Source organism: Liquorilactobacillus capillatus DSM 19910 (genome assembly GCF_001434915.1).
In the GTDB taxonomy this organism is placed as follows: Bacteria; Bacillota; Bacilli; order Lactobacillales; family Lactobacillaceae; genus Liquorilactobacillus; species Liquorilactobacillus capillatus.
This window is the reverse complement of the sequence record NZ_AZEF01000008.1, coordinates 1-57,671: the sequence shown is the minus strand read 5'-3', so window position 1 is coordinate 57,671 and position 57,671 is coordinate 1. Positions and strand designations below refer to the sequence as shown.

General features: G+C 37.7%; 59 protein-coding genes, 1 other RNA gene and 1 other annotated feature (1 of these 61 running past the window's edge). Of the genes, 8 read left to right on the top strand and 52 right to left on the bottom strand.

The genetic code is table 11. The features are described from left to right. The 12 genes from FC81_RS01985 to FC81_RS11070 form a co-directional block, all read right to left on the bottom strand. Positions 1-741: the 5' portion of a phosphate ABC transporter substrate-binding protein gene (locus FC81_RS01985; RefSeq protein WP_057742560.1), read on the bottom strand. Its footprint begins 162 nt before the window's first position; the window shows 741 of its 903 coding nt (coding positions 1-741); the start codon lies at positions 739-741; its stop codon lies off the left edge, out of view. Between the two features lie 9 nt (positions 742-750). After that, positions 751-2,148: a two-component system histidine kinase PnpS gene (gene pnpS, locus FC81_RS01980; RefSeq protein WP_057742558.1), complete on the bottom strand. Its 1,398-nt coding sequence runs from the start codon at positions 2,146-2,148 to the stop codon at positions 751-753. Next, entirely contained in the window at positions 2,132-2,860 is a 729-nt protein-coding gene (locus FC81_RS01975) for a response regulator transcription factor (protein ID WP_057742557.1), read from the bottom strand. Before FC81_RS01975 ends, pnpS begins: the two co-directional genes overlap by 17 nt. A gap of 16 nt (positions 2,861-2,876) precedes the next feature. Continuing rightward, positions 2,877-4,028, bottom strand: coding sequence for a PDZ domain-containing protein (locus FC81_RS01970; protein ID WP_057742556.1), 1,152 nt, complete (start codon positions 4,026-4,028; stop codon positions 2,877-2,879). A 135-nt stretch (positions 4,029-4,163) separates the two neighbouring features. After that, the gene (ftsX, locus tag FC81_RS01965; RefSeq protein ID WP_057742555.1) at positions 4,164-5,051 is read right to left on the bottom strand and encodes a permease-like cell division protein FtsX; all 888 of its coding nucleotides are present in this window, start codon (positions 5,049-5,051) and stop codon (positions 4,164-4,166) included. Further along, on the bottom strand, positions 5,032-5,727 hold the full coding sequence (gene ftsE, locus FC81_RS01960) for a cell division ATP-binding protein FtsE (protein WP_057742554.1): 696 nt from the start codon (positions 5,725-5,727) through the stop codon (positions 5,032-5,034). Before ftsE ends, ftsX begins: the two co-directional genes overlap by 20 nt. 95 nt (positions 5,728-5,822) lie before the next feature. After that, positions 5,823-6,942 (bottom strand): peptide chain release factor 2 gene (gene prfB / locus FC81_RS01955; RefSeq protein ID WP_187327400.1). Its coding sequence is split into 2 segments (ribosomal slippage): positions 5,823-6,869 and positions 6,871-6,942, totalling 1,119 coding nucleotides; the frame shifts between segments, so codons are not numbered across the junction. Positions 6,943-7,140: 198 nt separating this feature from the next. Continuing rightward, on the bottom strand, positions 7,141-9,504 hold the full coding sequence (gene secA, locus FC81_RS01950) for a preprotein translocase subunit SecA (RefSeq protein WP_057742551.1): 2,364 nt from the start codon (positions 9,502-9,504) through the stop codon (positions 7,141-7,143). A 229-nt stretch (positions 9,505-9,733) separates the two neighbouring features. Continuing rightward, positions 9,734-10,288 (bottom strand): ribosome hibernation-promoting factor, HPF/YfiA family, encoded by a 555-nt coding sequence (gene hpf, locus FC81_RS01945; protein WP_057742549.1) that lies wholly within the window; start codon positions 10,286-10,288, stop codon positions 9,734-9,736. A 136-nt stretch (positions 10,289-10,424) separates the two neighbouring features. Continuing rightward, on the bottom strand, positions 10,425-11,120 hold the full coding sequence (locus FC81_RS01940) for a ComF family protein (RefSeq protein WP_057742547.1): 696 nt from the start codon (positions 11,118-11,120) through the stop codon (positions 10,425-10,427). After that, positions 11,117-11,560: a helicase-related protein gene (locus FC81_RS11085; protein ID WP_235804615.1), complete on the bottom strand. Its 444-nt coding sequence runs from the start codon at positions 11,558-11,560 to the stop codon at positions 11,117-11,119. The genes FC81_RS01940 and FC81_RS11085 overlap by 4 nt, the downstream gene beginning before the upstream one ends. A gap of 161 nt (positions 11,561-11,721) precedes the next feature. After that, complete coding sequence (locus FC81_RS11070) at positions 11,722-12,444, bottom strand: DEAD/DEAH box helicase (RefSeq protein ID WP_235804614.1); 723 nt, start codon at positions 12,442-12,444, stop codon at positions 11,722-11,724. A 56-nt stretch (positions 12,445-12,500) separates the two neighbouring features. On the opposite strand from FC81_RS11070, the gene FC81_RS01930 reads away from it, so the two are divergent. Beyond that, positions 12,501-13,151: a YigZ family protein gene (locus tag FC81_RS01930; RefSeq protein ID WP_057742545.1), complete on the top strand. Its 651-nt coding sequence runs from the start codon at positions 12,501-12,503 to the stop codon at positions 13,149-13,151. A gap of 136 nt (positions 13,152-13,287) precedes the next feature. Here the strand turns inward: FC81_RS01930 and FC81_RS01925 are convergent, their stop codons facing one another. The 4 genes from FC81_RS01925 to groES all read right to left on the bottom strand — a co-directional run bounded on the left by FC81_RS01925 (position 13,288) and on the right by groES (position 18,985). Then, complete coding sequence (locus tag FC81_RS01925; protein ID WP_057742544.1) at positions 13,288-14,445, bottom strand: glycosyltransferase family 4 protein; 1,158 nt, start codon at positions 14,443-14,445, stop codon at positions 13,288-13,290. A gap of 240 nt (positions 14,446-14,685) precedes the next feature. Further along, entirely contained in the window at positions 14,686-16,515 is a 1,830-nt protein-coding gene (locus tag FC81_RS01920; RefSeq protein ID WP_057742542.1) for an APC family permease, read from the bottom strand. Positions 16,516-16,997: 482 nt separating this feature from the next. Further along, a complete protein-coding gene (gene groL / locus FC81_RS01915; protein WP_057742540.1) occupies positions 16,998-18,629 on the bottom strand; it encodes a chaperonin GroEL in 1,632 nt (543 codons plus the stop codon). Between the two features lie 71 nt (positions 18,630-18,700). Continuing rightward, entirely contained in the window at positions 18,701-18,985 is a 285-nt protein-coding gene (gene groES / locus FC81_RS01910; RefSeq protein WP_057742538.1) for a co-chaperone GroES, read from the bottom strand. A 190-nt stretch (positions 18,986-19,175) separates the two neighbouring features. On the opposite strand from groES, the gene FC81_RS01905 reads away from it, so the two are divergent. Next, positions 19,176-19,808, top strand: coding sequence for a CPBP family intramembrane glutamic endopeptidase (locus FC81_RS01905; protein ID WP_057742536.1), 633 nt, complete (start codon positions 19,176-19,178; stop codon positions 19,806-19,808). A gap of 269 nt (positions 19,809-20,077) precedes the next feature. On the opposite strand, the gene FC81_RS01900 is transcribed toward FC81_RS01905, so the two are convergent. Further along, positions 20,078-20,731 (bottom strand): redox-sensing transcriptional repressor Rex, encoded by a 654-nt coding sequence (locus FC81_RS01900; RefSeq protein ID WP_057742535.1) that lies wholly within the window; start codon positions 20,729-20,731, stop codon positions 20,078-20,080. Positions 20,732-20,960: 229 nt separating this feature from the next. Between FC81_RS01900 and FC81_RS01895 the strand changes: the two genes are divergently transcribed. After that, entirely contained in the window at positions 20,961-22,907 is a 1,947-nt protein-coding gene (locus tag FC81_RS01895; RefSeq protein ID WP_057742533.1) for an ABC-F family ATP-binding cassette domain-containing protein, read from the top strand. Positions 22,908-23,066: 159 nt separating this feature from the next. Here the strand turns inward: FC81_RS01895 and tsaD are convergent, their stop codons facing one another. The 16 genes from tsaD to FC81_RS01820 form a co-directional block, all read right to left on the bottom strand. Beyond that, positions 23,067-24,092 (bottom strand): tRNA (adenosine(37)-N6)-threonylcarbamoyltransferase complex transferase subunit TsaD, encoded by a 1,026-nt coding sequence (gene tsaD, locus FC81_RS01890; RefSeq protein ID WP_057742532.1) that lies wholly within the window; start codon positions 24,090-24,092, stop codon positions 23,067-23,069. A 2-nt stretch (positions 24,093-24,094) separates the two neighbouring features. Next, positions 24,095-24,676, bottom strand: coding sequence for a ribosomal protein S18-alanine N-acetyltransferase (rimI, locus tag FC81_RS01885; protein WP_057742530.1), 582 nt, complete (start codon positions 24,674-24,676; stop codon positions 24,095-24,097). Further along, the gene (gene tsaB, locus FC81_RS01880) at positions 24,651-25,373 is read right to left on the bottom strand and encodes a tRNA (adenosine(37)-N6)-threonylcarbamoyltransferase complex dimerization subunit type 1 TsaB (protein ID WP_057742529.1); all 723 of its coding nucleotides are present in this window, start codon (positions 25,371-25,373) and stop codon (positions 24,651-24,653) included. The genes rimI and tsaB overlap by 26 nt, the downstream gene beginning before the upstream one ends. A gap of 240 nt (positions 25,374-25,613) precedes the next feature. After that, on the bottom strand, positions 25,614-26,357 hold the full coding sequence (locus FC81_RS01875) for an acyl-[acyl-carrier-protein] thioesterase (protein ID WP_057742527.1): 744 nt from the start codon (positions 26,355-26,357) through the stop codon (positions 25,614-25,616). Between the two features lie 22 nt (positions 26,358-26,379). Next, positions 26,380-27,270 carry a 16S rRNA (cytidine(1402)-2'-O)-methyltransferase gene (gene rsmI, locus FC81_RS01870; RefSeq protein WP_057742526.1) on the bottom strand — a complete coding sequence of 297 codons (891 nt, stop codon included), beginning with the start codon at positions 27,268-27,270 and terminating at the stop codon, positions 26,380-26,382. Then, positions 27,270-27,608 (bottom strand): DNA replication initiation control protein YabA, encoded by a 339-nt coding sequence (locus FC81_RS01865; RefSeq protein ID WP_057742524.1) that lies wholly within the window; start codon positions 27,606-27,608, stop codon positions 27,270-27,272. The genes rsmI and FC81_RS01865 overlap by 1 nt, the downstream gene beginning before the upstream one ends. A gap of 14 nt (positions 27,609-27,622) precedes the next feature. Next, positions 27,623-28,615 carry a DNA polymerase III subunit delta' gene (gene holB, locus FC81_RS01860; RefSeq protein WP_057742523.1) on the bottom strand — a complete coding sequence of 331 codons (993 nt, stop codon included), beginning with the start codon at positions 28,613-28,615 and terminating at the stop codon, positions 27,623-27,625. 11 nt (positions 28,616-28,626) lie between these two features. Then, positions 28,627-28,956, bottom strand: coding sequence for a cyclic-di-AMP receptor (locus FC81_RS01855; protein ID WP_057742521.1), 330 nt, complete (start codon positions 28,954-28,956; stop codon positions 28,627-28,629). Positions 28,957-28,970: 14 nt separating this feature from the next. Continuing rightward, on the bottom strand, positions 28,971-29,624 hold the full coding sequence (gene tmk / locus FC81_RS01850) for a dTMP kinase (protein ID WP_057742520.1): 654 nt from the start codon (positions 29,622-29,624) through the stop codon (positions 28,971-28,973). 228 nt (positions 29,625-29,852) lie between these two features. Continuing rightward, entirely contained in the window at positions 29,853-30,092 is a 240-nt protein-coding gene (locus FC81_RS01845) for a YaaL family protein (protein WP_057742518.1), read from the bottom strand. A gap of 22 nt (positions 30,093-30,114) precedes the next feature. Beyond that, a complete protein-coding gene (gene recR / locus FC81_RS01840; protein WP_057742516.1) occupies positions 30,115-30,714 on the bottom strand; it encodes a recombination mediator RecR in 600 nt (199 codons plus the stop codon). Between the two features lie 31 nt (positions 30,715-30,745). Next, the gene (locus tag FC81_RS01835) at positions 30,746-31,060 is read right to left on the bottom strand and encodes a YbaB/EbfC family nucleoid-associated protein (RefSeq protein ID WP_057742514.1); all 315 of its coding nucleotides are present in this window, start codon (positions 31,058-31,060) and stop codon (positions 30,746-30,748) included. 19 nt (positions 31,061-31,079) lie between these two features. Continuing rightward, on the bottom strand, positions 31,080-32,807 hold the full coding sequence (dnaX, locus tag FC81_RS01830) for a DNA polymerase III subunit gamma/tau (protein ID WP_057742512.1): 1,728 nt from the start codon (positions 32,805-32,807) through the stop codon (positions 31,080-31,082). Positions 32,808-32,910: 103 nt separating this feature from the next. After that, an RNA gene (ffs, locus tag FC81_RS10715) (signal recognition particle sRNA small type) lies at positions 32,911-32,997 on the bottom strand. A gap of 47 nt (positions 32,998-33,044) precedes the next feature. Then, positions 33,045-33,536, bottom strand: a complete 492-nt coding sequence (gene tadA / locus FC81_RS01825; RefSeq protein WP_057742510.1) for a tRNA adenosine(34) deaminase TadA — start codon at positions 33,534-33,536, stop codon at positions 33,045-33,047. A 21-nt stretch (positions 33,537-33,557) separates the two neighbouring features. Beyond that, the gene (locus FC81_RS01820; RefSeq protein ID WP_057742508.1) at positions 33,558-34,166 is read right to left on the bottom strand and encodes a class I SAM-dependent methyltransferase; all 609 of its coding nucleotides are present in this window, start codon (positions 34,164-34,166) and stop codon (positions 33,558-33,560) included. A gap of 191 nt (positions 34,167-34,357) precedes the next feature. Here FC81_RS01820 and nrdH point away from each other — a divergent pair, with 191 nt between their 5' ends. After that, complete coding sequence (gene nrdH / locus FC81_RS01815) at positions 34,358-34,588, top strand: glutaredoxin-like protein NrdH (RefSeq protein ID WP_057742506.1); 231 nt, start codon at positions 34,358-34,360, stop codon at positions 34,586-34,588. A gap of 301 nt (positions 34,589-34,889) precedes the next feature. Beyond that, positions 34,890-37,061 carry a class 1b ribonucleoside-diphosphate reductase subunit alpha gene (nrdE, locus tag FC81_RS01810; RefSeq protein WP_057742504.1) on the top strand — a complete coding sequence of 724 codons (2,172 nt, stop codon included), beginning with the start codon at positions 34,890-34,892 and terminating at the stop codon, positions 37,059-37,061. A 97-nt stretch (positions 37,062-37,158) separates the two neighbouring features. Here nrdE and mprF read toward each other — a convergent pair whose 3' ends face one another. The 17 genes from mprF to FC81_RS01725 form a co-directional block, all read right to left on the bottom strand. Continuing rightward, a complete protein-coding gene (gene mprF, locus FC81_RS01805) occupies positions 37,159-39,750 on the bottom strand; it encodes a bifunctional lysylphosphatidylglycerol flippase/synthetase MprF (RefSeq protein WP_057742502.1) in 2,592 nt (863 codons plus the stop codon). 240 nt (positions 39,751-39,990) lie between these two features. After that, positions 39,991-40,359 carry a 50S ribosomal protein L7/L12 gene (gene rplL / locus FC81_RS01800; RefSeq protein ID WP_034987679.1) on the bottom strand — a complete coding sequence of 123 codons (369 nt, stop codon included), beginning with the start codon at positions 40,357-40,359 and terminating at the stop codon, positions 39,991-39,993. A gap of 48 nt (positions 40,360-40,407) precedes the next feature. Further along, positions 40,408-40,911 (bottom strand): 50S ribosomal protein L10, encoded by a 504-nt coding sequence (rplJ, locus tag FC81_RS01795; protein ID WP_057742500.1) that lies wholly within the window; start codon positions 40,909-40,911, stop codon positions 40,408-40,410. Between the two features lie 37 nt (positions 40,912-40,948). Next, positions 40,949-41,077, bottom strand: a sequence feature (ribosomal protein L10 leader region). 60 nt (positions 41,078-41,137) lie between these two features. Beyond that, positions 41,138-41,827 (bottom strand): 50S ribosomal protein L1, encoded by a 690-nt coding sequence (gene rplA, locus FC81_RS01790; protein WP_057742499.1) that lies wholly within the window; start codon positions 41,825-41,827, stop codon positions 41,138-41,140. Positions 41,828-41,931: 104 nt separating this feature from the next. Beyond that, a complete protein-coding gene (gene rplK, locus FC81_RS01785; RefSeq protein ID WP_057742497.1) occupies positions 41,932-42,357 on the bottom strand; it encodes a 50S ribosomal protein L11 in 426 nt (141 codons plus the stop codon). Between the two features lie 117 nt (positions 42,358-42,474). After that, positions 42,475-43,317: an alpha/beta hydrolase gene (locus tag FC81_RS01780; protein WP_083478715.1), complete on the bottom strand. Its 843-nt coding sequence runs from the start codon at positions 43,315-43,317 to the stop codon at positions 42,475-42,477. Positions 43,318-43,321: 4 nt separating this feature from the next. Next, positions 43,322-43,873, bottom strand: coding sequence for a transcription termination/antitermination protein NusG (nusG, locus tag FC81_RS01775; protein WP_057742494.1), 552 nt, complete (start codon positions 43,871-43,873; stop codon positions 43,322-43,324). Positions 43,874-44,002: 129 nt separating this feature from the next. Then, positions 44,003-44,170, bottom strand: a complete 168-nt coding sequence (secE, locus tag FC81_RS01770; protein ID WP_057742492.1) for a preprotein translocase subunit SecE — start codon at positions 44,168-44,170, stop codon at positions 44,003-44,005. Between the two features lie 39 nt (positions 44,171-44,209). Beyond that, positions 44,210-44,359 (bottom strand): 50S ribosomal protein L33, encoded by a 150-nt coding sequence (gene rpmG, locus FC81_RS01765; RefSeq protein ID WP_057742490.1) that lies wholly within the window; start codon positions 44,357-44,359, stop codon positions 44,210-44,212. A 55-nt stretch (positions 44,360-44,414) separates the two neighbouring features. Further along, entirely contained in the window at positions 44,415-44,948 is a 534-nt protein-coding gene (locus tag FC81_RS01760; RefSeq protein ID WP_057742489.1) for an NYN domain-containing protein, read from the bottom strand. Position 44,949: 1 nt separating this feature from the next. Next, positions 44,950-45,726, bottom strand: a complete 777-nt coding sequence (gene rlmB / locus FC81_RS01755) for a 23S rRNA (guanosine(2251)-2'-O)-methyltransferase RlmB (RefSeq protein WP_057742487.1) — start codon at positions 45,724-45,726, stop codon at positions 44,950-44,952. Continuing rightward, positions 45,723-46,124 (bottom strand): Mini-ribonuclease 3, encoded by a 402-nt coding sequence (locus FC81_RS01750; protein WP_057742485.1) that lies wholly within the window; start codon positions 46,122-46,124, stop codon positions 45,723-45,725. The genes rlmB and FC81_RS01750 overlap by 4 nt, the downstream gene beginning before the upstream one ends. Continuing rightward, entirely contained in the window at positions 46,124-47,539 is a 1,416-nt protein-coding gene (gene cysS / locus FC81_RS01745) for a cysteine--tRNA ligase (RefSeq protein WP_057742484.1), read from the bottom strand. Before cysS ends, FC81_RS01750 begins: the two co-directional genes overlap by 1 nt. 105 nt (positions 47,540-47,644) lie before the next feature. Further along, positions 47,645-49,135, bottom strand: coding sequence for a glutamate--tRNA ligase (gene gltX / locus FC81_RS01740; protein ID WP_057742483.1), 1,491 nt, complete (start codon positions 49,133-49,135; stop codon positions 47,645-47,647). Between the two features lie 116 nt (positions 49,136-49,251). Further along, complete coding sequence (locus tag FC81_RS01735; RefSeq protein ID WP_057742482.1) at positions 49,252-50,373, bottom strand: PIN/TRAM domain-containing protein; 1,122 nt, start codon at positions 50,371-50,373, stop codon at positions 49,252-49,254. A 20-nt stretch (positions 50,374-50,393) separates the two neighbouring features. After that, on the bottom strand, positions 50,394-51,764 hold the full coding sequence (gene radA / locus FC81_RS01730) for a DNA repair protein RadA (protein ID WP_057742481.1): 1,371 nt from the start codon (positions 51,762-51,764) through the stop codon (positions 50,394-50,396). A 92-nt stretch (positions 51,765-51,856) separates the two neighbouring features. Further along, on the bottom strand, positions 51,857-52,393 hold the full coding sequence (locus tag FC81_RS01725) for a dCTP deaminase/dUTPase family protein (RefSeq protein WP_057742601.1): 537 nt from the start codon (positions 52,391-52,393) through the stop codon (positions 51,857-51,859). A gap of 126 nt (positions 52,394-52,519) precedes the next feature. Here FC81_RS01725 and FC81_RS01720 point away from each other — a divergent pair, with 126 nt between their 5' ends. From FC81_RS01720 to FC81_RS01710, 3 genes are all read left to right on the top strand, one after another. Then, positions 52,520-52,816: a GNAT family N-acetyltransferase gene (locus FC81_RS01720; RefSeq protein ID WP_057742480.1), complete on the top strand. Its 297-nt coding sequence runs from the start codon at positions 52,520-52,522 to the stop codon at positions 52,814-52,816. 12 nt (positions 52,817-52,828) lie between these two features. Beyond that, complete coding sequence (gene rpiA, locus FC81_RS01715; RefSeq protein ID WP_057742478.1) at positions 52,829-53,512, top strand: ribose-5-phosphate isomerase RpiA; 684 nt, start codon at positions 52,829-52,831, stop codon at positions 53,510-53,512. Positions 53,513-53,591: 79 nt separating this feature from the next. Continuing rightward, complete coding sequence (locus FC81_RS01710) at positions 53,592-54,926, top strand: C1 family peptidase (RefSeq protein WP_057742476.1); 1,335 nt, start codon at positions 53,592-53,594, stop codon at positions 54,924-54,926. Between the two features lie 186 nt (positions 54,927-55,112). On the opposite strand, the gene FC81_RS01705 is transcribed toward FC81_RS01710, so the two are convergent. Continuing rightward, positions 55,113-55,784, bottom strand: coding sequence for a 2,3-bisphosphoglycerate-dependent phosphoglycerate mutase (locus FC81_RS01705; RefSeq protein ID WP_057742475.1), 672 nt, complete (start codon positions 55,782-55,784; stop codon positions 55,113-55,115). Between the two features lie 252 nt (positions 55,785-56,036). After that, on the bottom strand, positions 56,037-57,245 hold the full coding sequence (locus tag FC81_RS01700) for a C40 family peptidase (protein ID WP_057742472.1): 1,209 nt from the start codon (positions 57,243-57,245) through the stop codon (positions 56,037-56,039). Between the last annotated feature and the right edge of the window lie 426 nt (positions 57,246-57,671).

Genomic DNA, 57,671 nt, shown 5'->3' with positions numbered 1-57,671 from the left:
GATAAAAGAACGCGCGGCTGTATTGTTTCTTTTCAACGTATACATATGCTCGTAAGCCCAAATACGCCAATTATTATTTCTAACATTCTTTTTTGTAGGCGCGACACCATCAATACTCAATGCTTGAACTTCACTATTGACGTATGGAAATGCAATATATGAAATCGCACCAGGAGTTGCTGCGACGATCTTGCGAACTGTGCCAGTTGAACTCTGCTCTTGCGCAACCATGCTCCTCTGACCGTTTAAACCCCATTTTTCAAAATTATTTCTTGTCCCACTCCCCATCGATCGATTAATAACAATGATTTTTAAGTTTTTCCCACCTATGGAACGCCAATTTTTTATTTTACCAGTAAAAATATCGCTCAATTGCCGCTGAGATATATTGTTAATACCTGTTTTAGGATTAACAATTGGTGTGATCCCAGTAACCGCAACCTGATAGTCGCGTAGTCTATTTACTGTAATTCCTCTCTTCTCTGCCGCAAAGACATCGGAATTACCAATTTCAATCGCACCTTCTTCAACTTGACTTATTCCTGTTCCTGAACCGCCACCTTGGACGTTGACGGTAACCTTAGCTTTTTGACTATATGCAGCAGCAGCTAGCTCAACCACTGGCTGAAAGGCTGTTGACCCAGCAACAGTGAGTGACTTTGTAGTTAATGGCTGGCAAGCTGTTAAAAAAGATAGCATTATCAGCATAACAAAAATTACCTTTAGTTTCCTTCTAATCATACTCTCTACCTACCCAAGATCATCTTTTAATTCTAGCGGAAATGTTACTGTAAAAGTCGATCCAACTCCAACCTGGCTGCGAACCTTAATTGTACCAGACATGGCTTTAACATACTCCTGAACGACCGCTAGGCCTAAACCCGTTCCACCATTTTGTCTCGATCGTGAAGTATCGACTCGGTAAAAGCGTTCAAAGATTCTTTCCTGCTCATCCTTAGCGATCCCATAGCCATTATCCTTTATACTTAGATTCCAATCTTTTTGACTAATCTGTACGTTGATCCACAGCTGTCCGCCCGCCTGATTATATTTGATCCCATTTTGAATAAGATTATTAACAACATGCCGTAGCTTATTTTTATCAACATTCACCTCAGCAGTAACTGGTATTTGTAATGCCACTTTAATAGCTTTTTTCTCAAGTTCTGGTTGAAATGTTGTTAAAATATCTTCTATAAATTCATATATTTTTAGCGAAGTAAGATTAAGCTGTGGTTTGGAATCTATTCTGGCAAGTGAAAGAATATCCTCTACTAATTCTCCAAGTTTCAGACTTTCTTGATAAACAATTTTTAAAAACTCTTCTCGCGTCTGCTTATCATCCATTGCTCCCTGTAGTAAAGTTTCAGTGAATCCAGTAATTGCTGTTATAGGAGTCTTTAACTCGTGGCTGACGTTTCCCACAAAATCCATTTGCATCCGTTCAATTTCCTTAAGTTCCGTAATATCATACAACAACGCCATCACTAAAAAGTGCCGTGCACTAACGGGAACATAAACCACGTGTGCATCAACATTCTTGCTCGTTGCATCTATTTTTATTTCATGATGCTGATCCTGATGTGTTTCAAAAGTTTTCTCAATCAATCTGCTTAATTCATAAGTTCGAACTTCCTTAACAAATAGTTGCCCTTTAACATTCAACTCGCGCCCCATCAAGTCACTCATAGCATGGTTGCTCAAATATATCTTCTGATCTTGATCTAAGACAAGCACTCCAATAGTTAGATACTCTAATAATGAGAGATACCCACGCTGTTGCAGCGTAAAGTCCTTCGAGATATCACGCTGCATGCTCTGAACACCATTAATAGCCCGTGCTAATTCATAATATGGATCATCGGGTTCAAGCAGCAAATGGCCAGCTTCATCACCTCTAACAACTGCCTGCAACTTGGAACTTAGTATTGCAATTTCCTTTTTCTGCCGCTGATAACCTAATATTTGTATCGCTGACAAAACAATTGCTAAACAAAGTGCGGTCAAAATTATTAAAAAGACTCGGTTATTCTTCAGAAAAATTGTAACAGGTTCGTGATACCAGTTCATCAAGAAAAATGAGATTATTGTTAAACAACCTAGACTTATCAAAAAGTTCACTAACAAGGCTCTAAAATTCTTTATCATTCTCACCCTCAAACCGATAGCCAAAGCCTCTTACGGTTTCAATATACTTAGGTCTTTTAGGGTCTGCTTCAAGTTTTTCACGTAAATGGCTAACGTGCATATCAACCATCCGTGTCTGTCCGACGTAATCATAACCCCAAACACCATTTAATAATTTTTCCCGACTTAAAACACGATGCTGTCTTTTAATAAAATATGTCAATAACTCAAACTCTTTTGGAGTTAATTTTATTTTTTTATTATTTTTTTCAACTACATAATTGGTTAAGTCAACGAGTACGTTATCAAATTTAAATTGTTCATTCTCAGTATCTAACGTTTTTGACTCTCTTTGGTCAGTTTTTGATTCCTCTGTTCTTCTTCCAATTGCCTTAATTCTCGCTAAAACTTCCCGGGGGGAGAATGGCTTGGTCAAATAATCATCCGCTCCCAATTCAAGTCCGATAACTTTATCATACTCTTCGCCTTTGGCTGTCAGTATCATAATTGGGGTTTTAACCTTTTCTTGACGTAAACGTCGCGTAACTTCTAGTCCGTCCATTTGCGGCAACATTAAATCTAATAAAATAAAATCAAATTTCCTTGTAACTCCCTTTTCAAAAGCTATTTTCCCATCCATTGCTGTATCAACTTGATAGCCAGCTTGTTCAAGGTTGTATTTTAGTAATGTTACAATCGCACTCTCATCATCAACCACTAATACTTTTTTCACAATGTTCCCTCCAAAATCAATGAAATATAATTAACCCTATTTCATGTGGTGAATCTGCAAAAATAGCACTTTCTGCTAATTTCAATTCACCTTCATATGTCCGTATCTTAAAATGACAATAAGTTGAGTCTAGCTTTAATGCTGCATATAACTCTTCTTCGTTAGCAACCTTGACACCATTACATGAAATAATGACATCACCTATATTTAAGTTCATCTTAGCGGCTGGCGTATGCGGCTGTACTGCAACAACACGAACCCCACTTTTTGTTTCTGCATACCAACGCCCTTCACGCCGATCTTTTCTTGCAGATAGAAAGGCCTGGATACCTAATAGAACAACTAACAACAGCAATCCCCACACTGATAATCGTGGCCAGAAACTTGTAAGCACAATAAAAGCTACACTATATCCGAGCCCATAGATAGCTTGTTTACGTACTTTTTTCAAAGCCGATGTCAACGGCTGTCGCCAAAACTTGATAGTTCCTGTAATCCAGAAGGGTAAAATAAATAACTCAAATTTTTGCCCGTGAAACATAAACACCGGCCAAAAGTTAACCATACTATGAAAGGTATCACCTGGTATCAAAATTAGCAACGGTACCAAAGCTGATTCTTGCCATGTATATTTAATTAACCGTCGGCCACGTTTCCCCTCGTGAATGCTGGGGACAAGTAAATACTGATTAACATGCCGTAACATTAAATATCTAAACAAGAAAAAAAGTGCCGTTAAAATAAAAAGAGAACGCCCACTAGTTAAAAGGACTTGTTCATCAATACTAATTTTTTTAAGAAGAGAAAATTCTTCCGTTGTTATTTGTTGTAAAAAAAATAATAAAGGTAAGCTTACCAGCAGTGTAAAAATACCACTATCAATGAATAAAAATAAGAGTAAACCTAAACAAATTAAAATTTCATATACTATAATCCATTGCATAGGGACACCTACTCCAAGCAAGAAAAAGAGACCTGAACCGCATAAGCCAAACAAAAAACCATTCTTCACAAGGTGTCTGCCCTCATAGAAATCACGGTTGATCGCTATCCGGAAATTTAAACGTTCATTTTTTATCCGATACTGGTAGATGATAAAAGTTACTAGAAAACATATCCATAAGGCAGGCTGCATAAAAAACTGCGCCAATAAGCTAAAAAACCACATTTAAGTTTCACACTCCTAAGGTAATTCTTAATCACAGTATAGCAATTTATATCTTTAAGTACAAAAATTGCATAATTAAATAGAAAAAAATACTATCAGTACAAACTTCTCAAATGTACTAATAGTATTTTATTTCTAAATTTTTAAAAACTTACGCATTGAAACACCAGAACCGATAGCTCCGATAATAATTCCTATCAAGATCATTAAAATATCGATCTGTATCAAAAAGACTCCTGGTGAGAGTAACCGGTAATTCGTGCTAGCAAGTGAAGCCGAAAGTAAGCCATGAATCCACACGTATCCGATATCAACAACAATGATCGGAAGAAGTGCTCCAAAAAGGCCAGTCCATGCTCCTTCGAGAATAAAAGGCCATCTGATAAAACTGTTGGTAGCCCCAACCAGACGCATAATAGCAATTTCATTTCGCCGTGATAAAATAGTAATTTTTATTGTATTGGATATTAGGAAGACAGCCACAAAAAGTAATAGCAAGCTAATTGCCGTTCCCCATTTTTGCACTCCGGCCACTACTTTGAACAGCTTCTTAGCTGATGTTCCACCGTATTTAGCAGCATAAACATTTTTCATCGTACGTGCTTCTTTAGCAACTGCTATAGTTTGTGCCGGCTTTTTAGCTTTAACAATATAAACATCATTTAGTGGATTGTCATCTCCAGCAAAAAGTTTGAAATCATTTCCATAACTTCCGACAACATTTTTTAATTCCTGTTTTTTACTTGAAAATTTAATACTCTGAACATTATCAAGCCTACTTAATTTCTTCTTCAAAGCTTCCCGTTGCTGGGGGGATGTTCCATGATCAATTAAGACCCGTACTTGTACATCGTTTTCAATGTCAGACGCTATCTTATTGACATTCATTATGACTGAAAGTAAAGCCCCAACAAGAAGTAATGTCACTGTAACCGCACTAAATGCCGCAACTGACATCCAACCGTTCCGCTTTAAACTTCTAAAACTTTCTACCAAGTGGCGTTTAAAGGTTATTGCTTTCATCTTTATAACCCCCCCTCTTTTGATCCCGGATAACACGACCATCGTCAATTTCAATTACACGGTGTTTATATTTATTCACAATAGCACTATTATGTGTCGCCATGACAATTGTCGTTCCTTGTTTGTTAATTCGTTCAATTATTTTTATAATATCGTTAGCGGTCCTAGGATCTAGATTACCCGTTGGTTCATCTGCAATTAAAATTTGTGGTTTATTCGCGATTGCTCGTGCAATTGCAATCCGTTGCTGCTCACCACCTGAAAGCTCATCAGGAAATGTATCAGCTTTATCAGCTAACCCAACTAAATTTAGAACCCGTTCCACCCGAGCCTTAACCTCTGCTGGAGCTTTCTCAATAACCTGCAAAGCGTATGCTACATTTTCAAATACCGTTAACTTGGGTAGCAGCTTAAAATCCTGAAAGACCACTCCAACTTCACGTCTAAGAAAAGGAACATCTCTATCTCTAATTTTTCCAAGCTCAAATTTATTTATTTTTATCTGACCAGATGTTGGCTTTTCTTCCCGATACATCATCTTGATAAACGTTGATTTACCAGCCCCACTTGGTCCAACAACATAGACAAACTCTCCTTGTTTAATTGTAATATTGAAATCATTAGCGGCAGTAATCTTGTTATCATATTCTTTAAAGACGCGTTTAAACTCAATCAAAAGGATACCCCCTCATTTTCTGATACACACCCAAGTATTATATCATTTGTAGGGTTCCTAAGATGTCAAAAAGATTACAAATAAATTTCAATTTTTTAGCTAGGATTTTTTTCTTGAAGTTTATATTGTAGATAAGCATTGATAAAATCATCCAGTTCTCCGTCCATCACTCCCTGAGCATTTCCCGTCTCGTAACCTGTTCGATGGTCTTTAACCATTGAGTACGGATGAAAAACATACGACCGGATCTGTGAACCCCAACCTATCTCAAGCTGTTGGCCTTGAATCTCAGCTCTTTTTTTCTCCTGTTCCTCTAATTTCAACTGGTACAACTTTGAACGTAGCATACTCTCAGCTGTAGCTCTATTTTGAAATTGCGAACGTTGGGCCTGACTTGAAACAACAATTCCCGTTGGAATATGAATCAACCGAACTGCAGAAGATGTTTTGTTAATATGCTGTCCACCCGCACCACTTGACCTAAAAACTTCCATCTTTACATCTTCGGGCCGCAATTCAATTTCAACGCTGTTGTCAAGTTCCGGCATGATATTAACTGATGCGAAAGATGTATGCCGTCTTCCTGCAGCATCGAAAGGCGAAATACGCACTAAACGATGGACGCCTTTTTCGCTGCGCAAATAGCCATAGGCATTATTTCCCTTAATCAGTAAGGTAACGCTTTTTATTCCTGCTTCTTCTCCCGCAAGGTAGTCAACTGTCTCAACTTCAAATTCATGCTGTTGAGCCCAGCGGCTATACATCCTCAAAAGCATCGCACCCCAATCCTGTGATTCCGTTCCACCAGCACCTGGATGAATTTCAATAATAGCATTACTATGGTCGTATTTTCCGCTTAGCAAAAGTTCAAGCTGGTACTTTTGTAATTTTTTTTGTGTTTTAGCTAATTTCTCTTCCAATTCATTTTTCATTTCCACATCATCCGGTTCTGCCTGTAATAATTCAAGTAAAACCTCTAATTCTTCAAGTGCTTCAGCAAGTGTATTAAAATTATCAAATTTAGCTTTTAACTCATTATTTGCTGCAATAACTTTCTGTGCTTTCAGCTGGTCATTCCAAAAATCTGGGTCAGCCATTTTGGTTTCATTTTCAGCTATTCGTTCATTAAGACCATCTAAGTCAAAGAGACCCCCTAAAGTCTGCGACTTTTTCTTTTGCCTTTTTTATTTCATGTCTTGCTTCACTAAGTTCCATTTTTTTCTCCTTTAAAAAAACTGAGTCAAATATTGTATTTTGACCCAGTACTTTTGATTTAAGTTGGTATCATTCCATTAACAGGTTTCAATGGTCAGCCTTCTTCACTTAACTACTAGTTGTTCATAGTCAAAAAACGGACTATACGCACAACTTGCAGTTAGGGCTTGAAGCCTAACGACCATTGGCTCACTTCTTCTATCGTTTGATATCCTGACGAATCTCGGCTTTCATAAATAAGCGTGTGACATCATACTCAATATCGCCCACCATTTGTTCAAACATTCTAAAACCATCAGTTTGATATTCAACTAGTGGATTTAACTGTCCATAGCCCCGCAAACCAATCGATTGTCGTAATTGGTCCATTTGATCGATATGATCTGTCCATTTTGAATCAACCACTCGTAAGAGTACAACCTTCTCAAACTCAAGCATCTGACTAGCATCATATAATTGTTTCTCTTTAAGTGCATAATTAGCTTCAGAACGATCCATTAAATAATCGACAATTTCTTCTGGCTTTTTACCTTCTAAGTCACTAAGAGAAATGCTGTCTTCATTGACCATTGCTGCAACCGCAAAATCCAGAACAGCTTGTAAATTCCAGTCTTTTTGTTCCTTTTGTGTATGCATTTGAACAACATGTTCAACTGTCCGCCTGATCATCTGCATAATAATCGGCTTAAGTGATTTATCTTCCATAATTACTTGTTGTCTTTGTGCATAGATCACTTCACGTTGTTCACGCATCACATCATCGTATTGTAAAACCTGCTTCCGAGTATCGTAGTTGTTACCTTCAACCCTCTTTTGTGCAGATTCAACCTGACGTGAAATCATTTTACTTTGAATTACTGCATCATCATCATCAACTTTGAATCTTTCCAAAATTGCTTTAATTCTTTCTGAACCAAAACGCAGCATCAAGTCATCTTCTAGTGAAAGATAAAACTGGGTCAAACCTGGATCCCCTTGACGGCCGGAACGTCCACGTAATTGATTATCAATTCGACGGGATTCATGCCGTTCTGTTCCAATCACAGCTAAGCCGCCTATTTCCTTAACACCTGCACCTAATTTAATATCCGTTCCACGACCAGCCATATTAGTTGCAATTGTAACAGCTCCACGCTGTCCAGCATTAGTAATGATCTCAGCTTCTTTAGCATGATTTTTAGCATTTAAAACTGCATGAGCAATGCCTTCCTTATCGAGTAGATGTGCTAGCAGTTCTGAAGTTTCAACAGCTACTGTTCCGACTAAGATTGGTTGCCCCTTTTCATGTCTTTGCTTAATATCCTCTACAACTGCTTTAAATTTGCTCTTTAATGTTGGATAGAGCAAATCAGGTCGATCTTCACGTAGAACAGGCTTGTTTGTTGGAATTGAGATAACTTCCATATTATAGATTTCTCGAAATTCCTCTTGCTCTGTCTTAGCAGTCCCAGTCATCCCAGCAATTTTCTTATACATCCGGAAAAAGTTCTGGTAAGTAATATTCGCCATAGTTTTTGTTTCTTGCTGAATATCAACGTGTTCCTTCGCCTCAATCGCTTGGTGTAAGCCATCTGAATAACGCCGTCCATCCATAATACGACCAGTGAATTGATCGACGATCAGAACTTCACCATCCGAGACAACATAATCTTTATCACGTAGCATAATAAAGTTAGCACGTAGCGCGTTATCTAAATGATGAGTCAAAGCTGTATTATCTGGATCATAAAGATTCTCAAGCCCAAAATATTTTTCAGCTTTTTGAATTCCCTCTTCAGTTAACGAAACGGTCTTTGACTCTAGATCAATTTTGTAATCATCTTTTTCAGTCAACGTTTTAGCAAACCGATCTGTTCTCGTATAAAGTGTGGTTGATTTTTCAGCCTGACCTGAAATAATTAACGGTGTTCGAGCTTCATCAATTAAAATTGAATCAACTTCATCGACGACAACAAAGTTCAGTGGACGCTGAACCATATCTTCACGATAAACAACCATATTATCGCGTAAGTAGTCAAAACCCAATTCACTATTCGTTGAATAGGTAATATCACTATTATAAGCATCTCTTTTTTCGTCAGGTGTTTTGTTAGAGACATTCAACCCCACTTCAAGACCTAACCAAGTATATAGCTCACCCATTTCAGTTGCATCACGTGAAGCTAAATATTCATTAACTGTTACAACGTGAACCCCTTTACTAGCTAAAGCATTAAGATAAACAGGCATTGTAGCAGTCAAAGTCTTACCTTCACCAGTCTTCATCTCAGCAATGTTACCTTCATGAAGTACAATTCCTCCATATATCTGGACCCTAAAAGGATACAGTCCTAAAACACGCTTAGCAGCTTCACGAATAGTGGCAAAAGCCTCTGGCAGTAGATCATCTAACGTTTCACCATCACTATAACGTTTTTTTAACGCAGGCGTTTTTGCCTTTAATTCTTCATCACTTAACGCAGCCATCTCATCAGCATACGCCTCAACTTTGTCTGCAATTTTACTTAATCTTTTAATTTCTCGTTTGTCACTCTCAACCCATTTTTTAAGGACATTAACCATTTCATAATTCCTTTCTAAAAACACTCCGTTTAATGCAACTATAACAGATAGTTGTTTAAAAGCTGGTATTGCTCTTTATTCTAGCATTTTTTAATCAATTTTTAAACATGCAGCGATATTTTAAACTAACCACTACTGAAAAAATAAAAATAAGTAAGTATCGGTCATATCCCCACTCTCAGACCGATTACTTACCTATTAGTAAAATTTATTTTACTCTTAATTATTTTTAATTCTCACTTGCTTCAATCAAGCCATATCGACCATCTTTACGTCGATAAACAATATCGATCCCACTTGTTTCTGCATCTTCATAGATAAAGAAATTATGCCCCAACATGTCCATCTGTAACACAGCTTCTTCACTATCCATTGGTTTCAAAGAAACTCTCTTTGTTCGAACAATATCGAATTTATCATCTTCTTTATCTGTTTTACTATCAGCTACATCTGAAATTGGAAATTCTTTGAAGCCTTTTTCACGTGATTTTCTATTAATTTTTGTTTTATATTTTCTAATTTGCCGTTCTAACTTGTCAGTTACCAAGTCAACACTAGCATACATATCAGGCGAGGTTTCTTCGGCTCGCAGCACCAAATATGGTAATGGAATGGTAACTTCAACTTTTGAAGTCTTATCTGAATAAACTTTTAGGTTTACATGGGCCGTCGAATTAGATGTATCCTCGAAATATTTCTCAAGTTTATTCAATTTTTTCTGAACATAACCTCGAATAGCAGCTGTTACCTCAATGTTTTCCCCGCGAATATTATATTTTAGCATAACAAACCTCTCCTTTCACAACTACGCACCGCACTTTCATGCGTAACAAGTGTTTATGATTCCACTCATTTATGCTATCTCTATTATAAAAGAAAACGTTGTATTTAACAAATAATATCTTTCTCATTATGCTAATTTAGCGTGCTAAGGTAAAAGATTGAACACATTCAGCTCCTGCTTGTAATAATAGCTCTTGCGCGTAATAAAGCGTTCTCCCAGTTGTATAGACGTCGTCTAGTAGTAATATTTTTTTACCTGTAATACTTTTATTTTCAACGTATTCAAAGGGTTGCTTAGTTGCCAATCTCTGCGCACGGTTCTTATGCGATTGTTTCGTTCGTTTAGTAAAATGTTTCATCTTTAATGCAGCAACAGTCGTAGCCGGTGTCCGCAACAGGCCTATAACTTGATTGAATCCCCTCACAGACATAGTTTGTTCATCGACTGGGATCGGCACGTAAATCCAATCTTTACGGTAATAATAATGCAGATTTTGTTCAAAAATATCCTGAAAAAGATAACGCCAGTAGTAATCACCCTTAAACTTATATTCTTCCATGAAATGTTGCATTGCTTCATTATAAACAAATAATGCCCGGTTCTTTAAAAGTACTGTTTGACCGTTTTTCTGCCACCGGGAGCAATCGTAACACAAACTATTTTTGGCTTGTTTACGACCGCAGCCACTACATCGTTCATTAGCTTGAATCGGAATAAACTTTTGCCAGCACTCTTCACAAATATCTTTTTCTTGCATTTGACCAAACGAAAAAAGCCACTTAAATGTTAACTGCTGTTCTACTGTTTGGTGACAGACCAAGCACCTATTCATCCTAGCAATTTCCTTCCTTTTCTATTCAAAAACATAATCTGTTTAATCGCCCCTTTTATAGTTCGTGTTACCATTTGACATAAAAAAAGAATATCACCCGTCGGATAATGTATACTCCGACCAACTCTTCCAGCAATTTGAACTAAAACTGAACTAGTAAAAATACTATCCTCTGCTCCTAAAACTAAAACATTTAACCCTGGAAAGGTCACTCCGCGTTCAAGAATAGTTGTTGTAATTAGAAAAATAATCTTTCCTTCGCGTAAAGCACTGACTTTTTCAATTCGCTGGGGGTCCTCAGCATGAACTGTCGTGCCTTTAACCTCTGCTGGCAATACTTTTTGGACAGCATCGTAGGTTGTCGTCAGTAGTGCAATTTTTGAAACAAAAATTAAAAAGGGACGTCTTGTCTTACTCCAAGCTTTAATTTTTATTTTCATTATGGTAGGTAGTTTTTTCTTGCTTAACAATCTTTCCCAATTAGGTGTAAGTCTGATTCGGGGTACGGGTAGCTGATACCCATGATAACGGAGCGGTAAATAACTAAAACTTAGCCTCTTTCTTTTTACTTCGGTCAACAGTCTTTTCGTGGGTGTTGCCGTCAACAATAACAGGGTACTTTTTTTTTACGTGCCGTTTCGACTGCACGCTTCAACATTTTATCATTCACAAATGGAAAAGCATCTGCTTCATCAATTATCAAAACATCAAAGGCTTCATAAAAATGCACCAACTGATGTGTCGTACAAACTACAAATTGTGTATAGCGATAAGTCTGTTCCTGTCTACCGTGCTGCAGTAAAATATCTACTTCTTGAAAAGCTTTTTTTAAACGCGGAAATAGCTCATTACAGACATCAACGCGTGGTGAAGCCAAGCATATCCGCATCTTCTGCTTAATTGCGTATGCCAGTGCTTCAAATAACATCTCCGTCTTACCGGCACCTGTTACTGCCCATAGCAAATGAGCCTTTCGCTGCTGGACAACTACCTTTAAGTCTTGTGCACAACGAGTTTGCGGTTCAGAGAGAACACCTTGCCAACTTAAGGGTTCATATATTTCAACAAATCTATTCGGTTCAGGGATGGTGTATAATACATCTAGTGTACTAAGCCGCCCTAGTAATTTGCACTGGGGACAAAAATACTGTTCATTCGGTAACGCAGCTCTTCTTTTACTGCTTTTTTGACCGCAGCGGTTACAGATGATCTCCGTTGCTTTAACTTCGATCGCAGGCAGCACCGTTCCTGCCTGCAAGTTAAGCTGCTCTAGCTCAGTCTTCTTAACGCTAGCTAGTCTTCCAAAAGCTTCACTCTCATTCATCAAACTTTTACCACCTTTCAGCTTAAAAATACGCATTTTAAGGAGTGCTACACTAAATGTCTAATTCATACTTAACTATTAAAAAAACTGGAAATGCTACTATCACCATTAAGAAGTCTGATTTCATTTGTAGTCTGGCACGCACAAAAGATGAGGATACAGCTCGAAAGTTTATTACTGATGTAAAAGCTAATTATCCTAAAGCCAACCATAATTGCTTTGCTTATGTTATTGGACAACACAATGAGATTCAACGTGAAAGTGACAACGGTGAACCAGCTAGAACTGCTGGCATTCCAATCCTTGAGGTCCTTAAAAAAAACGAATTAAGAAACACCACTGCCGTGGTAACTCGTTTTTTTGGAGGAATCAAGCTAGGAACTGGTGGATTAATTCGTACCTACACACAGGCTACAGTAACTGCATTGGAAACAATCGGAATTGTTCAATGTACTTTGCAAAAGGTTATTTATGTTAAAGTTACTTACTCTCAGCACAAGACTTTAAAGAACTTTCTCGAAAAAAACAACATTTTACTTATCGATACTGCCTTTACTGAAGCTGTCACAATCCAAGTTGCCGTTGAGTCGGTTCAAGTTGAAGCATTTGAAAAGGCAATAATTGATTTATTAAGTGCTCGTGTTAGTTTTGAAGAAGGCCCTGAACGCTATATTGAACATGACTACCACTTACATTCTAAAAATTAAAACTTTGATGGCTTCCACAACAACAAAATAAGGTGACGGATCAAAAAATCAGTTTTTGATCCGTCACCTTATTCATTTCGCGTTTACAGTCTAAATCATAGGCTGAACTATTTATAATTTATTAATTAAGTAATTCTTAATGTTCATTGTTGTTATTGTCTTTATTACCTTTATTGCCTTTATTACTTTTACTTTTTTTACCTAAATGAGTTGAAAGTCGACTTTCCTTTTTCATCATCTTACCAATCCACTTCAACAACGGTCGCCGTTGACTGCCGACCAAACCGATTGATTCAACAAATAGCTCCAGACCTAACAAAGTTGCAACTGTTAGTAAAATAGACCCTCCTACATTTGAGATAGGATATAGCAGTGAAATAAAGGAAAATATTAGGGCAATTCCATAAATAACAAGCACCGTTTGCGTATGTGATAAGCCCATCTCTAGTAATCGATGGTGCAAATGATGTTTATCCGCTTGTGAAATTGGTTTTTTATTTAAAATTCGCCGCAAAATCGCATAAACTGTATCAGTAATGGGGACTCCCAAAATAATAACTGGAATAACGATTGTAATAAATGTCGCATTCTTTAACCCGTAAAGCGAGAAAACTGAAATCATAAAACCAATAAACAAAGCGCCTGTATCCCCCAAATAAATTTTAGCAGGGTGAAAATTAAATGGTAAAAAGCCGATTAATGCTGCAACCAACGTAAACATCATAATAGAAACAAAAGTACTTGTGGTGTTTAAAAAGAAAAAGCCCGTTAAACCACTTGTAAACAGGGCAATAATTGAAACACCGGTCGCTAAACCATCTAGACCGTCTATTAAGTTAATTGCATTTGTAATAGCTAAAATCCATAGGACTGTGATTGGAAGACTCAGCCATCCTAAATCTAAAGTTCCCAAAAATGGAACAGTCAAGGTAGTCATTCTTACATGCGCAAAGAAGTAAACAACTAGAGCTGCTAAAGTAATTCCGATAACTTTTTGTTTTGGTTTCAATTCATAAATATCATCAATTATGCCGGTTGCAATAATCACACATTCAGCAATAAATAAAATCCATACTTGATTTGTCGGATATTGTTTCCTTAACAAGAAAAAATTAGCGGCGTTAAAAGCAATAAAAATTGCCAGACCGCCCATTGTAGGCATTGGAATTTTATTAACACGTCTTGTATTGGGATTATCTACGGCTCCCACTTTAAAGGCCAGTCTGCGTATTAACGGCGTTAATAATAATGATAGTAAAGCCGTTGCAAATAAAGATACCATAATCAAATACATATGCCGTCCTCTTTCTTTTATAATCATCCAAAAAAGAACTCATAATTAGTTTAAATAATTGCTCTTGGACTAGCTGAAGCCTATTATAGCATAGATCGTTGGGTATTTACGCAAACATTAACAAACTTAAGCCATTTATTCCGCAGATTTAACTTTTTAAGCGTTTATTCACATAAAAATAGGCCGCAGCAATCAGCTAATAATGACTGCTGCGGTCCTATTGAGTACTAGTTAACGAACCTACTTTTTCAAATGGTAGCTATAAGTTGCCACAATAATATTTTCACGTGAATTTAAAACTGCACGCAACCGAAGGCTCGTCTGATTATGCAAAATATTCTGCCATGGTTTACGGGGAACAAATTGCGGTACTAGAACTGTTGTCGTGTAATTTTTCTTAGCTGAGTTCTTAGCAATCACATCGCAAAAACGTAGAACTGGAGATGCTACTGAACGGTACGATGAATGTAAATCAACGAAACGAACATCAGGAAATGACTCTTTAAATTCATTTGCCGTTTCATGTTCTTTTTTAGGATTCGTATCAAATGAAACATGCATTGCAATAACATAATCACCAATCGACCGCGCATAATTGATAGCACCGGTGGTTACATGTGTTACAGAACTGACTAATACCACTACCGTTGAACCATTATATTCATGCAAATTAGCTTCTTGCCTTAGTCTTAGTTGCGTTGCTACAGTAATATAATGATCATGAATCTTATAAAATAAATAGATCAAAACCGGCATAATAATTAGGTATGGCCAAACATTTCCAAAATGCAACCAAAACAGAAAAACCACTAACGCTAATGAAATAAAGGCACCTAAGAAATTAAATAATAGATTTACGATCCAGTTCCGGCCTCTTTCTCTGATCCAATGAATAATCATTCCTGATTGTGATAATGTAAAGGGAACAAAAACACCGACTGCATACAGCGGAATTAAGAGGCTCGTTTGCCCCTTAAAAATCAAGATCAGTACAATTGCCCCCACTGCTAGTGAAATAATTCCATTTGAATAAGCTAAGCGATCTCCCTTATCCATATACATATGTGGCATAAATTTATCTTTAGCAAGATTGTAAGCCAAAATCGGGAAAGCCGAAAAACCAGTATTAGCTGCAACTGCTAAGATCATTGCCGTTGAAAGCTGCAATAAATAATAAAAGACACCATGTCCAAAAACAGCCATCCCTATTTGAGATAAAACTGTTTCCTTGGAATTGGGAATAATTCCCAGATAATAACTTAAAAAAGTCACGCCTGCAAAGAAAGCAGCCAAAACGATCGCCATAATTGCTAACGTATTCGCAGCATTCTTCCTCTTAGGCTTTCTAAAGTTGGGGACAGCGTTGCTGATAGCCTCAACCCCAGTCAATGATGATGACCCCGCTGAAAATGCTTTAAGAAACAGCACCAATGACATCCCAGGAACAAAACTCCCAACAGGAGCAGCTGCTTCATAATTAAGCTTTCCTGTAACGATATTAAATAATCCCCAACAAATCATTATAATCAGTAAAATAATAAAGAGATAGACTGGGGTCGTCAAAAACGAAGCCGATTCACGCATTCCTCTCAGGTTAAGTGTCATGATAAACAAAACAATGATAATTGAAATTGCGACACTGTGTTCACGCAACATCGGTATAGCAGAAGTAATCGCTTCTGTTCCAGAAGTTACAGAAACAGCAACTGTCAGCATATAATCTACTAATAAAGATCCCCCAGCAACTAAACCAATAGAGGTTCCCCAATTTCTTGTAGCAACCATGTATGCCCCGCCACCTGACGGATAAGCATGAATAATCTGTCGGTATGACATCGTGATTGCAAATAACAAAACAAGCACAATCCCAGCCGCAGGAATTGCATACCACGTGGCAGCCGCAGACAAAACAACTAGAACAGCTGTTATTTGCTCAGTACCATATGCAACTGATGATAACGCATCTGATGAAAGTAATGCTAATGCTTTAAACTTGGTTAATGATTGTCCACCTTCATCAGTTGTCTTCAACGGCTTACCTATTAGCAGCCGTTTTAAATAACGCCACATTTTCCTTACTCCTTTTATATCCTTACTAAAAAATTATTTTTAAAATCAAGTAAGTTTATTCTACACCCGTTTGATAATAAAAGATATGCTGGCTAAGTCTTCCTTCAAAATACTGAAAATGAATTCAAATATTAAAAAAGAAGCCTGCCTATTCAGTCTGTAAAACTGAGCACCACACCTCATCCAATCAATTTATCACATTTTACAGAGAGATGCACCATTTTTAAGTATAAAAACTTGAACTCAACTGTCTTCTTAAAAAAAGCCGGCTTTAACGATCCTTATAGAAAACATTTATCCCCTAATCTTTATTCAATGATAATTTAATAGCAGTTAGGGAAGTAATCCTCATCAAGTAAAAAAACTAGGCGGTACAGCGTCGATCAAATATCGACTCCGTACCGCCTAGAAAGCGGAGTTACCATTTAGTTGGAATAATAAAGAACTTTTTTATTTTCCCGTCTTTCTAAGAAAATTTAAACTTACATCATACCGCCCATACCGGCACCTGGTGCTGCTGGAGCAGCTGGAGCTGCAGATTCTGGTGCTGGCTTATCAGCAACAACAGCTTCTGTTGTTAATAATAAGGCTGATACACTAGCAGCATTTTGTAAAGCTGAACGTGTTACTTTTGTAGGATCAACGATCCCAGCTTCAACCATATCAACCCACTCATTTGTAGAAGCGTTATAACCCACGCCTTCTTTTTGGTCCTTTAATTTTTCAACGATTACTGAACCTTCAAGACCAGCATTTTCAGCAATTTGACGTACTGGTTCTTCTAAGGCACGACGAACAATGTTAACACCTGTTTGAACATCACCATCGGCTTTAATTTCAGCTACCTGATCAATAACATCGATTAAGGCTGTTCCACCACCAGGAACGAAACCTTCTTCAACGGCGGCACGTGTCGCATTTAAAGCATCTTCGATCCGATACTTACGTTCTTTAAGTTCCGTTTCAGTTGCAGCACCAACTTTAACCACTGCTACACCACCGGCAAGTTTAGCTAATCTTTCTTGTAACTTTTCACGATCAAAATCAGATGTTGTCTCGCTAATTTGCTTCTTAATTGTATCTACTCGTTCAGCGATCAAGGCCTTATCACCAGCACCTTCAACGATTGTTGTCTTATCCTTTGTAACTGTAACCTTACCAGCTGAACCTAATTGTTCAATCTTAGTATCTTTAAGTTGTAAGCCAAGATCATCAGTAATAACAGTTGCACCAGTGAGGGTTGCAATATCTTGCAGCATTTCCTTACGGCGGTCACCAAAACCTGGGGCTTTAACAGCTACAACATTAAATGTTCCCCGAATTTTATTTAAAACAAGTGTTGGCAGTGCTTCACCATCAATGTCATCAGCAATAACCAATAACGGACGACCTTGTTCAACAATCGACTGTAATAAGGTCAAGATTTCTTGGATACTTGAAATCTTCTTATCTGTAATTAATATATATGGATTATCAAGATCTGCTTCCATCTTATCATTGTCAGTTACCATATACTGTGATAGGTAGCCACGGTCAAACTGCATCCCTTCAACGACATCAAGTGAAGTATCAATTCCCTTGGATTCCTCAATAGTAATTACACCATCGTTACCAACCTTTTCCATCGCATCAGCAATCAACTTACCAACTTCTTCATTTGCAGATGAGATAGCAGCAACTTGAGCAATATCACTTTTTGACTCAACCTTGTGTGACATTGCGTGTAATGCCTCAACAGCCTTTTTGGTAGCAAGTTCAATCCCGGTACGGATCCCAACCGGATTGGCTCCTGCAGTAACGTTCTTCATACCTTCGTTGACGATTGCTTGTGCCAAGACTGTCGCTGTCGTTGTTCCATCACCAGCAATATCATTAGTTTTAGAAGCAACTTCTGAAACTAACTTTGCACCCATATTTTCAAAATGGTCTTCAAGCTCAATCGACTTAGCAATTGTAACACCATCATTTGTAATTGTTGGGGAACCATAAGATTGTTCAAGAACAACGTTTCTTCCTTTTGGTCCAATTGTTGATTTAACAGTATCTGCTAATTTATCAACCCCTGCAAGCATCTTTGCACGTGCATCCTCTGAAAATTTGATTTCTTTTGCCATTTAAAATTCACCCCATATTAAATACTTTTTCGAGTTATTCATAAACTTCGTTGAACTTTATTACTTTATTATTAATCTATGATAGCAACAATATCTTTTTCGTGAACAACCAAGTACGCTTTTTCCTCATACTTAACTTCTGTACCAGCATATTTATCAAATAAGACAGTATCTCCTGCTTTAACTGATAAAACTGATTTTTCACCACTATCAAGAACACGACCGTCACCAACTGCTACAATTTTACCTGTTTGCGGTTTTTCTTGCGCGTTACTTGCCAGGACAATTCCACCGACAGTTTGTTCTTCTTCTTTTTGAACTTCTAAAACTACTCGATCTCCTAAAGGCTTAAGCACTTTATATCCCTCCAATATTGTTATCCTTTAGCACTCATTGCTTGTGAGTGCTAACTACAGTTATTACTATAATCAATTTCAGAATTAATTGCAACCTTTTTATCACTCTTTATCTTTAAGTGCTAATTCACTTTGTTAAATGTGCTATACTATGTGCATTGAATTTCACCCTTACGATTGGAGCATATATATGAGTTTAAAAAATAATTCTTTAGCACTAACCTTAACTTATCTTCTAGTAATGCTGTTGCCCAACATTTTCTTAACTTTTTTTAAAGATAATAATATCTACTATGCACTTATTACTATATGTAGTCTCCTAGGGATGTTAGCCATGTTTTACTTTAATCATAAATATCCGTTCATTAATTCGTTGGCTCCCAAAAAGAGTTCTTATCTAAAAACCTTGCTCTGGGGTATTGGCGGAGCTGTAGCAGCATTAATCCTTCAACATCTAAGCTCTTTTATTGAAATTAATTTTCTTAATCAAGCAATCGAATCTCAAAATACTGCAGCAGCGTTAACTATTCTGAGCCAGTATCCTTACTATATTTTTTATATTGTTTTGGCTGCTCCCATCATGGAGGAATTTGTTTTTCGCAAGGTCTTATTCGGTAATCTGAGTGGTTTGCTAGGACAAGTTGGGGCAGCACTGCTCTCCAGCACTCTTTTTAGTATTGCACACCAAGATGCTCACTTCTTTACCTATGCTATCATTGGATTAACCTTTTGCTTTATTTATTCCAAAACAGGGAAACTTCATTCTTCTATGCTAGCTCATATTCTCATGAACACAATTATCGTTATTCTTAATTTAATTTAATAAAAATACCAAAAAAGCTGCCTTCATAAAGGGCAGCTTAGCATTAAGGTCAACAAAGTTAAATCCAAATCTAGTTTTCTTATTAATTTAAATGCAATCTATACGCCAATATTTTACGTCTAACTTTAAACTAATCAGGACAAACTATCTGCTATATTCATGCTCTCCAGTTAGCACTTAGTTTTACTGACTTACGTTGTATCTCACTTCAACCAAAAATAGTTCTCTTGATAAAACTTGTTGATAGCATACCTGCTATGTAAAAAAAGCTAGCCACGATCAGTTTCATCCTGTTTGCCAAACTTATCTAAGAAATAAATCAGTGTTTGCAATTCGTTAGTTAAGTCGACATTTTGAACCCGCACGTTTTCTGGTACTGTAATCCTTAAAGGTGTAAAGTTCAGAATTCCCTTAACTCCAGCTTCAACCACTTCGTTGGTTACTTCTTGTGCAACTTTTGCAGGAACAGTTAAAATAACAATTTCGATTTGTTGGACAGATAATTGCTCTTTCATATCATTCATATGATAGACTGGCACACTACTTTGGATCGTCCCGGTAATATCTTCCTTGACATCAAAAGCTGCACTGATGCGGACATTATTACTTTGATGAAAATTATAATTTAATAATGCATGACCTAAGTTACCTACACCGACAAGTGCAACATTTGTTAGTTTATCTTGGTTAAGTGTCTTCTTAAAAAAAGCAAGTAGACTTTCAACGTCATAACCATAGCCGCGTTTTCCTAGAGCACCAAAGTATGAAAAATCACGACGAATCGTTGCTGAATCAACTTTTACAGCGTCTGCTAGTTCTGTTGAAGAAATCCGTTGCTTACCGGCATCTGATAGGAAATGAAGATAGCGGTAATAAATCGGTAATCTTTTGGCAGTTGCATGCGGTATCTTTGATGTTGCCATAATAATTCCTCCTTTCCAAATTAAAGTCAAACTTGTTATCATTGTAACATAGACTCTGAGACCTGAGAACAAATATCATATCTCTTTCGCTAAACAGAGTCGTACACCACTTTTTCAACATAGTTATGCTACACTAAAAAAAGTGTGTATGCAATAAGTTACCTATTTTGTCTTTCAATTCTTAAAAAACTTATTATAACTACATGTTATTCAATTAGGAAGTGTAAATATGATTTTACTTGAAGTTCAACAAGCTGCCCGCTATTTTGGAGCAGATGTCCTTTTCAAAAAGGTAAATCTTACTATTCAGGAAAAAGCTCGTATCGCCCTCGTTGGACGTAACGGTGCAGGAAAGTCGACACTTATCAAAATGATCATTGATCAGCAAAAACTTGATGAAGGGACTATTGTAAAAAAGAAAAACCTTACAATCGGTTACCTTGCACAAGATACTGGTCTTGAATCAAATAATACGATCTATGCAGAAATGTTAACCGTTTTTGCAGAACTACAAAAAACTGAACGGCAGATACATCAGTTAGAACAAGCTATCGCAGAAGCTGCGGAAACTAAAAGTCAACAACAATACGCTAATTTGCTTGATCAGTATGATCAAATACAACATAATTTTAAAGAACAAAATGGTTACGGTTATGAATCCGAAATTCGCTCTGTTTTACATGGCTTTCATTTTTTTGAGAAAGATTATTCTAAAAAGATTGCTTCACTATCTGGTGGGCAAAAAACACGCTTAGCGTTAGCCAAACTACTTCTCGAAAAACGTGATCTTTTGATTCTTGATGAACCGACTAACCATCTAGATATTGAAACATTAAGTTGGCTTGAAGGATATCTGCAGTCGTACAGCGGCGCATTATTACTTGTATCGCATGATCGTTACTTTTTAGACAAAATCGCTACTACTGTTTATGAATTAACCCAGCATTCAATCCAGTCTTATCATGGGAACTATTCAGATTATATCCATGAAAAAAACGATCGTTTGCGACTCCAGTGGAAAAATTATGAAAAACAACAAGCTGAAATCAGTAAAATGGAAGATTTCGTTAATCGTAACTTAGCTCGAGCTTCTACAACTAAACGTGCTCAAAGTAAGCGCAAGCAACTTGAAAAAATTGAACGGCTTGGGCGACCCAAGGGAAAAGAACAAGGACCGCACTTTCAATTTAAAGTTAATCAAGAGAGCGGTAATATCGTTCTAGAAGTAAAAGATGCCGCCATTGGTTATGATAATACAATTATTTCTAACCCGATCAATCTTGATCTCCGCAAACACAATATTATGGCTATTGTTGGTCCAAATGGCATCGGCAAGTCAACCTTACTCAAAAGTATCTTGGGAAAGATCCCCTTTATTAAGGGTAGCAGTCGTTTAGGAACAAATGTTGATGTTGGCTATTACGACCAAGAGCTAAAAAACATTCACGCTACTAAAACGGTTCTAAACGAGATTTGGGATGATCACCCTCTTATGCCTGAAAAAGATATTCGGTCTATTTTAGGCAGCTTTCTTTTCTCTGGAGATGATGTTAAAAAAATGGTTCATAATCTTTCTGGTGGTGAAAAAGCTCGCTTATTACTGACTAAATTAGCTATGAATAAACATAACTTTCTTATTTTTGATGAACCTACCAACCATCTAGATATTGACAGTAAGGAAGTTCTAGAAGATGCTCTTCTTAACTTCAGTGGGACCGTCCTATTCGTCTCACATGATCGCTATTTTATCAACAAAATTACCACTAGTGTCTTAGAGCTCTCGCCTCATGGCAGCAAGTTATTTTTAGGTGACTATGACTATTACCTTGATAAAAAGGAAGAACAGGAGTTGATCGCCAATGAAGCTAAAAACACAGATGAAGTTGGGGTTAAACCAACTATTTCGCTTGCTAAAAGTAATTATAAAGATAGCAAGGCCGCTCAAAAACGCGTCCGCAAGTTAAAACGTGAGATTACTAAGGTGGAAAATGAAATTGAACAGTTGACCCACAAAAAAGTAACCCTTGAAACTGAGATGTCATTACCAGAAACCTTCTCCGATGCGACTAAAATGCAGCAATTACAGGTACAATTAAGTACTTGTACCACACAGCTTGAACAGTTTGAACAACTCTGGGAAGAAAAAAGTATGGAACTAGAAGAAAAACAATCCTAATAAATTCTGTACTTAATGGAATATGCATAAAACCCAGGTACATGACATAAGTTTAGCCCCCCAAAAAAGCGTACTAAGGCAAGAATTCATTTGCTTTAATACGCTTTTACTTTTATGTTATAAACCTCAGATCTACACCTAGATACATTTGGTGCATAATTATTTCTTCAACGGAAACTCTAAACTTGGTTCAGCATTCAAACTCATATCTGCTCTAATTCCCGCCTTCCACGCAATATAACCAGCTGCTCCGATCATTGCTGCATTGTCACCGCAAAGCTTGACCGGTGCCATTAATAGTGAGACATCTTCAAAGTCCTGAAGTTCACTCTTGATTCGTTCACGTAACCCACTATTAGCTGCCACACCTCCTGCTAAAATCAATTGCTTAACTGGATATTTTCGTAGTGCCTTAACCATCTTATGCGCCAAAACATCAACCACACTTTGCTGAAAACTCGCGGCTAAATCTGCATGATTCAACTCTTTTCCTAGTTGATCAGCATGATGAACAGTATTTATAAACGCACTTTTAAGACCACTAAAACTAAAATCAAAGTTATCCTCATCGATCATTGCACGTGGAAAATTAAAAGTATCTTGCCCTTGGTGTGCTAACCGATCAATTTCCTTTCCAGCCGGATAATTAATTCCCAGTATCCGTCCGACCTTATCATAAGCTTCGCCAGCAGCATCATCGCGTGTCTCACCGATTATCTCATAGCTATTCGGCTTGGCAAGATAGACTAATTCTGTATGCCCACCTGATACCAACAATGCTAGTGCTGGAAAAATAATTGGTTCTACAAACCGCGCAGCATAAATATGGCCGGCCATATGGTTAACTGGAACTAAAGGCAGGTTGTGCGCAAAAGCCACGGCTTTAGCTGCCGCAACCCCTACAAGTAATGCCCCCACAAGTCCAGGCCCATATGTAACTGCCACCGCATTTAAATCATCATAACTAACTTGAGCTTCATTCAAAGCATCTTCAAGACAGCCCACAACTTGTTCAATATGGTGGCGACTGGCAACTTCTGGTACAACCCCTCCAAAACGCTTATGGCTATTTATTTGAGTTGCAATAATATTAGCTAAAATTTTGTGCCCATTCTCAATAATAGCGACACTCGTCTCATCACAACTTGACTCAAAAGCTAAAACTAACTCTCTTTGCTTTTCCATGCTTAATCTTTTCCTTTTCTTGAAAATTCATATCTCATATCAACAGCATCTTCATGATTGGACACATAGTATTCTTTTTTCAAGCCATAGCTTGTAAAACCTAATGATTGATATAAAGTCTGGGCAGCTTTATTGCTTAACCGGACTTCCAAGCTAAGTGATTGGTAACCTTCGGCAGCTGCTGTATCCATGATGACCTGCATTAAGTATCGTCCAAGTCCTTTTCTTTGAAATACTGGTAACACAGCTACATTAGTAATATGAACATCTTTTTGTCGCTGGTCAAACATTGCTCCAATAAAAGCTACTAGTCGGTCGTCATAACGCATTATCAAATACAAGTTCTTATTTTCATTCTTTATTTCCCCTTCAAATACACTAAGGTTCCAAGAATTATCATCCGGGTAAACTTTCTTTTGTAAATTAAGTAGTTCTGGAATATCAGGGACTATCGCTCGGCTTACCAAAAAAGACTGCTTATTTATTAAAACATGTCGGTTTTTAAAGACAGGCTCAAATTTATGTGGTTCTTTAGCCCACAATGATTTTAATAAAATACTAAACTTTTTTAACATACGGTTCATGATTAGTCTCCTGATGATTTTTTAGCCACCGTGTTTCTGCCTGTGTCAAACGCAAATACCGCGGGACAAAGTGGTCGATATTCACGGGTTTCCTTTCTTCTCCCAACAAACCAAGTATATAAGCTTGCGGATATGCAAAGTTCTTTTGTGCAAATGAAATCTTCTCTGAACTGAACCTGTCTAACAGCTGTCCCTTAAACTGCAAGCAATCCTTTCCCATAAAAACAACTTGTGGATATGCTTGCAATAGTTCACAAAGCCCCGTAAGACTAATATGCTGATCATCAATTACTTGCTCAGGTTTACCTGCTTTAATATAATAAGCTCCCGCAAAAACATTCTCCCGCCGTGCATCAAATAACGGGACAACCAATTTATTTGTCTCTGGAAACCCACCTGCCAGTACTTCCAGACTTGAAACTCCAACCAGTTCTTTATTCAAAGTATAAGCGAGCATTTTAGCGGTAGTTACACCGATCCGCAAACCTGTATATGATCCTGGTCCTTGCGCAACAACCACTCGATCAAGTTCTTGCGGCTGCCAGTTTGCTCGTTCAAAAAGTTCTTCCACTAGCGGCATCAATGTTACGCTATGGTTTTTCTGAATGTTAGTTGTCATCGTAGCTAACAGCTGCTGGTCTTCAAGCAAGGCAATACTTAGCGGCTGATTTGAAGTATCAATTGCTAACACTTTCATTATATTTATCGCTCCACTTCTTTAATCGTAAATTCCAACAACAATACTATCACATTTGGCAAATATAATGCGAATGAATGCTAACATTCTAATGTTACTCCGGTTAAAAAATAAAAGGCATAAGTATGACATCTGTCTTACCTAGGCCCCATCTTCATTAAAACTAACATGCTTTTCAAAGGTATTCAAATCTACATCCTTACAACTATTGTTATTTGTACAACTGGAATCCCTTATTTCTTAATTATGTTTTACCCAGCTGCACTCGGCTGTACAACATAACCCTTTATCTGTCTTGATGCGGTGAACCGTTTTAACATCACCACTAATCTGAGCGTCACTCGCAACTACATCACCATAATGAACCTCTTGCTTGTATTTAATGTTCATTTTGGTCAACAAATGAGTTAATAAAAAATCGGCTGGCAGCACATCCATCATCCAATCAAAATAATGTGCGTTATTGACATGTTGGTTAGAATCAATATCCATAAAACGAACTTGATACTTTTTATTTCTTACTTGTGCAGTTGTAACTATCTTCCCCGGATCTGGTAAGCGTTCGATCTTTTTGGTGTAATCAGATGCATAAGGTTCAATTAATTCTGGTAAAACACGGGCTATTTTGCGTTTATTTTGATCCATTAAAACAAAAACGGTATGCATCTTAGCCAGTTCTTCTCCTGCTTCACTTTTAATCCAAAAATCACGGTAACAGAAATAGCGATTATAACTTGCTGCCTCCGTTGCAACCATCACTTTCTCATAAATTTGCGGCATTCTTTTAACCGTTATGATATGCTGCGTAACAACCCAGCCTAAACCTAGATCATTAACTTTTTTGACAGTTATCCCTAATTCATTGCTCTGGTCTTGCGATGCCAGCATCATAATATTTACTAGCATACCAACCGTTGTCTTGCGTGTGCAGTCTGTCTCATAAAAGCGGACCTTATGCTCTTCGCTATATCTTTTTCCTGACATCTAGCCATCCCCCGGTTATTGACTATTTCGAATCTATATGATGGTAAGCATTATAAACAAGTTGCTTTTTCAGTTTATTTTCCTTAGCCACTAATTTGATTGCATCGTTTACACGCATAGTCTCATTTGAAAGTAATTGGTTAACTTGTTCTTCAAGAGGTAAGTTCGATTTCTGCTCTTTAGACTCATCTTCTAAAGTTGTATTTCCCTCAACAATTAAGCAAAACTCCCCCCGAACCTCTTCTGTCTTAGCCCATTCTAATGCCTCTGCCAAGTCACCGCGTAAAAACTCTTCATACCTTTTAGTAAGTTCTCGGCACAAAACAATTTTTCGCTTTTCCCCAAAGACTTTAGTTATTGCTTGCAGCGTTTTCTTTAAACGATGCGGTGCTTCGTAAAAAATCATTGTTTCGACATGTTTCTTTAATTTTTCAAGTTCTGCTTCTCTTAATGACTGTTTACGTTCAAGAAAACCGTAAAAAGTGAACGGCTGTGGTACTAATCCTGCCGCGATCAAAGCTGTAAGACCCGCATTAGCACCCGGCAAAGGAACAACCGCAATATCTTGCGCAATACAAGCTACTACTAATTCATGGCCTGGATCACTAATCGAGGGCATCCCAGCATCACTCACCTGGGCTATGGAGTGACCATTGTTGAGTTTATTGATAAGTATCGGAATTCTTTCTTTTGTATTATGTTCATGAAAACTAATCTGTGGTGTCTTTATCTCAAAATGGTTCAGTAATTTTTGTGTATTACGTGTATCTTCTGCGGCAATTAAATCAACTGTTTTAAGAATTTCAAGCGCACGCAACGTTATGTCAGCGAGATTGCCGATTGGTGTCGGAACTAGGTAGAGTGAACCTTTAGTTCCCGAATGATGAAAACTGCTCATAGCTTTGATAGTCATTATCGTCTCTCCCCGTAGATAACATCTTGACAGAAAACACATGGTTCATCATTAATCCGTCTTGTTCCGTACATATTATCAACATTACATACATGGAAACCTTCTTCATAGAGCATCTCTAAATTCTTTCTTGACTTAGATAGACCCTGTCCATCACTTTGCTTTTGTGTCTCTAATTCCTCAAGGTGTTCACGTAAATGCTGATTCTCAATTTCAAGTTCTGCATTTTTTTCAATGACACGCATCATTTCTGTTTTCACTTTTTCAATCTTATCAAGTATTTTCTTAGTTTCTGTTCCCATGTCTGCAAAACTATCGTATAACTCGCGTTTATTCAAAAAATCACCTTCGTTTATTCATGATAACACTGACATAATTCTAGAGTCAGTGCCTCGAGAACATTTTGAAATGATACATTTACCGCTAGCCTTTTCCTTATCCCCAACACCAGCTCAGCTGCTTTAAGAATTTCCTGGGTCGAGAATAGTTGCAGTGCTTTCGTAAAATCCTGATTAAAAGCTGCAAATGAAATCTTACGCTGTGAGTAACGCAGCAACAACAAATCCTTAGTCAGAAGAACTAGCAGATCTAACAATAACTGTTCATCTTTTTTACTTGAAAGCAGTGTTAGAAGTTTCGCCTGAACATCTGCAAAGCAACGCCAATCATTATGCATAATCTGGAGGTACCACTGACAAATATTCTTACAAAGCTGTTCAAAATTAGTATCTTGGGCTAAAGACTCTGCTAAGGCTGTACTATCCGTTATTCTTCCTAAAATTAAAGCCTTCTCTTTGGAGAGTCCTTTTTCTTCAAGCCGTGTAACCATTTGAGTGCTCGTCAAGGCAGGAAGGTCAATTAATTGACATCTTGAAATAATCGTTGGAAGTAATCGATTAACGGCTGTTGTTAAAAGTATCGCTGTTACTTGACCACTAGGCTCTTCTAAAAATTTCAGTAAACTATTGGCAGCCCCTGTTGTCATTTTCTCTGCATCCTGAATGATAAAGAATTTACGATTACTCTCAACTCCGCTTTTACTGAACTCTTCTTTTAAAAAACGAATTTGACTAACCTTAATCGAAAGACCTTCTGGAGCTATAAAAACAACATCCGGCTGGTTTCCATCCGCAATTCTTTTACATTCAGAACACTCAAGGCAGGGAACGCCCGCTTGCTGCTTAGGACAATATATTCCCTGCGCGATCCAGATAGCCAGTTCCTTTTTGCCAACTCCTTGTGGTCCTGCAAAAATATAGGCATGTGCCAGACGCTTACTTGTAATTAAGTCAGCAAAGTGCTGCGTTAATTTAGGTTGTAATGTAACTGCTGTTCCTTGCTTCATTCTAAACCATCCTAAAATTGTAGAAAAGAGTCGATCGGTAATACAAAAACCGTCGCTCCACCAACTTGAACTTCAACAGGGTAAGATGCTGTAGAATCCATCGTCGCATCTAAGTTAACTGGTGGGGTCATAAATTGCTGTCTTGTGCGTGAAGCGTGTTTTATTGCTTCTAAGACTTCGTCCACACGTTCATCCTCGATCCCGATCATATAAGTTGTGTTACCTGATTTTAAAAAACCGCCTGTTGTCGAAAGCTTCGTTGCACGAATATTAGCTTCAATAAATAAATTACTAAGCCGATTACTATCCTTATCCTGAATAATCGCAATAATCATTTTCATTTTTATTCCTCCATTTAGAAACCATCTTTAGTAAAGAAAGCCGGTAGTTTATTGCCTAACTGAGTAAGAGCTTCTCGAACTACATTCTCTAGAGGTTGATTGGCATTAATCGTTATAATTCGTTCTTTTTCTCGCTGAGCTAACTTGATATATGCTTGATGAACACTCTCGTGAAAAGCTAATGGTTCTGTATCTAAACGGTCTACCTCATCGTTGGTACGGTACTTTTTTATCCGTTGCAAACCTACTGCAGGAGCAACATCAAAGTACAACGTCAGATCTGGAATCAATCCTCCCGTTGCGAAAACATTCATTTGTGCAACGGCATCTTCTCCTATATGACGTCCTACACCTTGATAAACGATTGAACTATCGACGTAACGGTCACTTAACACTAATTTACCTGCTTTTAGAGCTGGAAAAACAGTCTCAACTAGGTGCTGGCGTCTTGCAGCTGCGTACAACAAAGCCTCAGTACGTGCATCCATCTCCGTTAGTTCTTTGTCTAAGATGATTTTTCGAATTGCTTCAGCAATTCGATTACCGCCCGGTTCACGTGTCTCTAAATAATCTGCTTGCGTCTGTTCAAGATAAGCGGTAATTGCTTTCAATACACTTGTCTTCCCAGATCCATCTGGCCCCTCGAATGTCACAAACTTTCCTCTCACGTTAGATAACCTCACTAGTCTTATTATAGTATATTTTACTTTATTAACGCCAGTCGCTAGGTCAAAAGTTCTTTTTTGACCCCGAGTTTCTTGCTGATTCCGTATATCACATGTACTTTATCCATTACAAAAATACAAGGCCGATCAGCAAAACATCCGTTTCGCAACCAGCCTTGCATTTCTTAATATATCATAGTGGTAATAAAAAATTACTGATTCGTCATACAATCAATGCTCAATGATCGATGCTTGGATGTGTCCCTTAACTTTTCTTCTACGAGCTTCCAAATAAAGGAACGCATACTTGGCGCCTGCTAGTTCAGTTTGAGCAACTAGTTCATCGTCAACTTCCCGCACAGCTTGCTGGGTCTGTTTAGCACTCTCCCAATCAGCTGCCGCACTATCAATCGTTTCTAACAAAAAGCTATCGTAAATTGTCCTAAGTTTCTCTTTATTTCGACCAAACAATTTTGTCAGCGCCTCCTCAAGTTTAAATCTCCTGACGGCCTTCGATCGCTTTGTAGAGCGTCATCTCATCAGCATATTCAATATCGCTGCCTACAGCTAACCCGTGTGCTAAGCGTGTTACCTTGATGTTAGCTGGTTTAATTAACCGTGAAATATACATTGCCGTTGCCTCACCTTCAGGCGTGGCGTTTGTAGCAATAATAACCTCTGTTAAATCAGGGTTTTTTTGCAGTCGTTTCACTAAACTGGCAATATTAATATCCTCTGGTCCACGTCCTTCCATCGGTGACAAGACACCATGTAAAACGTGGTACAACCCATGATATTCACGCATTTTCTCTAATGACATTACATCTTTAGATTGTTCTACAACTATTACCTTAGTACGATCGCGACCTTTATCAGCACAGATAACACAAGGATCACTTTCAGTAATATTACCGCAAATACTACAGTAATGAAGGTTTTTCTTAGCTGCCACAAGTGCCTGAGAAAATTCATTAACATCATCAGTGTCCATACTGATCGTATAGAAAGCTAAGCGCACAGCCGTCTTTTCACCAATTCCAGGTAATTTCATATAACCATCAATCAGTTTTGCAATTGGTTCTGGATACTGCATCTTTAAGGTTCCTCTCTCACTTAAGTTCTAATTAAAACCCTGGTACATTACGGGTATATTTTCCCATCGTTTTTTGTGTCTCTTCTTCAACTTTTTGCATTGCATCGTTGACAGCCATAATAACAAGATCCTGTAGCATATCTACATCATCTGGATCAATCGCCTCAGGACTGATAACAATATCCTTCATCTCACGCTTACCTGTGAACTTTACAACTACAGCATCATCTGCTGACTTCCCCGTAAAAATTGTTTGATCAAGTTTTTCTTGATCAACTTTCATATTTTTCTGCATCTTCTGCATTTGTTTCATCATGCCTTGCATATTTCCCATTCCACGCATCATAATAACAACATCCCTTCATTTAATCTTCTTTTACTTCAACAATTTCTTCACCAAATATTTTTTTGGCCTGGTCTACTACCTCATCCTTAGGTGGTTCAACTGCCTCAGCTTTTGCAGCATTATTATTATTTTCCAGTTCTTCTTTGTGTTCTACTAAATATTTCTGCCTTAGTTTAGGCCACTGCGTCTGCGTGATAAAGACTAATGTCATTTTATCACCTACTAAGCGTTCTAAGCCACTAGTTAGTGCCTGTAATAACTCCTCATCCGCCATTGCTTTTTCGCACAAAAAATCATACTTAAAACTTACAATAACTCCGCTGTTGCTAGCTGCAACTGGTTGTGTGATATTCATAATCGCACGCTGCGTTACAGAAAGCATCGCCATTAAGTCTCCCCAAATACCCTTTAATTGTACCAAACTATCACGTGTTGCATTAGCCAAAATGGGATAAACTTTTTCTAGTTCAACCTTAGGGCTCTTATAACCTGATCCCTTCTTAGCTACAGCCTTCGTACCAGACGAGGTTGCTCGTGCCATGTTAGTGTTAGACACCATCGAACCCTGTTTCTTTAATTCTCTAACTTGCTGCGTCAAACCCTGAAGTTGCTCTTGTAGCTTGGCAACAGTTGTTGCAGCTACTGATTCATCCGCATCATTTACTTTAAGCTGTGCTAATTTAACCGTCAAGACCTCAAGGTAGACATCAGTATGCGTTGAAAAGCGCATACTTTGCTGCTGCTCATTTAAGATATCGATTGCCCTGTACAGTAATTGAGCATCCGACTCTGCTGCCATCTTTTTAAAATCTGCGCTTTCACTTACATCTTCATCTGATTGTAAGATCTCAGGTGCTGTTTTAAAAAGCAACAGAGTCCGATAATAATCAATAATGTCCTCGATAAAACGATTGGCATTCTTACCTTCATCTAATATCAATTGCAACTCTTGCAAAGCTTGTGCAGTCTGATGCGCAAAAATCTCTTGTAAATACTTTTGTAATTTTTCATGAGTAACACTACCAGTTACCAATAATGCATTTTGCAGCGTCACTTTGTGTCCACCAAAAGAGATAACTTGATCTAAGATACTTAAGGCATCCCGCATTCCGCCAGCTGCGGCTTTGGCAATTACCTTCAATGCTTCTTTTTCATATGTTAACTTATCTTGTTCTAAAATATAAGCCATCCGTGTATAGATATCTTGTATATCTATTCTCCGAAAATCAAAACGCTGTGTCCGTGAAATAATAGTTGCAGGTATCTTGTGCGGTTCTGTTGTTGCTAAGATAAAAACAACGTTTGCTGGTGGCTCTTCAAGTGTTTTTAACAATGCATTAAAAGCTCCCGCTGAGAGCATATGCACTTCATCAATAATATAAACCTTATAATCAGCCTGTGTTGGTGCATATTTTACTTTATCCCGAATATCCCGAACCTCGTCAACACTATTATTTGAAGCGGCATCAATCTCAATAACATCGTTTAGGCGTCCTTCAGTTATCGCACGGCAAATATCACACTCGTTACATGGTTCACCATTTTTTTGGTGATGACAATTAAGTGCCTTAGCAAATATTTTTGCCGCAGAAGTCTTTCCAGTTCCGCGCGGTCCGGTAAAGAGATAGGCGTGACTGGTCTGACCAGTAGAAATTGCATTTTTTAATGTTTGTGTAATCATCTTCTGACCAATAAGATCCTCGAATCTTTGTGGTCTCCAAACACGATATAATGCTTGATACCCCATTCTTTACTCCTCTTTTCGTAAAAATTTGCTTGATACTATTAAATAGTTGGCATTAATTAAAAAAAATCTCCCGATCGTAATTGATCGAGAGCTTCGCTATCATATTAACTTAAGACACATGCTGAACCAAGCTTAGTGCTGCTTCCTTCCGGATCTGACACGATTCACAAGGACAACATTGTCTCAAGGCCTTTCGGCAGTTACTATGATACACGTTTTTCTCTTAAATTACCAGTTTTACTTTATCTTTTTTTGCTGCTTTCTTCGCTTTCGTATTTGTTTAAAGAAATTCTTTAACAGTCGGGCACATTGCTCCTTTAATAACCCTTGTTCTACTTTGACCTGATGGTTAAAGCGTTTATCTGTCAGTAGATTCATCAATGTCCCGACCGTTCCAGCCTTGGGGTCTGGAGCTCCATAGTATACTTCTTTAACTCTTGCATTAATAATCGCACCACTACACATCGGACAAGGTTCTAACGTTACGAATAACTGTGCTTCTGGTAGACGCCAACTACCAACAGCATCGTTTGCTTCCTGAATTGCTAACAGTTCAGCATGCATTGTTGCATTCTGGCTGTGTTCACGCAGATTATGCCCACGACTGATTATTTTTCCCTTCCAGACAATTACACAGCCAATGGGAACTTCACCGATTCTTTCTGCCTGAATCGCTTCATAAATAGCCTCTTTCATGAAATATTTTTTTTCATTTTCACTTAAAGCCACTATTCCTATCAGCCCTTCCGCTTATCTTTCTTTAATACTTTCAAGTATAAAATACCCTTTTTCCTTAGCTATTACTGTACAATTTCCAAAAACTTCTTCAAGCTTTTTTCTAGCTGAAGGGGCTCCCTGCTTTTTCTGAATCACAACTACAATCTTACCATTTTTTTGTAGATGCATATATGCTTCTGTAAGAATTAAATGCACTACTTTTTTCCCTGCTCTAATAGGCGGATTAGAAACGATTACGGCATAATCATCTTTTTTTACTTGTTGATAAATGTTCGACTCTGTAACAGTCACATTAGTAATGTTATTTTTAGCTGCGTTTTTTTGAGCTAGCTCAAGTGCTAATTCATTTACATCGACCATATCGACATGCGACTGTGGGTACTTTTTAGCAAGTGCTAAACCGATCGGTCCGTAGCCACAACCAACGTCAAGGAAATCCCCTTGAAGCGGCTGCTCTAACTTGATATTCTGAAGAAGTACCCTTGAACCAAAATCAACTGTTCTTTTGGAGAAAACACCGTTATCAGTTATAAACGTCAAGTTACTTCCTAATAGTTCAAAGTTCCAAGTCTGTTCATTATGCTCAACATCTGGATTTTTAGAATAATAATAGTTTGTCATCAATAAAGCCAACTTTCCTTAATTTAAAAGCTTATTTCAATATTAAAAGAGGCTAGATTATCCCCTTCTAGCAAAACACTATATCTCGTAACACTTAGATGAGAAAGGCCTATATATAGTGCTGTAATACTTGATTATTTTCTGAATTGCTGTATACTTAGCATACAATATATTAATGAGGGGTGCCAACTATGAGTTTAGCAATTTTTACAAAAAATAACTGCATTCAGTGCAAGATGACCAAAAAATTTTTGAAAGAACATCAAATTTCTTTTGAAGAACATAATATTACTAATGAACCTAAATATATTGACTACCTTCAAGAAAAAGGCTTCCGAACCGTTCCTGTTATTGAAAAAAATAGTGATCCCATTATTAACGGCTTTCGTCCAGATCTTTTGAAGACTTTAGTAGCACAATAAATTTTTATTGAAGCATTCAAACATCTATTTTTAGTAATCATTGTTTTAGTTTGAACCTGCTTCAATATTTTTTTGCACTTAAACATTCAAGTATACCTAAACAATAACATGAACAATTTAGTCACTAAGTACCTTTAGAGTCCCGCGCAATAACGTAACTATTACCGGAACTGGCGACCACAACATACGTCTTGTTTCTAGTAAGACTTGTGTCTAATAGATGCCATGTTCCGTTAATTTATGTTCTCTGCTTAATTAAAGCTTAGTGAGCGAATTAAATCTTAAGAAAGTGGTGAAAAACTTGTCGCTTAAACAAATAGACAGCAGTCAGGTTACCTATTATGACTTGAACAACGAAATTAATATCCCTGTGGACGGTCAGATTCCTTTACAAAGGGACAAAGAAGCTTTGGAAGCTTTCCTCAAAGAAAACGTTCGACCCAATATGATGACTTTTTCGTCTCTTAAAGAACGTTTTGATTATCTCTGCACAAATGATTATCTAGAACGTGAATTTATAGAAAAATATACTTTTACCTTTATTGAAAAACTTTATCATTTTTTGGAAGAAGCACATTTTAAATTTAAAACATTTATGGCAGCCTATAAATTCTATGCCCAATACGCTCTTAAAACTAACGACAACACTATGTACCTAGAACGTTTTATTGATCGTGTTGCTGCAAACGCACTTTTCTTTGCAAATGGCGATGAAAAGTTGGCTCTGGCACTTGCTGACGAAATAATCCATCAACGTTATCAACCGGCTACGCCCAGTTTTCTAAACGCCGGTCGGAAGCGTAGAGGTGAGCTTGTTTCTTGTTTTCTAATTCAAATCACTGATGATATGAACTCGATTGGACGTGGGATCAATTCTGCCCTGCAGTTGTCACGAATTGGCGGTGGTGTCGGGATCACTCTCAGTAATTTACGTGGAGCAGGTGCACCTATCAAAAATATTCAAGGGGCTGCCTCTGGAGTTGTTCCTGTTATGAAATTACTTGAAGATAGTTTTTCCTACTCTAATCAGTTAGGTCAACGTCAAGGTGCTGGTGTTGTTTATCTCAATGTTTTCCACCCTGATATTATCTCTTTTCTATCGGCTAAAAAAGAAAATGCTGATGAAAAGATTCGGGTAAAAACATTGTCACTAGGCGTCCTCGTACCTGATAAATTTTATGAATTGGTTCGTAACGATGAGGACATGTATCTTTTTGAACCATGGGGTGTGGAACGTGTCTATGGTGTGCCATTCTCTTACATCGACATTACCAAGGAGTATGACAACTTAGTTGCAGATCCACGGATCCCTAAGAAAAAAATAAGCGCTCGTGAACTGGAAACTGAAATTAGCAAGTTACAGCAAGAATCAGGCTATCCGTATATTATTAATATCGATACTGTCAACAAAGCTAATCCTATTGACGGTAAGATTATTATGAGTAACTTATGTTCAGAAATACTCCAAGTTCAAAAGCCATCTACTGTCAATAACACTCAAACCTATGACAAAATGGGGACTGACATCAGTTGTAACCTTGGTTCAACTAACATTGTTAATTTGATGGCTTCCCCTAACTTTGGTAAATCGGTTGAAACAATGGTACGTGCTCTAACCTTTGTTACCGATCATTCCGATATAGACGTCGTGCCATCTATTCAACACGGGAACAAAATAGCCCATACAATTGGACTTGGCGCAATGGGTCTGCATGCCTTTCTTGCTAAAAATAAAATCTACTATGGTTCTAAAGAATCACTTGATTTTACCAATATCTACTTTATGCTCTTAAACTATTGGACATTGAAAGCTTCTAATCAAATTGCTCAAGAACGGCAGGAAACTTTTGCTGATTTTGAAAAGAGTAAGTACTACGACGGTAGTTATTTCAACAAATACTTGCAAACAACTTTTGTTCCTGAAACGGCGAAAGTTAAAGCTATTTTCAAAGATATCTTTATCCCTTCACAAGAAGACTGGGATGAGCTAAAGCAAGCTGTCCATCAACATGGTCTGTATCATCAAAATCGACTAGCAGTTGCCCCTAATGGCTCAATCTCATATATTAATGATACAACTGCCAGCCTACATCCGATTATCAACCGGATTGAGGAACGACAGGAGCGAAAGATTGGAAAGATCTATTACCCAGCGCCTTACCTTTCTAATGAAACACTTCCATACTATCAATCAGCCTACGATACCGATATGCGAAAAGTGATCGATGTCTATGCCGCAGCACAACAGCATGTCGATCAAGGGATGAGTATGACTCTGTTTATGCGCTCAACTATTCCTGAAGGCTTATATGAATGGAAAAACGGTAGTACCAACAAAATGACTACGCGTGATCTCTCAATTCTACGTAACTATGCTTATCACAAAGGAATTAAGTCAATCTACTATATTCGTACTTTCACAGACGACGAAACCGAAGTCGGTGCTAATGAATGTGAGAGCTGTGTTATTTAAGTAATTATTTCAACTAACACATACAAGCTACTAAATAATAGGAATAAAGAAGCAGGGCTAACTTGGAAAGTAATATCCAAGTTAGCCCTGCTTCTTTTTATTTAAATAAATTAGTAACTAACAAAAGCCTTTTCTTTCGTTCAGCTCCCATTGTCTTTTGATTAACAACTGAAGCTAATTGTAGCATCGTTATGAAAACTGAATTTCGCTTACGATAAGCAGTATATTTAGAATGCCACTCTGTTACATACTTATTTTTGTAAGAGCGTAACCCTTGGAAACCATAAAAATGATAACCATACTCGTAGATTAAGTGTGCAGCACGTTCCTCGATGAAACTGTATTCCGAACGACCAACATTAGAAAGTGGTGCCATTCCCATATTGAAGTATTCATAACCTTCTTTTTGACCATACTCAAATAAACTAACAAAGATCTTATCCATAATCCCAGATGGGGCTTCTTTAGAATGACGCATCAAATCAACTGAGAGGATCCTCTTACTGCCCGTTGGCATAATATTGGCAAATGCAACAGCCTGATGCTCAGCATCACGGATAACCGCAATTGGTGACTGGTTAAGATAATACTCATCAAAAAAGCCTAACGAAAAGCCCTTCTCATTTTGACCGTTAAGCCAGCTATCAGAGATTCTTTTGAATTCAGCCATTTGTTCTAATGAAAAAGGCGGCTGTTCCAGTGAGAATTGATAGCCTTCTCGCGCAAATTTATTAATTAAGGCTCGTTGCGCTCTTTTCTTTTTGCCTGTTAATGTGAAGTCCGCCAGTTTAACGTAACCTTCTTCACCAGTTTTAATAAAGTCAAACCCTAATTCATGTAAGATCAACGTTAATTGACTGTTGATCTCATAAAAAGTTAGTTGATAACCTTCTTTATCGGCCTCACGCATCAATTGTAGGATAGCCTTTTCAAAATAAGCGGTGTTCCCGACTGGTTCCCCCATGATGATTAATTTATTAGCTTTTTTACGGTACATAAAAAACAACTGATCCTCATCATTTTCCTGATAGAAATAAATATTTTTATCCCGTAAAAAAGCTAGGTGGCTTGTTTCATTTCCTGCAAATCTTTTAACAACTTGCTTTATGCGCTCTTCTGGAAAGACCGTTGTTGCAAATTTATTTCTTGCATTTGATAAGTATTTAAAAATTAGGATCAGTGCAAGTGCCGCGATCACTAAACCAACAAAACCAGACAACCAAACCTTCTCAGATGGAAATAACAACGCATCTGGAACAGCGTGATGAATTGTATACTGCGTTGAATTAATTGCTCCTACAATCGCATAGAGTACAAAAATCCCCGTAAATAGCAGACCATCAAAGCACATCTTTCCAAATGAATATTGGAAATGATTACGATATAATTCTTTACGTGAAAAAATAACATTTAACATTACTAAAGCCAAAAAACATGTCATTCCAATTGAAAAGCTCCGCCATAATGTATTGATAATCCCCACCAAAAGAAGGATCAATGTTGGCCAAAAGGCCTGTTTAACCTTTGATTCTATTCCACGTGCCATTCCCAACAATAGAAAGGCAAAGACCATACTTGCAATTTGACTTAAAAAGAGAAAGGTATACGGATATAGTTTTACAAAAAAGGAATTGCCAAAAGCAAAATTAGGAACAGTTGATTCAAGTAATATTAATATTCCCGACATGTACAGAAAAACAGTCAATACAAAATGAGCTACTTTACTCAAAAGAGAGTGTGGTATTCCATCAAGAAATGAGTTTATTTTTCTCCCCGCATCATGAATAAACAACCCAATTCCAATACTAAATGGGATTATATAATAAAAAAGACGGAAAAATAACAACCAAACAACACTTGTCTCATTCAACACACCTAGATTTGTCAGTCCGACCAACATAAAAATATCAAAAGAACCTAATCCTCCAGGCATCATTGAAACAATTCCAATAACAGATGCAATAATATACAGAGGAAAAACGGCTGCGAGCTGAACCTTAACGCCCATCATCCAACCAATAAAAAGGAAAAAGCCGCCAGCTGCACCCCATTCTAAAACTGAACCGAAGATCAAAGCACTTTCCTTTTTCAAAGTTAAATCACTAAAGAAAGAACTATTTTTAAAACGTGTCAATAACAGTAGACTCGGAAAGTAAAGTCCTCCCCCTAGCAGCCAGAACCAGTACTGTGCAAAAACACCGCCTATTCCTAGACCAAATACAGCAGCTAATGCAAGCCAGCAATACAATGATAGTCCAGCTAATAGAAAAAGAGCAATCTTGGATAGTGCGAATAGTACCTGTTTCTTTGAAGCATTCTTACTGTAAAAATTTGCTCGTAGGGTTGCTCCTAAAAAGCCGCCAAAACCAGCGATATTTGTGAAAGTATTGGTAATCCAACCACTTTTAACAATGTAAGGTTTGGTAAACCGACCGGGAAGAAAAGAAACAATCGCAAAATCATAGATCAACATTGGAATTATAGAAATTAATCCCACCACTAACATAAGTCCGACTGAAGATATTGATTGTTCTGCTAAGCTGTTCCTCACTTGTAACCAGTCAATCCCTTTGAAAATTCTACCTATTTCATAAAAAATAAAAATCAAAATCGAAAAAAAGAATAATAATTTAAAGATTCCAAACTTTTGTTCAATAAAAAGTTTTATTTTATTTACTATTTTTAACATAAAACCTCCACTTCACATCTAAAAGAACTTGGCTTACTAATAAATATTCAAATTTATTTATCTGATACCTAACCTTTATTTGTTAGTAATTTAAATTAAATTTGAAGTAGTCTGTATCCCGCTCATAATCCTACCCTCGAATTTAAAATAGTAAAAAGGGATGGTAAGATAAACCCCTTACCATCCCTTCAAATTACTTTTTTTGACTTGTTGCATAGCTTCAAGTCTACTCAACTTTAACTATTTAAGAGTAACTACTCCACCAACAGCTTCAAGTTTTGTCTTAAGTTCTTCTGCTTCGTCCTTAGCAACGCCTTCTTTAATTACTGAAGGAACGTTATCAACTAAGCCCTTAGCATCTTTCAAACCAAGACCTGTGATTTCACGAACAGCCTTAATTGCTTTAATCTTTTGGTCACCAGATTCAGTTAATTCAACATCAAATGAATCCTTTTCTGCAGCAGCATCGCCACCTGCAGCACCTGCAGCAGCAACTGGAGCAGCAGCTGAAACACCAAATTCATCTTCGATAGCTTTAACTAAATCGTTTAATTCAAGAATACTTGCTTCTTTTAAATCAGCAATAATTTTTTCTGTATCTAATGCCATTTTTAAAATCCTCCATTTAAAAAAATTTTTTCAGTCTGTAATTTTTGACTAAGCTGCATCATCATCTTTACTGTCAGCAACAGCCTTAACAGCGTAAGCAACATTGCGAACTGGAGCCTGCAATACAGAAAGTAACATTGAAAGTAAACCTTCGCGACTCGGTAATTTTGCAAGTTCATTGATTTGTTCCAATGAAGCAACTTTACCTTCGATCATACCACCCTTGATCTCTAAAGCTTCTGCGTCCTTAGCAAACTTAGCTAAGATACGAGCAGGTGCTACTACATCTTCTTTAGAAAAAGCAACAGCTGTAGGACCTGAGAATGTATCATCTAAACCTTCGTAACCAGCTTTATCAGCTGCACGTTTTAAATATGTGTTTTTAACAACACGAAGTTCAACCTTTTCTTCACGTAATTGCTTACGCAACTCAGTTACTTGTTCAACAGTTAAACCACGGTAATCAATAACCACACATGACACAGCTTCGTTAAACTTTGCAACAACCTCTTCAACAGCGGCTGCCTTCTTTGCAATAACTTCTTTACTCAAATTGATTCACCTCCTAGTCATTGTGTCAGGGCTCTAATATTATAATAAAAAAGCCCTACGTCCACCAAGACATAGAGAAAGTTTCTAAGTAAGAATACTTATACTCCTCGGCAGGTATAATTAAGGCATAAGCCACCTGAGTCTTAGGTAGAATCATCAATAAAAAATTGACCTTAACCAACTTAACATATAAATTAGCCAAAGTCAATCAAATTTCAAATTTTAATTAAAAAGCAGCTGCGTCAAGTGTAACACTTGGCCCGAATGTAGAAGCAACTGAAACATGTTTTATATATTGTCCTTTAACTGATGCAGGACGTGCTTTTACAATCACATCTTTAATTGTATTAAAGTTTTCAACAAGTGCCTTTTCTTCAAATGAAACTTTTCCGATTGGAACATGAACATTACCGGCTTTATCAGTCCGGTATGTTACTTTACCTGCTTTAGATTCTTTAACAGCCTTAGTAACATCCATTGTAACTGTTCCAGTCTTAGGGTTAGGCATCAAGCCCTTAGGTCCTAAGACACGGCCTAAACGACCAACCTGAGCCATCATATCTGGTGTTGCAATTGCAACATCAAAGTCTAACCAACCAGATTGAATACGTTGTACTAAGTCATCGTCACCAACGACATCGGCTCCGGCAGCTTCAGCGTCTTTAGCCTTTTGTCCCTTAGCAAAAACAATAACTGTTTGTTCCTTACCTGTTCCGTTTGGTAAAACGACAGCTCCACGTAATTGCTGATCTGCTTGCTTTGTATCTAAGTTCAAGTTATATGCAACTTCAACCGTCGAATCAAACTTAGCAAAATCAACTTTTTTAACTAAAGCTAAAGCTTCTTCAGCATCGTATGTTTTACCTACTTCAATTTGTTTTGAAGCTTCAATATATTTTTTTCCTTTTTTAGCCATTTGGTTTTTCCTCCTTGCAATATGTGGTGTAACGGATATACCTCCCACTTGACACATCTACTTTCGTAAAGTGTCCGACTGAGAAGCAGTGGTGTGCAGAAAAACTAGTCTTCTACAACAAAGCCCATGCTTCGTGCAGTTCCTTCAATCATGCGCATTGCAGCTTCAACGTCTGCAGCGTTTAGATCTTGCATTTTCGTTTCAGCGATTTCCTTAACTTGTGCTCTTTTGACAGTAGCAACCTTCTTCGTGTTAGGTTCGCCAGAACCGTGTTCAACACCAGCAGCCTTCTTTAATAAAACAGCAGCTGGTGGCGTCTTTGTTACGAATTCGAATGAACGATCTTCGAAAACTGTAATAACAACAGGGATAAGCATTCCAGCTTGATCAGCTGTACGTGCATTGAATTCCTTAGTGAATCCCATAATGTTGATACCTGCTTGACCTAAAGCTGGTCCAACTGGTGGAGCTGGAGTTGCCTTTCCTGCAGGAATTTGTAATTTAACGACATTAATTACTTTTTTAGCCACGGTACATACCTCCTTAAAGTCCGTGCGTGGTACGGATGGCCAGTTAAATTTGGCCTCCCACTACTTGTATGCAAAACATACGTTAAAAATATATCATGAACTCACTAAATACGCAAGTCACTTCTGACTTAAAAATTTTTTTATTTTTAAATCTACTACGTGATTCTCATGCAATCTTCGGTGTGTTGCTTTTTTTCCTGTTACTATGATCTCGTTATATACTCGTTTATCAAGTAAATAGCGTAGTGACCGGGCTGAAGAAATTGAGACGGCCCCATCGGACTGCCCTACACCTGTATCACCAATAATATTTAAGAACTTTGTTTGTGGAGATATTTTCATCCGCCACCTTTTTAGCCGTTGATAACCAGCCGAGGGATACAATGGTCCTTGAGCTGACAAAGGGCTACGTTCAATTTTTTTAGCTGTTTTCCCCGGCTCAACATCATTGTAGGGTGCCCCTAAAGTAACTAATTTTGAAACTAAAGGCAGTGCCTTTTTATCTCCATATCTTGTGAGATAATTCAAGACAGAAACTGCCCCCATTGAATGGGCCACGACGACAACATCTTTTAATGCATAATCCTCTGCTAGTTTTTTCAAAATATCTTTCAGCCACGTAACCTGCTCATCAAGTGCTGCCCGATTATCTTCAAACAAAACTTGCACCAATGCACCCTTAATAGCCGGATTTCCCTGTACTTTAATTTTTCCGTCAGCACTTACTTTGATAACTGCAGCTTTAAGACCCCAATTTTTTTTTTCAAACCTTCTTATCATCAATCCGAACGAAAAACGGTTACCTGCATAACCATGTATAAATAAGACTGGTTTTTTAAAAAAATTTTTCTTAGCTTTCTTTTTATGCACTCGGATTAATAATGTATGCAAAGATAGTATACATAGTAAAAAAGCGAGTCCGCCACTGAATAATAAAATGGTCTTCCGCTTAATCTTCATCTTTTTAAATTATTTTATCGACCTGATCGTAATTAAGTTCGGTTGCTGTTTCACGCCCAAACATATCGATATTAACCCGTAACTTCATCTTTTCTGAATCGATTTCAGTAATCTTACCTATCAGGCCTGAGAAAGCTCCCTCGACAATTTTTACTGATTCCCCAACTTCAACATCGAAGTCTTCATGCCGTGAACTCATTCCTAAACGTCTCAAAATCAATTCGACTTCGTCTCCAAGTAGTGGTGCCGGCTTGCTTCCTGCACCGTGAGAACCGACAAAACCGGTAACGCCTGGCGTATTCCGTGCAACATACCATGATTGATCCGTCATAACCATTTCAACTAAAACATATCCGGGGAAAGTCTTCTTACTTTCAATTTTATCCTTCCCGGTTTTAGTCGTTTCGTGCTCTTCTTCTTCGGGAACAACTACACGAAAAATATAATCTTCCATCCCCATTGATTGTGCTCTTGATTCCAAGTTTGTTTTTACTTTATTTTCATAGCCAGAATAAGTATGTAAAACATACCAATTTTTTTCAAACGATTCAGCCACTTAATTTTCCTCCTAATTTTAAATGATCAAAATAAAAAAACCTCGAATACTCGAAGTTTTCCCGCTACACACAGTATAGCACAAAAAAGGCTCTTGTGCCTACCCTATAGAATAGACCTTAAACAATCCTCAAACTAGTAACTTGAGAATAGCTTGAACTCCAAAGTCAATTACCGCAAAAAAGACTGCAAAAAATACTGAAGTCATAATAACCGTTGTTGTATCTTGAACAGCTTCCTTTTTCGTCGGCCACCTTGTTTCTTTCATTGTCTTTGTAACACTCTTTAAAAACTTCACCTATAATCTGCCTCCGTCCAAGAAAGTCAACTTAATCACTTATCTAGTTTCGCTATGCACCGTATGTTTATTACAATACTTACAAAATTTTTTAACCGTCAAACGTTCAACCCGATTAGGATTTGCAACAATTGTATAATTTCTTGAGCCGCAAACAGTACAGGCTAAAGCAATCTTTTTTTGCACCATTTTCAATACTCCTTAGTCTTCATCATATAACTCTATCATGTCAACTGAAGTTATGTCAATCATGATCGCTATTTTCCAACTTAACCCGTAAATCTGCTAACATCTGCAGCTGCTGTTCATCCCAAGGCTGCCTTCTAACTGAAACTTCATCCTGATATTTTTGCGTTTGTCGTTTGACTTCTTTTTTCGCCTGCTTGATATCTTGATACAATTCCCATGCAGGGACTCGCATGGCTCCCTGTGAAAAAATAGTCCATTGTTCAGCTTGATCGCTTGTTGCGACAGTAACTTGTGTCAACCTATTCTGTAACTGGCCTGCCAATGATTCAATATAACTATCTGCAGTCTCGTCTTCTGCAGTCCAAATAATTTTTAAGCCGTACTTGTCATAGCTTTGAGCTAATCCTGGGACATACATCGCATCAAAGACAACAATTATCTGGTAACTCCGTTGCTTACGAAAATTAGATAGGATATGCAACAATGTATCACGTGCATCTTCAAGCCGGCCAGCCTTTTTTAACTTATCAAGTTGCGGCCAATTCCCAATCATGTTATACGCATCAACTATTAGAATATTCTTTTTCATACTAATTGCCTCTTGAAGTAAATCCTTGGTAAATTAACAAACTAGCTGCAACGCTAGCATTTAAACTCTGAACATGCCCAACCATTGGAATAGTTAGCATCTCATCGCATTCTTTCTTTAATAAAGGTGAAATTCCCTTACCCTCATTGCCGATGATTAGTGCTACAGCTCCACGAGCATTCCACTTCCGAAAATCATTACCTTCCATATCCGTTCCAAAAATCCAGATTCCTTTTTTCTTTAGTTGTTTAACTGTTTGAACAAGGTTAGTTACCCGCACAACAGGGACATGTTCAATTGCGCCAGTTGACGTCTTAGCCACTGTTGAAGTTAATTGAACTGCCCGTCTCTTGGGGATAATTATTCCTTGAACACCTACTGCATCGGCTGTCCGCATAATTGACCCTAAATTATGCGGGTCCTCAATCCCATCTAAAATTAAGAAAAAGGGATCTTGCTTTGTACTTGCAACCTTTTCTAATAATCCATCTAGGGTTGCATATTTATAAGCAGCTACAGCCACAACTACACCTTGATGATTTTGATTATCAGCCAATAGATCTAACTTACTTTTAGGAACCTTATTAACAATAATTTTCTTCTTTTTAGCTGCTGCTGCAATTTCAAGTAGCACATCTGCCTTAAGTTGATCTTGAATAAAAACCTTATTTATATTTTGGTTATTCTTCAAGGTTTCAAGTGCTGGGTGTCGGCCAATTACAAATTCAGCTTTTTCCTTATCATTGTTAGTTTGTTCATTATTTTTGTTAAAACTCATTTTTTCTCCCTTTCAACAGTCGTAATACACCACCTAGTCAACTGTTCTAGCCTTTCAGTCTGACCACTCAAAAAGAGATAACCAAAAAGTGCTTCAAAACCAGTTGAAATTCGATACGTTAAGACCGAAGTATTTTTAGCTGAAGTATGGCTTTTGGCATTACGACCACGCCGAAAATAATCTTCCTCAAGTGGTGCCATAATATCCTCTTCCTGCATTTTTTCAATCAAGAAGGCCTGTGCTTTAGCTGAAACATAATGTGTTGCTCGATGATGTAATTTTGTCGGTTTAGTAATGCCTTTATTTAACAGATGCTCTCTGATATAAACTTCATAAATAGCATCACCCATATATGCTAATGCAATACCATTCATTTGTTCATAGGACTGTTCTTCCATTATCTTTTCCACCTTGTTCCTTGAGGAGTATCTTCAAGGGTTATTCCTTGCTGCTTTAATTGATCCCTAATCTCGTCACTACGGGCAAAGTCGCGCTTAGCTCGAGCTTCATCTCGTGCGCGTACTAGTTTTTCTATTTCATCATCTTCATCATCATGCATAGCAGGTTCTTGTAATTTAATTCCAAAAACACCCATCAATTTTTCTAGTTCAACTTTCAAAGCTTTTAGACTAGCTTTGACCACTTTAGTTTGGGAACTATAAATATTGATCTCTTTAACAAGCTCATAAACAACCGCAATTCCATTTTGGGCATTAAAATCATCATCCATTGCTCTAATAAAGGCTTCATGATAATTTGCTATCTTTTCGTTTATAGTAGCTGTACTTTCAGTATTAACTGCATCTGCTAACCGGTAACTTGCGTTTTCAAAGGCTGTCTGAATCTTAGCTAAATTAGTTTGTGCTTCAGCAATATTAACCTGACTATAACGGATAGGCCGACGATACTGTGTTGTTGCCATAAAGAAACGAATGACCTGCGGATCAACTTTCTTGAGTAGTTCATGCACCGTAACAAAGTTTCCCAAAGATTTGCTCATTTTTTCATCTTGCTCTCCAACAGTCACAAAGCCATTATGCATCCAATAATTAGCAAATTTCTGACCTGTTTTAGCTTCACTTTGAGCAATCTCATTTTCATGGTGCGGGAATTCAAGGTCTTGCCCACCAGCATGGATATCAATGGTGTCCCCAAGTATTTTAGTGGCCATGACAGAACATTCAATGTGCCAGCCTGGACGACCTTTGCCCCAAGGCGAGTCCCACGAGATTTCACCAGGTTTAACTTTTTTCCACAAAGCAAAATCTAACGGATCTTCTTTTTTCTGAAATTCAGTCGAACTGATCCGAGTACTTGCCCCCTGCTCTAATTCATCCACTGACTGACCAGATAGTTGACCATAATCTTTGAATTTCCGTGCTCGGTAATACACATCTCCATCAACTACATACGCATAGTCTTTTTCAATCAACACTTTAACAAAAGCAATAATATCTCCCATCATCTCAACAACACGTGGATTTTGAGTTGCTCGTTCGATATTTAGAGCATCGATATCTTCATAAAATGCTTTAATAAACTTATCTGCTACTTCTTTTGTCGTTAAGTTTAATTCGTGACCAGCACGGATAATCTTATCATCCACATCTGTGAAATTAGAAACATAGTTAACTTTAAAACCCCGAAATTCAAAATAACGTCTAACTGTATCAAATGCAATCGCACTGCGGGCATTACCAATATGGATATAGTTATAGACTGTCGGCCCGCAAACGTACATATTTAGGACCTTCGGTGTCAGCGGCTTAAATATCTCTTTCTTGTTTGTCAGCGTATTATAAAGTCGAATCATCTCTGCGCCTCCCCTTGTACCATTATCTATGATAAAAGGAGTCTAGGACCAATTTAACTTCATCCTAGACCCCTTTATTATTAGCATGAAGACATCATAAAATACTTACTTGTCTATTTCATCCAAAGTCTTTTTCAGATGTTCTAATGCTTTCTTACGTCCTAATAACTCAATTGATGCTGCTAGCTCTGGACCATGTGTTTCCCTTGTAGTTGCAATTCTGATAGGCATATATAACTTACGCCCTCTAATGCCTGTGTCCTTTTGAATAGCGTAAATCGTATTTTGAATTTCTGTTGCATCAAAAATAGCTAATTTTTCGACCCTTGCAGCGAATTCTTTTAAAACAATCGGTGCACTTTCATCTGCTAATTCCTTATTAGCCGCTTCATCAAGAACAGGTGGTTCATTAAAGAAAACCTCTGCTAAGTCAACTATTTGTCCTGTATAAGACATTTGCTGTTTATACATACTAATCAGCTTCCGTGCCCATTCAATCGTCTTTGAATCAGGATTTTCTGTAATGCGACCAGCTTTGATCAACTGTTTAAGCGAAGAGTCAACAATATTATCTTCTTTTGCATTCTTTACATACTGATTGTTGACCCATTCAAGTTTCTTCCCATCAAATGAAGCAGGGGAACGGCTTAAACGATTAGGATCAAACATTTTGATAAGTTCCTTTTGATTGAAGATTTCTTTTTCGCCTACCGGTGACCATCCAAGCAAAGTAATAAAATTAAACATTGCATCGGGTAAATAACCTAACTCACGATATTGTTCAATGAACTGCAAGACACTTTCATCACGCTTACTTAGCTTCTTACCTGTTTCTGTATTGATGATAAGCGTCATGTGACCAAAGACCGGTGGTTCCCAACCGAAAGCTTCATAGACAACCAGTTGTTTAGGTGTATTGGCAATATGATCATCTCCACGTAACACATGCGTAATCTTCATTAAATGATCATCAACCACAACTGCGAAGTTATATGTTGGCATCCCATCGCGTTTTTGAATAACGAAGTCGCCACCGATTGTATCAGATTCAAAACTAATCGGTCCCTTAACGATGTCATCAAACTTATATGTTTTACCCTTAGGGACGCGAATTCGAACAACTGGTTTTAAACCAGCAGCTTCAGCTTCAGCCTGTTTAGCCTTAATTTTCTCAGCTGTCATCCCTTCATATTCATATACGTAACGTGGAGCTTCATTGCGTGCTTTTTGTCCTTCTCTTTGTTTTATCAATTCATCTTCAGTCATGTAAGACTTGTACGCTAAACCTTTATCCAATAATTCTTGAATAAGCGGTAAATAAATTTCTTTACGCTCAGATTGACGATATGGACCTACTTCACCAGGTTTATCTGGACCCTCATCCCAGTCCATTCCTAGCCATTTCAGGTTGTCTAACTGACTTTTCTCACCATCAGCAATATTCCGCTTAAGGTCTGTATCCTCAATTCTAATTACAAAAGTACCATTATTGTGTCGTGCAAATAAATAGTTGAATAGCGCTGTCCGCGCATTTCCAATGTGGAGATGTCCTGTTGGGCTTGGTGCGTAACGCACACGAATTTTTTCTTCTGCCAAATCGAATGTCTCTTCTTTCTTTTCAGATTAATCTACTGACTAAAAACAGTAGGCTACACTTCATAATTTTACAATGAAAAAATAAAAAAATAAACTCTCTGCGAATATATTCTTAGTTAATTCTTTTCTTTGAGCTCTCGACCTGAATGAGCCGGTTTAGCAAAAATCATTCTACCTGCATCTGTCTGAAGAGCACTTGTTACAACGACCTCAAGCGGTTTATTAATGTAATAGCGTCCATCTTCAACAACAATCATTGTCCCATCATCAAGGTAAGCCACCCCCTGCTGCCGCTCAGTCCCGTTTTTAATAACTGTTACCGTCATTCGTTCACCCGGAACTACACGCGGTTTCAACGCTTTAGCTAGTGCATTTACGTTTAAAACTTGAACATTTTGAAATTCACTTACTTTATTTAAATTATAATCATTAGTCATAATAACAGCATCCAGTAGTTTAGCTAATTTGATTAGCTTACTGTCAACCTCTTGGATATCGTCAAAATCACCTTCATACATTTCAACCGGAACCTTTTTTTCTTCACGTAATTTGTTTAAAATATCTAAACCACGACGCCCACGAACCCGTTTGATACTATCAGCTGAATCCGCAATGTACTGAAGTTCATATAAAACAAAATTTGGAACTATCAATGTCCCCTCAATAAATCCTGTCTTTACTAAGTCATAAATTCTGCCATCGATCAAGATATTAGTATCCAATAGTTTAGCTTTATGAAAATTGTCACCTATTTTACGGTCCAAAACATTAGCATTATCATTATTTTGTTGTTTTTCAGCCTTTCGGCGTGCAAAAAACAACTTTTTAAAATCAACTAAATGACTCTTGCCCACGATGAAACCTAAATAACCTAAAATAACCATTAAAACTATCGGGATGATCGTATTTAAAATAAATAATTGCGAATGCGAAAATAAAGTAGAGATCAATGCCGCGATAATTAACCCTACAACAACTGATAAACTCGTCGAAATAATAACATCAGGGCTCTGATGCACCAAGCGATTTTCCATTCGCTGGATAAATTTTTCCAGGGGATCCGTGATAAACAACGAGACCACGAATAATACTATTACCCCGATAATTATGTTAGTTATAAAATTGTTGATCCAAAGATTTCCCTCTAAACCAACTAGCAACCATAAGAATGGCATAAAACTATACCCCGCACCAATGCCTAAGATTGTTAGTACAAGTTGTATCATTTTTCTACGCATCAAATTTCTCCCTTCCTTGCTTACTTAAAGACGATCCGTAAAGCTTCGCTTAAAGTAGCGACACCGACAACCTCAATCTGACTAGGCAGTGTCCAGCCCGTCAAATTATTTTTAGGTACCATAACCCGCTTAAATCCAAGTTTAGCCGCCTCTGCTACACGCTGTTCTATGCGATTGACACGCCTAATCTCACCGGTCAGTCCTAATTCACCAATAAAGCAATCAGAAGGTGGTGTTTCAAGATCGCGATAACTAGAAGCAATACTAATTGCCACTGCTAAATCAATCGCAGGTTCATTTAGCTTGACCCCGCCAGCAGCTTTCAAATATGCATCCTGATTCTGTAACAAGAGCCCTGTCCTTTTCTCTAGGACAGCCATGATTAATGAAACACGATTATGATCCAACCCAGTTGTTGTTCTTTTAGCATTGCCGAATGCAGTTGGCGTGACTAACGCCTGTACTTCAACTAGGATCGGCCTCGTTCCTTCAAGTGAAACGACAATAGCTGACCCAGTTGCTCCTCTTAACCGTTCTTCTAAAAAAATTTCAGATGGATTAGCGACCTCTGCTAAGCCGTTTTCTTTCATCTCAAAAATCCCGATTTCATTTGTGGAACCAAACCGATTTTTAACAGCGCGCAAAATCCGATAAGTATGGTGCAGATCTCCCTCAAAATAAAGCACAGTATCGACCATATGCTCTAAAATTTTAGGTCCAGCAATTGCTCCACCTTTAGTCACATGCCCCACGATAAAAATCGAAACTCCGTTTGTCTTAGCAATTTGCAAGAGCTCTGCCGTAACTTCTCTAATTTGTGAGACACTGCCAATCGCTGAAGACATGTCAGCTTCTTGCATTGTTTGAACTGAATCGATTACAACAAAAGCAGGTTTCATCTTATCAATATACTGATGGATACTTGCCATATCCGTTTCAGGGTACAAATAAAAATTTCTCCCACCCACATTAAGCCGCTCTGCCCGGAGCTTGATCTGAATTGCACTTTCTTCACCAGAAACATACAGTACTTTCTCACCAGTGGCTGCGAGTTGCCCTGAAACTTGTAAAAGAAGTGTAGATTTCCCGATTCCTGGGTCACCACCTATCAGTACTAATGAACCGGGGACAACTCCGCCACCCAAAACCCGATTTAATTCATTGAGTCTTGTCTTAACCCGTGGACTTTCTTCAGTATTAACACTATCTAATAATTGCGGTTTAACGCGTGCTCCATCAAAACTCACACGCGCTGCTTTTTTAGCTGTTTGTGGTTTCTCAAGTTCCTCCGTTAAACTGTTCCATGCACCGCAGTTGGGACAGCGTCCTAAATAACGCGGAGAAGAATAGCCGCAATTTTGACAGACGTATTGTGTTTTAACTTTTGCCAAACCTCATTCTCCTTTCAGGTACAGCTTATCTACTGTTGATAGTAGCACAGGTTGTTAAATATTCTACAAACAGTAAAATTCTTTAAAAAATTTTATTTTCCAGATGAGCCAAACCCACCTTGACGTTGCATCTGCGGCTTATTCTCGTTTTCAGCCAGCAGAAAAGGGATAAATATCCCTTGTCCTATGCGCTCGCCCCTCTTGATAGTCAAATCTTTTACGCCGAAGTTCAAAAGTTGGAAAAAAATCTCGCCTTCATTACCCTCATTGTTGTAATAATCAGCATCAACCACCCCTACACCATTTGGTAATACCAGCTTGCGTTTTAAGGGATTACTTGAACGATTTGCTAACAATAAAAATTCATCTGGTTGCATATATGCCTTAATCCCTGTCGGCACTAACAAAGGCTTTAGTTCTTTTTGCGCCTTAGTATAATCTCCCTCTGTCAATTCTTTATGTCGGTAAATATTCCAGAGTATTTTAATAAAATTCATCTTCCAGATACTTGGTAACTTAAAATCTTCTGCCGCACAAAAATCGTATCCTGCAGCTCTTTGGGTTGCTCTTTTAGGAAGGCTGATCTGCTTATCCCGATACTTAGTGACTACTTCAAATCCTCGACTCACAACTACCACTCTCATTTCTCTAATTACTAATATTATAATTCTAACATCAAAATCCTTCCAGATATACCTGAAACTATCGAATAAACCTCGGCTATGCTATAATTTAGTCAAAAATGAGGTGATAAAATGCGTTCTGAATGGACAAGTAATTCATTTAATTATTATAACGAAACAGATACTAAACCGTACGCACATATTGGCTTTAAACTAATTGATAACGATCAGGTCTATGTTGTTGAACATACACTGGTTCCACCTAAATACCGTGGTCGTGGTTTAGCTGGTAAAATTACAGCTGACTTTTTGCAGCAAGTTCGGGCTAAAGGGCTAAAGGTTTTACCACTTTGCCCTTTTACACGTAGTTTTTTTGAACATTATCCTGAATATAATGATATCTTAGCCCCTGAAAACAATGATGCATGAAGGTGATTAGGAATGGATCAAAATGAATTAAAAAAATTAGTCGGTGAAGAGGCATCTAAATGGGTCAAAGACGGTATGACCGTTGGGCTCGGAACGGGTTCGACCGTTAAATTTATGGTTGATGCTTTAGCTAGGCGAATTAAAAATGAACATTTAAGTATCACTGGGGTCGTAACTTCAAACGCTACCGCTGAACAAGCTAACGCCTTGAATATCCCACTCAAATCTGTTGATGAAGTTGCAAAAATCGACTTAACGATTGACGGTGCAGATGAAATCAGCCGTGATTTTCAAGGGATCAAAGGTGGTGGAGCTGCTCTTCTCTTTGAAAAGATCGTAGCTGTAAATTCACGTCGTAATCTTTGGATCGTTGACCAAAGTAAGCTTTCTGAAAGACTTGGATCATTTCCTTTACCAGTGGAAGTCATCCCTTACGGCAGTAAAAAATTATTCTCTAAATTTGCTAAAAAAGGCTATGCCCCAACCTTTCGTTTAGATAATACTGGTCAGTTAAAGTATACAGATTCTAACAATCTAATAATTGATCTTCATTTAAAAGAAATCGAACATCCACACACTTTAGCAGCCGATTTATCCAACCAAGTTGGTGTTGTTGAACACGGACTTTTTTTAGATATGGTCAATACTGTTATTGTCGGTTATCCTGAAGGTCCTAAAGTTTTAACAGCCCGCTAGTTCTCCTTTTAAAATTCAGTTTACGCACAACCTTATTTAGCATATAATATTATTATTCTAAAAAGGGAGAGTGACCTTGGTGACTAAAGCTATTGATACAAACCAACTAACTGAATTTAAAAATTCATTGAAAAAGCGTAACGATTATGCAGTAATCGAGCGGGCCGTAACTAAAAACGGGATTTTGGCAACTACTGCAGATTACCATTCTGAGGTTGAAATGAATCCTGTTTTTTCAATTGACTTAGACACAGGTGACGTTGCTAACCAAAAGCAATCCGGTCGTTGCTGGATGTTTGCAGCATTGAACACAATGCGCCACGATATCAAAAATAAATTCAATGTTCCTAAGGACTTTGAATTATCCCAAAACTATACTTATTTCTGGGATAAACTTGAAAAAGCAAATTATTTTTACGAAAATGTTCTCAATACTGCTTCATTGCCGACTTCTGATCGTAAAGTCAGCTGGCTAATGACCACACCTCAACAAGATGGTGGTCAATGGGACATGATCGTTGCCATCATTGAAAAATATGGGGTTGTCCCACAATCAGCTATGCCTGAAACATACAATTCTTCTAAGTCTAACGAGTTTAATACCACTTTTAATCTGAAATTACGTAAGGATGCTGTTAAACTTCGTCAGTTAGTTGCGGATAAGGTTTCTACAGAGCAAATTGATATAGCTCGAAAAGAAATGCTCGAGAGTGCTTACCGGATGCTTGTTTATAGTTTTGGCGAACCGCCAGTTAACTTTGACTTTGCTTACCGTGATAACAAAAAACAATATCATCTCGATCAAGGCTTAACACCCCAAACCTTCTTCAAAAAATATGTTGGTTGGAACCTAGATGACTACGTTTCAATCATTAATGGTCCAACAGAAGACAAGCCTTACAACCACATGTACACGGTCGATATGCTCGGTAATGTTATCGGTGGGCGTAAAGTTCGCCACTTAAATGTTGATATGGATACTTTCCGTCAGGTTGCAATCGCGCAATTAAAAGCTGGCGAAAGTGTTTGGTTTGGTTGTGATGTTGGTCAAGAATCAGATCGTCAGAAAGGGATAATGGACACTGCCCTTTACCATAAGGATGAATTATTTGATATTGACTTCCACATGACTAAAGCAGAACGACTTGATTATGGTGAAAGCTTAATGACACATGCAATGGTTCTAACTGGCGTCGACCTTATCGATAATCAACCTAAGAAGTGGAAAGTAGAAAATTCATGGGGTAAGAAAGTTGGTACCAACGGCTTCTTCGTGATGAGCAATGATTGGATGAATGAATTCTGTTATCAAGTTGTTGTTAATAAGAAACACCTTCCTGCCGCTTTACAAAAAGTCTTGCAAGAAGAACCTAAAGCCCTTGCTCCATGGGACCCAATGGGCTCATTAGCTTAAAGAAATTCTTATTAATCGACTTTAAAATAATAATATAATTAAAGGTGCTAAGATAAAATTACTTTTGTCTTAGCACCTTTAATTAGTTAACTTTAAGATAAATAGCTCTTACTGGCTATTAATAAACTCCAACTTCGGTTAATTGTCTATCATCAAATCTCTGAACTTATAAAACTTGCTAAGTCCTTAGAGCTTTTTCTTAGCTATAACTTTTAGCTTGTTGTCTAAATCATAGACAATCGGTTCTGCATTTTCAACTTCCACACCATCGATTTTTGCATCACTTATTTCTTCAATATACTTGATCAATGCGCGGAGCGTACTACCGTGTGCAACAATTAACTGGTTTTTATCATGTAATAACTGCGGAGCAATCTGATCAAGCCAATAAGGAATAATTCTATTTGAAGCCATTTTCAGGCTTTCGCCTAAGGGAAGTATGCTCTCTGGGAAAGCAGCGTAGCGTCGTTCATAATCTGGCTGCTTCATTAATGGGGGGACCGCCGCATAGCTCCGGCGCCAGAGTGCCACTTGGTGTTTCCCATATAATCGACGTGAGTAGTCTTTATTAACACCACGCAAGGCCCCATAATGCCGCTCATTTAGCCGCCAACTCTTTTGAATAGGAATATCAGTTTGTTCAACCGCCTCTAAAACAAGATTGGCAGTTTTTATTGCCCGCACCAATGCTGATGTATGTACTGCTGAGAAGAGTATTCCTTCTTTAGCAAGTAATTTCCCTGCCATCAATGCTTGCTGTTCTCCTTCTTGCGTCAGCAATGAATCTGTCCACCCCGTATAGGCATTAGCTTGATTAGCTTGGCTTTGTCCGTGGCGCAGTAATACTAATTTAACCAATTTGTTCGACCTTCTTTTTATCAGGTTTACACCATATCATACCAAATTTTAAAACATCATAAAAGCTCTATTAAAATTTATTCTAAAAAGGTGTCCATTCTGGACATTTGTAAAAATTGAGTACAGATTCCATTTTAAAAATGAACTTTCTGGCTGTACATATCAGAACTAACTTAATAAGAGACTAGTTCAAGATCTTACTCTTGCCCCAGTCTCCACAAAGTTTTTATTTAATTAGTAAACTTATTCAACTTATTTTATACGACCTGCAAACGAAGGTGTAAAGGTTGAGATACTTCCCACTTTAACATTCTGACCTTCTGTAGGAGCATGGACGTATTGACCACCACCAATATAGATAGCAACATGATAGCTGCTTCCTTTTCCGCCCCAAAAAAGTAAGTCGCCTGGTTGTGCTTGCGAAACAGATTCATAAGAAACATAACCTTCTTGGGCTACTGTGTTATGAGGTAAAGATACACCAAACTTACTATAGACATATGCTGTCAGTCCTGAACAATCCATTCCAGAAAGGGAGCCGCCCCCCCACACATACGGAATTCCCATTCGAGTTAAGGATAACGCAGCGGAAACAACAGATCCTGTAGCTACACTTGCTGAGCTTGGAACACTAGAGCTGCTGGAAGCAGTGTTACTGTTTGAAGTACTATTGTTACTATTGCTAGTATTTACTAACTGCGGTGCTTTATTATTGCTACTTGTACTTGTATTTGCATTGATCGGACTATTCGTATTATTACTTAACGTTACTGGTTTATTTTCTACCCCATCTGCTGCTTTGTTAGCTGTAGCTACAGCTTTTGCCGCAACAGTTGAATCGTTAGTTGTTTTTACCATATCGGCAGCTTTCTTAGCTACAGCAAGGGCATCCTCTGCCTTTTTTCGATCAGTATCTTCTTTAGCCTTCTTAACCTGCAGCTCTGTTCTTTGAACTGCTAGGTCAGCCATATTCGCTTGTAATTTATCATTTACTTTCTTTTGTTGGGTTGCTGCAAGATCAATGTTCTCCTTGTCAGCTGCCACCTGTAACTTATCTTTCTTCTGATCTGATAATGTTTGATTATTAGCATGTACCATAGTTGCAACGGTTGCTACTCTACCTACTGCATCACTGAAACTGTTTGAATCAGTTACAAACTGAATAATTGACCCTGCATCATTGACTTGTGCTGACTGTGCCTGCTTAGCTAAACGTGCCTTGCGTGCGTCAATATTTTTAGTTAACGTCTGAATCTCCTGTGCATCAGCTGTTTGCTTTTCCTGCAGCTTTGCTAACTTCGACTGATTTTCCGAAACCAATGATTGCGTTTGTGTTATTTTTTTATTGACATCACTAATTTTACTAGCCGTATCTGATGCAGACACACTTGTCTTTAAGCCAAAAATAACTAGTGCAGCTGCAATTGCAGTTGTAACCTTCACCAAATTGTTTTTCCCCATGATACACACCTCTACCGATCGTTAATTTATTAATATTTTTTTAAATAACCACGCTTATAATATTAGCATTAACTAGGGTCTTTAATCATTACATTATATTTACAAAATAATTTTATAATTGCCTTTTCTAGCGGCAATATTACATTTTTATTTCTTAAGTTACAAACAGTTTTTTTAGCGACGATTATTCATTTTATATGAATCATTTCATGCTTTTTAAATTATTATCAACCATAATCGTGTCTTATATAGCATTAAATAATCATGCTTTTTTATAAGTGATCTTCACGATAAACATTGTAGTTCCATCGCAGCTTAGCAAGTATGTTTAGCTACAGACAATAAAAGACTAAGTTAAAATTTTACTTTTAACGGTTCTACAATATCTGTTGTTGGTAATAGATTTCTCTATTACTAATGACAGAT

What these genes read in the sequence shown, in the direction of transcription:
- FC81_RS11085 (WP_235804615.1), bottom strand. Translation starts at nt 11,560, where the DNA reads ATGAAAATAAAAATTAAAGCTTGGAGTAAGACAAGACGTCCCTTTTTA.
- hpf (WP_057742549.1), bottom strand. Translation starts at nt 10,288, where the DNA reads ATGCTAAAATATAATATTCGCGGGGAAAACATTGAGGTAACAGCTGCT.
- FC81_RS01970 (WP_057742556.1), bottom strand. Translation starts at nt 4,028, where the DNA reads ATGTGGTTTTTTAGCTTATTGGCGCAGTTTTTTATGCAGCCTGCCTTA.
- rsmI (WP_057742526.1), bottom strand. Translation starts at nt 27,270, where the DNA reads ATGACTATCAAAGCTATGAGCAGTTTTCATCATTCGGGAACTAAAGGT.
- secA (WP_057742551.1), bottom strand. Translation starts at nt 9,504, where the DNA reads ATGGTTAATGTCCTTAAAAAATGGGTTGAGAGTGACAAACGAGAAATT.
- groL (WP_057742540.1), bottom strand. Translation starts at nt 18,629, where the DNA reads ATGGCAAAAGAAATCAAATTTTCAGAGGATGCACGTGCAAAGATGCTT.
- FC81_RS01900 (WP_057742535.1), bottom strand. Translation starts at nt 20,731, where the DNA reads ATGGCAACATCAAAGATACCGCATGCAACTGCCAAAAGATTACCGATT.
- rplL (WP_034987679.1), bottom strand. Translation starts at nt 40,359, where the DNA reads ATGGCATTAGATACAGAAAAAATTATTGCTGATTTAAAAGAAGCAAGT.
- holB (WP_057742523.1), bottom strand. Translation starts at nt 28,615, where the DNA reads ATGAAGCAAGGAACAGCAGTTACATTACAACCTAAATTAACGCAGCAC.
- rpmG (WP_057742490.1), bottom strand. Translation starts at nt 44,359, where the DNA reads ATGGTGCAAAAAAAGATTGCTTTAGCCTGTACTGTTTGCGGCTCAAGA.
- ftsX (WP_057742555.1), bottom strand. Translation starts at nt 5,051, where the DNA reads ATGAAAGCAATAACCTTTAAACGCCACTTGGTAGAAAGTTTTAGAAGT.
- FC81_RS01760 (WP_057742489.1), bottom strand. Translation starts at nt 44,948, where the DNA reads ATGAAAAAGAATATTCTAATAGTTGATGCGTATAACATGATTGGGAAT.
- FC81_RS01940 (WP_057742547.1), bottom strand. Translation starts at nt 11,120, where the DNA reads ATGAATAGGTGCTTGGTCTGTCACCAAACAGTAGAACAGCAGTTAACA.
- FC81_RS01930 (WP_057742545.1), top strand. Translation starts at nt 12,501, where the DNA reads ATGTCTAATTCATACTTAACTATTAAAAAAACTGGAAATGCTACTATC.
- FC81_RS01835 (WP_057742514.1), bottom strand. Translation starts at nt 31,060, where the DNA reads ATGATGCGTGGAATGGGAAATATGCAAGGCATGATGAAACAAATGCAG.
- FC81_RS01700 (WP_057742472.1), bottom strand. Translation starts at nt 57,245, where the DNA reads ATGGGGAAAAACAATTTGGTGAAGGTTACAACTGCAATTGCAGCTGCA.
- rimI (WP_057742530.1), bottom strand. Translation starts at nt 24,676, where the DNA reads ATGAACCGTATGTTAAAAAAGTTTAGTATTTTATTAAAATCATTGTGG.
- FC81_RS01820 (WP_057742508.1), bottom strand. Translation starts at nt 34,166, where the DNA reads ATGACAAACTATTATTATTCTAAAAATCCAGATGTTGAGCATAATGAA.
- FC81_RS01720 (WP_057742480.1), top strand. Translation starts at nt 52,520, where the DNA reads ATGCGTTCTGAATGGACAAGTAATTCATTTAATTATTATAACGAAACA.
- FC81_RS01750 (WP_057742485.1), bottom strand. Translation starts at nt 46,124, where the DNA reads ATGGAAGAACAGTCCTATGAACAAATGAATGGTATTGCATTAGCATAT.
- FC81_RS01895 (WP_057742533.1), top strand. Translation starts at nt 20,961, where the DNA reads ATGATTTTACTTGAAGTTCAACAAGCTGCCCGCTATTTTGGAGCAGAT.
- FC81_RS01905 (WP_057742536.1), top strand. Translation starts at nt 19,176, where the DNA reads ATGAGTTTAAAAAATAATTCTTTAGCACTAACCTTAACTTATCTTCTA.
- tsaB (WP_057742529.1), bottom strand. Translation starts at nt 25,373, where the DNA reads ATGAAAGTGTTAGCAATTGATACTTCAAATCAGCCGCTAAGTATTGCC.
- nrdH (WP_057742506.1), top strand. Translation starts at nt 34,358, where the DNA reads ATGAGTTTAGCAATTTTTACAAAAAATAACTGCATTCAGTGCAAGATG.
- dnaX (WP_057742512.1), bottom strand. Translation starts at nt 32,807, where the DNA reads ATGGGGTATCAAGCATTATATCGTGTTTGGAGACCACAAAGATTCGAG.
- recR (WP_057742516.1), bottom strand. Translation starts at nt 30,714, where the DNA reads ATGCAGTATCCAGAACCAATTGCAAAACTGATTGATGGTTATATGAAA.
- FC81_RS01780 (WP_083478715.1), bottom strand. Translation starts at nt 43,317, where the DNA reads ATGAAGATTAAGCGGAAGACCATTTTATTATTCAGTGGCGGACTCGCT.
- FC81_RS01925 (WP_057742544.1), bottom strand. Translation starts at nt 14,445, where the DNA reads ATGTATTTGATTATGGTATCTTTATTTGCAACGGCTTTACTATCATTA.
- FC81_RS01875 (WP_057742527.1), bottom strand. Translation starts at nt 26,357, where the DNA reads ATGTCAGGAAAAAGATATAGCGAAGAGCATAAGGTCCGCTTTTATGAG.
- FC81_RS01920 (WP_057742542.1), bottom strand. Translation starts at nt 16,515, where the DNA reads ATGTGGCGTTATTTAAAACGGCTGCTAATAGGTAAGCCGTTGAAGACA.
- FC81_RS01735 (WP_057742482.1), bottom strand. Translation starts at nt 50,373, where the DNA reads ATGCGTAGAAAAATGATACAACTTGTACTAACAATCTTAGGCATTGGT.
- FC81_RS11070 (WP_235804614.1), bottom strand. Translation starts at nt 12,444, where the DNA reads ATGAATGAGAGTGAAGCTTTTGGAAGACTAGCTAGCGTTAAGAAGACT.
- rlmB (WP_057742487.1), bottom strand. Translation starts at nt 45,726, where the DNA reads ATGAGTTTTAACAAAAATAATGAACAAACTAACAATGATAAGGAAAAA.
- cysS (WP_057742484.1), bottom strand. Translation starts at nt 47,539, where the DNA reads ATGATTCGACTTTATAATACGCTGACAAACAAGAAAGAGATATTTAAG.
- rplA (WP_057742499.1), bottom strand. Translation starts at nt 41,827, where the DNA reads ATGGCTAAAAAAGGAAAAAAATATATTGAAGCTTCAAAACAAATTGAA.
- mprF (WP_057742502.1), bottom strand. Translation starts at nt 39,750, where the DNA reads ATGTTAAAAATAGTAAATAAAATAAAACTTTTTATTGAACAAAAGTTT.
- pnpS (WP_057742558.1), bottom strand. Translation starts at nt 2,148, where the DNA reads ATGATAAAGAATTTTAGAGCCTTGTTAGTGAACTTTTTGATAAGTCTA.
- rpiA (WP_057742478.1), top strand. Translation starts at nt 52,829, where the DNA reads ATGGATCAAAATGAATTAAAAAAATTAGTCGGTGAAGAGGCATCTAAA.
- tsaD (WP_057742532.1), bottom strand. Translation starts at nt 24,092, where the DNA reads ATGGAAAAGCAAAGAGAGTTAGTTTTAGCTTTTGAGTCAAGTTGTGAT.
- FC81_RS01855 (WP_057742521.1), bottom strand. Translation starts at nt 28,956, where the DNA reads ATGAAAATGATTATTGCGATTATTCAGGATAAGGATAGTAATCGGCTT.